43 protein-coding genes and 2 tRNA genes (2 of these 45 only partly in view) are annotated in these 57671 nt (G+C 55.1%); 27 read left to right on the top strand and 18 right to left on the bottom strand.

Annotated features, from left to right (window positions below; translation table 11 throughout):
- The 3 genes from KTE_RS09815 to KTE_RS09805 form a co-directional block, all read left to right on the top strand.
- Positions 1–1602 carry the 3' portion of a transglutaminase domain-containing protein gene (locus KTE_RS09815; RefSeq protein WP_201380596.1) on the top strand. The gene continues 798 nt to the left of window position 1, outside the view, so 1602 of the gene's 2400 nt are visible here — the last part of the coding sequence; the start codon falls outside the window, past its left edge; the stop codon is at positions 1600–1602.
- A 156-nt stretch (positions 1603–1758) separates the two neighbouring features.
- Positions 1759–2868, top strand: a complete 1110-nt coding sequence (locus KTE_RS09810; RefSeq protein WP_201380594.1) for a hypothetical protein — start codon at positions 1759–1761, stop codon at positions 2866–2868.
- A gap of 113 nt (positions 2869–2981) precedes the next feature.
- The gene (locus KTE_RS09805) at positions 2982–4067 is read left to right on the top strand and encodes a hypothetical protein (protein ID WP_201380592.1); all 1086 of its coding nucleotides are present in this window, start codon (positions 2982–2984) and stop codon (positions 4065–4067) included.
- 75 nt (positions 4068–4142) lie between these two features.
- Here KTE_RS09805 and KTE_RS09800 read toward each other — a convergent pair whose 3' ends face one another.
- Positions 4143–4442 carry a hypothetical protein gene (locus KTE_RS09800; RefSeq protein ID WP_201380590.1) on the bottom strand — a complete coding sequence of 100 codons (300 nt, stop codon included), beginning with the start codon at positions 4440–4442 and terminating at the stop codon, positions 4143–4145.
- A 414-nt stretch (positions 4443–4856) separates the two neighbouring features.
- Here KTE_RS09800 and secA point away from each other — a divergent pair, with 414 nt between their 5' ends.
- From secA to KTE_RS09760, 6 genes are all read left to right on the top strand, one after another.
- Positions 4857–8333, top strand: a complete 3477-nt coding sequence (gene secA, locus KTE_RS47450) for a preprotein translocase subunit SecA (protein WP_236600343.1) — start codon at positions 4857–4859, stop codon at positions 8331–8333.
- Positions 8334–8828: 495 nt separating this feature from the next.
- Positions 8829–10121: an isocitrate lyase gene (gene aceA, locus KTE_RS09780; protein WP_201380588.1), complete on the top strand. Its 1293-nt coding sequence runs from the start codon at positions 8829–8831 to the stop codon at positions 10119–10121.
- Between the two features lie 267 nt (positions 10122–10388).
- A complete protein-coding gene (gene aceB / locus KTE_RS09775; RefSeq protein WP_236600342.1) occupies positions 10389–11996 on the top strand; it encodes a malate synthase A in 1608 nt (535 codons plus the stop codon).
- A gap of 292 nt (positions 11997–12288) precedes the next feature.
- Positions 12289–14223, top strand: coding sequence for a nitrilase-related carbon-nitrogen hydrolase (locus tag KTE_RS09770; RefSeq protein ID WP_201380585.1), 1935 nt, complete (start codon positions 12289–12291; stop codon positions 14221–14223).
- 183 nt (positions 14224–14406) lie between these two features.
- The gene (locus tag KTE_RS09765) at positions 14407–15168 is read left to right on the top strand and encodes an SDR family NAD(P)-dependent oxidoreductase (RefSeq protein ID WP_201380583.1); all 762 of its coding nucleotides are present in this window, start codon (positions 14407–14409) and stop codon (positions 15166–15168) included.
- Between the two features lie 122 nt (positions 15169–15290).
- Complete coding sequence (locus KTE_RS09760) at positions 15291–17408, top strand: ATP-binding protein (protein ID WP_201380581.1); 2118 nt, start codon at positions 15291–15293, stop codon at positions 17406–17408.
- A 46-nt stretch (positions 17409–17454) separates the two neighbouring features.
- Here the strand turns inward: KTE_RS09760 and KTE_RS09755 are convergent, their stop codons facing one another.
- From KTE_RS09755 to KTE_RS09740, 4 genes are all read right to left on the bottom strand, one after another.
- Positions 17455–17625, bottom strand: coding sequence for a hypothetical protein (locus tag KTE_RS09755; RefSeq protein ID WP_201370897.1), 171 nt, complete (start codon positions 17623–17625; stop codon positions 17455–17457).
- An 824-nt stretch (positions 17626–18449) separates the two neighbouring features.
- Positions 18450–22076 (bottom strand): AAA family ATPase, encoded by a 3627-nt coding sequence (locus tag KTE_RS09750; protein WP_201380579.1) that lies wholly within the window; start codon positions 22074–22076, stop codon positions 18450–18452.
- A 232-nt stretch (positions 22077–22308) separates the two neighbouring features.
- Complete coding sequence (locus tag KTE_RS09745; RefSeq protein WP_201380577.1) at positions 22309–24987, bottom strand: DUF4012 domain-containing protein; 2679 nt, start codon at positions 24985–24987, stop codon at positions 22309–22311.
- 215 nt (positions 24988–25202) lie between these two features.
- A complete protein-coding gene (locus tag KTE_RS09740; RefSeq protein ID WP_201380575.1) occupies positions 25203–26639 on the bottom strand; it encodes a hypothetical protein in 1437 nt (478 codons plus the stop codon).
- A 426-nt stretch (positions 26640–27065) separates the two neighbouring features.
- Between KTE_RS09740 and KTE_RS09735 the strand changes: the two genes are divergently transcribed.
- The 4 genes from KTE_RS09735 (at position 27066) to KTE_RS09720 (ending at position 31356) form a co-directional block, all read left to right on the top strand.
- Positions 27066–27881, top strand: a complete 816-nt coding sequence (locus KTE_RS09735; protein WP_201380574.1) for a hypothetical protein — start codon at positions 27066–27068, stop codon at positions 27879–27881.
- 136 nt (positions 27882–28017) lie between these two features.
- The gene (locus tag KTE_RS09730) at positions 28018–28827 is read left to right on the top strand and encodes a hypothetical protein (protein WP_236600341.1); all 810 of its coding nucleotides are present in this window, start codon (positions 28018–28020) and stop codon (positions 28825–28827) included.
- A 145-nt stretch (positions 28828–28972) separates the two neighbouring features.
- Positions 28973–29896 (top strand): GDP-mannose 4,6-dehydratase, encoded by a 924-nt coding sequence (locus KTE_RS09725; protein ID WP_201380572.1) that lies wholly within the window; start codon positions 28973–28975, stop codon positions 29894–29896.
- A gap of 311 nt (positions 29897–30207) precedes the next feature.
- Positions 30208–31356, top strand: a complete 1149-nt coding sequence (locus KTE_RS09720; RefSeq protein WP_201380571.1) for an inositol-3-phosphate synthase — start codon at positions 30208–30210, stop codon at positions 31354–31356.
- 219 nt (positions 31357–31575) lie between these two features.
- On the opposite strand, the gene KTE_RS09715 is transcribed toward KTE_RS09720, so the two are convergent.
- Complete coding sequence (locus tag KTE_RS09715) at positions 31576–31773, bottom strand: carbon storage regulator (RefSeq protein ID WP_007907581.1); 198 nt, start codon at positions 31771–31773, stop codon at positions 31576–31578.
- A gap of 670 nt (positions 31774–32443) precedes the next feature.
- Positions 32444–33328 carry a FliA/WhiG family RNA polymerase sigma factor gene (locus tag KTE_RS09705; RefSeq protein WP_201380569.1) on the bottom strand — a complete coding sequence of 295 codons (885 nt, stop codon included), beginning with the start codon at positions 33326–33328 and terminating at the stop codon, positions 32444–32446.
- Between the two features lie 355 nt (positions 33329–33683).
- On the opposite strand from KTE_RS09705, the gene KTE_RS09700 reads away from it, so the two are divergent.
- The 3 genes from KTE_RS09700 to KTE_RS09690 all read left to right on the top strand — a co-directional run bounded on the left by KTE_RS09700 (position 33684) and on the right by KTE_RS09690 (position 34213).
- Positions 33684–33977, top strand: a complete 294-nt coding sequence (locus KTE_RS09700; RefSeq protein WP_201370907.1) for a hypothetical protein — start codon at positions 33684–33686, stop codon at positions 33975–33977.
- A gap of 53 nt (positions 33978–34030) precedes the next feature.
- Positions 34031–34116, top strand: a tRNA-Ser gene (locus tag KTE_RS09695).
- 8 nt (positions 34117–34124) lie between these two features.
- Positions 34125–34213 (top strand) — tRNA-Ser (locus tag KTE_RS09690).
- A gap of 128 nt (positions 34214–34341) precedes the next feature.
- Here KTE_RS09690 and KTE_RS09685 read toward each other — a convergent pair.
- Together KTE_RS09685 and KTE_RS09680 are read right to left on the bottom strand one after the other, a co-directional pair.
- Positions 34342–35865 carry a cation diffusion facilitator family transporter gene (locus tag KTE_RS09685; protein ID WP_201380568.1) on the bottom strand — a complete coding sequence of 508 codons (1524 nt, stop codon included), beginning with the start codon at positions 35863–35865 and terminating at the stop codon, positions 34342–34344.
- Between the two features lie 268 nt (positions 35866–36133).
- Positions 36134–37345 carry a DNA glycosylase AlkZ-like family protein gene (locus KTE_RS09680; RefSeq protein WP_201380567.1) on the bottom strand — a complete coding sequence of 404 codons (1212 nt, stop codon included), beginning with the start codon at positions 37343–37345 and terminating at the stop codon, positions 36134–36136.
- A 144-nt stretch (positions 37346–37489) separates the two neighbouring features.
- On the opposite strand from KTE_RS09680, the gene KTE_RS09675 reads away from it, so the two are divergent.
- The gene (locus KTE_RS09675; protein ID WP_201380565.1) at positions 37490–38470 is read left to right on the top strand and encodes a YafY family protein; all 981 of its coding nucleotides are present in this window, start codon (positions 37490–37492) and stop codon (positions 38468–38470) included.
- Positions 38471–38532: 62 nt separating this feature from the next.
- Here the strand turns inward: KTE_RS09675 and KTE_RS09670 are convergent, their stop codons facing one another.
- The 4 genes from KTE_RS09670 to KTE_RS09655 all read right to left on the bottom strand — a co-directional run bounded on the left by KTE_RS09670 (position 38533) and on the right by KTE_RS09655 (position 41664).
- Positions 38533–39771: a TIGR00300 family protein gene (locus tag KTE_RS09670; protein ID WP_201380563.1), complete on the bottom strand. Its 1239-nt coding sequence runs from the start codon at positions 39769–39771 to the stop codon at positions 38533–38535.
- A gap of 141 nt (positions 39772–39912) precedes the next feature.
- On the bottom strand, positions 39913–40470 hold the full coding sequence (locus KTE_RS09665; RefSeq protein ID WP_236600652.1) for a Dna2/Cas4 domain-containing protein: 558 nt from the start codon (positions 40468–40470) through the stop codon (positions 39913–39915).
- A 34-nt stretch (positions 40471–40504) separates the two neighbouring features.
- Positions 40505–40915: a hypothetical protein gene (locus tag KTE_RS09660; protein ID WP_201380559.1), complete on the bottom strand. Its 411-nt coding sequence runs from the start codon at positions 40913–40915 to the stop codon at positions 40505–40507.
- Between the two features lie 173 nt (positions 40916–41088).
- Complete coding sequence (locus KTE_RS09655) at positions 41089–41664, bottom strand: HDIG domain-containing metalloprotein (RefSeq protein ID WP_201380558.1); 576 nt, start codon at positions 41662–41664, stop codon at positions 41089–41091.
- Positions 41665–41928: 264 nt separating this feature from the next.
- Here KTE_RS09655 and KTE_RS09650 point away from each other — a divergent pair, with 264 nt between their 5' ends.
- The 3 genes from KTE_RS09650 to KTE_RS09640 all read left to right on the top strand — a co-directional run bounded on the left by KTE_RS09650 (position 41929) and on the right by KTE_RS09640 (position 44487).
- Complete coding sequence (locus KTE_RS09650; protein ID WP_201380557.1) at positions 41929–42942, top strand: dipeptide epimerase; 1014 nt, start codon at positions 41929–41931, stop codon at positions 42940–42942.
- Between the two features lie 199 nt (positions 42943–43141).
- Positions 43142–43810, top strand: a complete 669-nt coding sequence (locus KTE_RS09645; protein ID WP_201380556.1) for an ATP-dependent Clp protease proteolytic subunit — start codon at positions 43142–43144, stop codon at positions 43808–43810.
- 17 nt (positions 43811–43827) lie between these two features.
- Entirely contained in the window at positions 43828–44487 is a 660-nt protein-coding gene (locus KTE_RS09640; RefSeq protein ID WP_201370934.1) for an ATP-dependent Clp protease proteolytic subunit, read from the top strand.
- 75 nt (positions 44488–44562) lie between these two features.
- On the opposite strand, the gene KTE_RS09635 is transcribed toward KTE_RS09640, so the two are convergent.
- The gene (locus tag KTE_RS09635) at positions 44563–45618 is read right to left on the bottom strand and encodes a DUF1611 domain-containing protein (RefSeq protein ID WP_201380555.1); all 1056 of its coding nucleotides are present in this window, start codon (positions 45616–45618) and stop codon (positions 44563–44565) included.
- 225 nt (positions 45619–45843) lie between these two features.
- On the opposite strand from KTE_RS09635, the gene KTE_RS09630 reads away from it, so the two are divergent.
- The 3 genes from KTE_RS09630 to KTE_RS09620 all read left to right on the top strand — a co-directional run bounded on the left by KTE_RS09630 (position 45844) and on the right by KTE_RS09620 (position 48554).
- A complete protein-coding gene (locus KTE_RS09630) occupies positions 45844–47133 on the top strand; it encodes a carbohydrate kinase family protein (protein ID WP_201380553.1) in 1290 nt (429 codons plus the stop codon).
- A gap of 239 nt (positions 47134–47372) precedes the next feature.
- Positions 47373–47831, top strand: a complete 459-nt coding sequence (locus KTE_RS09625; protein ID WP_007907502.1) for a hypothetical protein — start codon at positions 47373–47375, stop codon at positions 47829–47831.
- 96 nt (positions 47832–47927) lie between these two features.
- Positions 47928–48554: a molybdenum cofactor guanylyltransferase gene (locus KTE_RS09620; protein ID WP_201380551.1), complete on the top strand. Its 627-nt coding sequence runs from the start codon at positions 47928–47930 to the stop codon at positions 48552–48554.
- 74 nt (positions 48555–48628) lie between these two features.
- Here the strand turns inward: KTE_RS09620 and fni are convergent, their stop codons facing one another.
- The 3 genes from fni to purB form a co-directional block, all read right to left on the bottom strand.
- Positions 48629–49765, bottom strand: a complete 1137-nt coding sequence (gene fni / locus KTE_RS09615) for a type 2 isopentenyl-diphosphate Delta-isomerase (RefSeq protein WP_201380549.1) — start codon at positions 49763–49765, stop codon at positions 48629–48631.
- A 118-nt stretch (positions 49766–49883) separates the two neighbouring features.
- A complete protein-coding gene (locus tag KTE_RS09610) occupies positions 49884–51536 on the bottom strand; it encodes a hypothetical protein (RefSeq protein ID WP_201380546.1) in 1653 nt (550 codons plus the stop codon).
- 153 nt (positions 51537–51689) lie between these two features.
- Positions 51690–53003: an adenylosuccinate lyase gene (purB, locus tag KTE_RS09605; protein WP_201380544.1), complete on the bottom strand. Its 1314-nt coding sequence runs from the start codon at positions 53001–53003 to the stop codon at positions 51690–51692.
- Positions 53004–53563: 560 nt separating this feature from the next.
- Here purB and rpmE point away from each other — a divergent pair.
- From rpmE to KTE_RS09585, 4 genes are all read left to right on the top strand, one after another.
- Positions 53564–53773, top strand: coding sequence for a 50S ribosomal protein L31 (rpmE, locus tag KTE_RS09600; protein ID WP_201370942.1), 210 nt, complete (start codon positions 53564–53566; stop codon positions 53771–53773).
- A 199-nt stretch (positions 53774–53972) separates the two neighbouring features.
- Positions 53973–55460 carry a glycosyltransferase gene (locus KTE_RS09595; RefSeq protein WP_201380542.1) on the top strand — a complete coding sequence of 496 codons (1488 nt, stop codon included), beginning with the start codon at positions 53973–53975 and terminating at the stop codon, positions 55458–55460.
- A 119-nt stretch (positions 55461–55579) separates the two neighbouring features.
- On the top strand, positions 55580–56548 hold the full coding sequence (locus KTE_RS09590) for a DUF1385 domain-containing protein (RefSeq protein ID WP_201380541.1): 969 nt from the start codon (positions 55580–55582) through the stop codon (positions 56546–56548).
- A 300-nt stretch (positions 56549–56848) separates the two neighbouring features.
- Positions 56849–57574, top strand: coding sequence for a dual specificity protein phosphatase family protein (locus KTE_RS09585; protein WP_236600340.1), 726 nt, complete (start codon positions 56849–56851; stop codon positions 57572–57574).
- Here KTE_RS09585 and KTE_RS09580 read toward each other — a convergent pair.
- A protein-coding gene (locus tag KTE_RS09580; RefSeq protein ID WP_201380539.1) for an HAD family hydrolase crosses the window boundary here: on the bottom strand, positions 57517–57671 show its 3' portion. Its footprint extends 733 nt past the window's final position; the window shows 155 of its 888 coding nt (coding positions 734–888); its start codon lies off the right edge, out of view — the gene reads right to left on this strand; its stop codon occupies positions 57517–57519. The two genes, KTE_RS09585 and KTE_RS09580, sit on opposite strands and share 58 nt — an antisense overlap.

Raw genomic sequence — 57671 nt, 5'->3', positions numbered from 1 at the left:
TTTGCGCAGCAGGCGCAGAGTGGCGTGGTATTCTGGGACCACCTGGATAATGGGTGGAACAACCTGGTGAATGGCCGTTTCTCCTGGCGTGATCCTTCCAGCCTGTTTAATGGCACGCCGTCGAATTTCTTTGATAAGCGTTTGCATATTACCGGCCAGGTGAACCTGCCCAGGGGCGAGGTTCTTTCATATACCAGCTCTAATCAGAAACCTCAATATCTGCTTGGCTTTACATTCAATGACTTCGATGGCCATCTGAGCTGGAAGAGTTCATTAGATCAGAACGCTACGCAGTATTTTGAGCCGAATGCCATGCTGCAATCTGATGTACCTCAGGGTAGTGATGACCAGATCACTACCCGGGTGATACTGACGCAGCCACCGGGAGGACCTGCGTATATCTTTGCTCCAGAGCAGCCTGTGCGCTTTGATGTGTCAACGGCTATCTCTTATGACGTGACGGCGAATACCTGGATGCAACAGAATCCCTTGCAGAAGGGCGAGGCATACACTGTGATCTCTCAGCTTCCACCACACGATCCAGATCTTCTCGCCACAGTTCCTCTTCCCGAGCACGACCCGGCTTTCTGGAATGCGGATACCAATTATGACATTATCAAAGGCAGCTACACGCAAATCGATGAGAAGGATTACTCGCCTCGTGTGTTGGCTCAAGTCAAACAATGGGTGGGGAATACGTCTACGACCTATGAGGCACTCAAGGCGCTGGAGCAGCATCTTAGCGATCAGACTCAGTTTACCTATTCTGTAAGTAATCCAGATATCGTCAGTAGCGCGAATGTGGTTGATTGGTTGCTACAGAATAAACGGGGCTATTGTACTTACTATGCCAGCGCCATGATTGTGATGGCGCGCATGTTGCACATTCCAACGCGTATGGCCAATGGGTTTAGTAGCGGCCATTTTGATGAGCAGCGCAAGGCCTGGATTGTCGATGGACAGGATGCTCATAGTTGGGTGCAGGCCTATTTTCCCAATCTGGGCTGGGTCAATTTCGAGCCCACGCCGGGCTATTCTACAACCTCACCCGCCAAACCAACACCTACAGTGACGCCAACGCAACCGGCGCAAAAGCCCACTCCAACGAGCACTGCTACTGCGAAGAATACTCCGTTGACGCATCATCAGCCAACGCCACCACCAGATACGGCGACAGGCGGTACGGGTGTACAATGGGCAGGTGGGATAAGCGATGCCGTATTGCTGAATATAGCCCTGCTGGCGTTGCTGATCGCGGTGGTTATGTTTGGCCTGGCGCTGTTCACTTCCTGGTGGCGAGGTCTCTATGCGAATAGTACTTTTATCGCGAGCACCTACTGGCGCTTTTGCTGGCTGGCGAGTAAGTTTGGCTTTGCACCACGCCCGTGGCAGACGCCGTATGAATATAGCGGAATGCTGAGCCAGCAGGCGCCTGGACAGGTTGCTCCCTTGTGGCGCCTGACCGAGCTTTTCGTGCGGGATCGTTGGGGGCCACGCTCCAGCGTTCCGTCTCCTGATGCCTCGGCAGAGACTCGGCGCATGCAGCCCGCGTTGCGGGGCATGGCCTGGCACTTGCTGTTGAACAAGCGGCGAAGAAAGTAGGGGCTTGCCCATTTCAAAGCTCTGAGAGACCTATTTTTAGATAAGTGTCTTTAGATGCTTTAATGGTTGTTACACGCACATTCTCCTCTCGTTCTGTATAATGAATATCTAGGGGGATACACGTAGTATCCTCCTGAGGTGGAGAGGAGGAGTGCGATGCCACTGGAGCCAATGGTGGAGAGTGCATTTGGGTTGGGTCATCATGTCAGGCTCTACCCTGAGTACCTGGATGTGAATGGTAAGGCCTACAAGCTGACGCGCTTGAAAAGCGTGCGCCCTCAGTATCATCATTTATTTGGCGTGCCCTCAGCACGCGTGGAGCTGTGTTTTCAAGAGAAGAAAATTGTGTTACGCGGCATGCCAGATGTCGAAGTAGCTGAGCGCCTGGTCGCGTACTTGCATCACTGGCTGCGTTTGCATACCGGGAATGATGTCTGCGTAGTGGACGCGCGAACTGAGCGGCGCCGTTCGCAGCCGAGGCATCCTCGTCCATCCTCGCTCAGGTCTTCCCCTCAACCGGCCCTGGAACCTACGCCTCTTGATGCCGAGGTAAATCTGGACAACGACATTTCCCCCATCCGTCGTTGCTCAGTGGCCGAACCAGGCGAGATACCACGCTGGGCACGGCGTTACCAGGAGCAGCGCGAGCGTCGCCAGCGCCGTTTCTTGCTTGAGCGTATGCGCCATACCTATGGGTTTGATATAAGCCGGGTCCTGACGCAGCTTGAGTCTGAGCACCTGCCTATCGTTGAAATTCCTATGCCTCTCTTGCCTGGTGAAGAGGCGCATTATATAACTGATGCCATGCTTTGTGGGCAGGAGCGCCCCTCGATGAGCGGTAAGCGCTATATGCCGAGAGACCATGGCAAGTTGGTGCTGACCAGTGAGCGCCTGATCTATTTTGGGCGTAAAAACCAGATTGTTCTGGCCTATGCGCAGGTGTTGCATATTTCGCGTGTGTATGAAGCAATTGCTTTTACGGCGGAGCATTGGCCCAGGTCGGAGATCTTCGCGGTTCGCCATCCGGTAGAGTGCGCCCTGTTTCTTGAACGTATCTTGGCGCATTGGCAACACAGGCAAGAAGAGCAACAGCAGGATCGCTTGCTGAATCTGACGCCCTCGTTGACTTCGCGCTTGAACCTGGGACAACTTCCCGATGCGGGGATAGTGGAGAATTTACGCCAGAAGCAGATGGTGAGTCGTTTGAAAGCCCAATTTCAGCCCAGTAATAACAGTAATACTAAAGGGCGCAATTGTGTGGACTGAAGGCTTATGCGGAAAACCCCATGCCACCACCGTGGCGAGTGTGTTCAGGCTTCCGCATAGGCTGTAAATTGAGTACCAGGGGTTGACGAGATGGGAGAGGAGTTTGCACACCCATGATTGATACAATGTTGGCGTTGTGGAATCAGAAAAACAGGCGCAGGGGCGCTAAATTTTTTGTGACGTTTATGTTCATGTGTATCTGTGCCTCTATGCTGTGTGTCATTGTTGGCATGAACTTTTGGCCTACGTCGGGACGTCAGGGACCAGGGCACCCCGCGAATGCGGACCAGCGGGAGGCAAAGGTTACGCGGACCACGTCTACAGGCGCGAAGCAACACCAGCCGGGTTCTGGAACCGTGACCCCGGTAACTCCGGACGATGTCGCGAAAGTACCCGGCACACAGCCATGTAATAGCGCTGCGACAAACGCATCTTCCCAGGGAAGTTCAAGCGATGGCACCCAGGCCAACACGAACTCATCGAGCTCCGGTCAGCCCTCGCCCCCTGCTCAGAGCAATGGAGGTGGGACGCAGCAACAGTACCCTCCGGCCCAGGGAGGCGCTCAACAGTATTATCCACCCAGCCAGGCCTTGCCAGTCGCCAAAGCAAGCAATCCTCCCGCTCTCCCTATAGTGCGTAAAACGGCGAAGCCGCATCCTACTGCGTCCGCTACACCTACTGTAACGGTCACGCCAACAGGAGAGCCAGGCGAAGATGATACACCAACGGTCGATCCTGCCGATGAAGATCAGGCCACACCTACCATTAGCGCGGGCAATGATGGCGCGAGGCCAGGCATTGCGAACGTGGATGGAACGCCCAGCGTGACGGATGGCAATGGAACACCTGGTGCTGGCGACAACAATGGAGGTCCCGAGGGGACGCCTACGCCTTTACCGTCGATTACAGCAGCTGGGGATAACTACGACCCTTCTATCTTTGATCCCCCGTTCTTCTGGCCCCATGATGGGGCTGAGATTCGCATCGAGATGCCACGGATGTATTGGAACTACAGAGGGGAGAAGATTCGCTACTGGCCGCTGACGTGTCTGCATCACACGGCTCCCGTCCAGCAGACAGATAGTACCTCAGTTCTCTGGTTGCGTAACATCGCCTTTATTCTGGGCTGTTCATTTATCGCGACCGTGCTGCTGCTTGGTTCTGCCTATCTTATTAAGCATCGCAAGCGGAACGCATAAACGAGCATAAAAAGTCAGAGAGAGCCTGGTCGCGCAGATCTACGCGACCAATCTCCCTCTGACTTTTTAGCATGATTAAAGTGTATTATAGCGAATATGCGCGAAGAATTGAGCAATGAATAAGAGCAGGAAGGCGCTCCCGAAGGCGGGGAGAAAGGTGTAAAAAAGCGTCCCAGGTTGAATGCCCAGGGTAGCGATTACTACTCCCCCCAGGATGCCGCCGAGGACACCGATAAACATGTTGCCTGCGCAGCCAATAGTATTACTGTGGAGCATCATCTCTGTCGTCGTGCCCGCCAGTCCTCCCAAAATAATCCAGAACGTCCAGGTCCAGAAGTTGTTAAAAACAGTGCTTTCGACAACCGCCGCGAACATACACCCCCTCCTTTGGGTCATGGTATCTGCCGATCTTATTTGTAGTATAGACCAGGCCAAAGCAGGCAAGTGTTGATGTAGCCGTTGCCCTCCTCCTGTTCTAACTAAACATCGTTTCGTACGTATACAGGTACAGAATATTTTGTGCTTGCACTCTCGTGCCTGCGGCGCTCGTCCTGGTTGGGAGTGTGGGGCGCCCTGGCAGCCACAGGCTGCCAGGGCGCCCCACACTCCCAACCAGAAAGGCTAACCTGCTGTTGATCGTCTCTTCTATTTAGTTCCTGGGTTATACTCAAGATGTACCTTGAAGCTGTATGCTCATAAAACTATACATGATATAATGTGCCTGTATTTTTAAGGTTTTTGACAATTGCGCTATTGCACCACAGCCGAGCAGTAGGAGAACGCTGAATCATGCAATTACTAGGAAAAATCCTGGGCGACCCGAATAAAAAGGAATTAAAGGTCATACAACCCGTCATCGATAAAATTAACGCGCTGGAAACAGAGATGAAGGAGTTGAGTGACGAAGAGCTGGCCGCTAAAACGGTTGAGTTTCGCTCACAGCTCGCCCTCTACCTCAAAGGCGGCAAGGTGCTTGAAGACGAACTGGTCCTTCTGCTACGTGAGGCGCTGGACAAAGCCGAACCCTGGGCCGACGATCTTACGGATGAGCAGTTGCATCAGGCAATTTCTGCGTATAGACAGAAGCTTGAGCGCAAGCGTAATGGCGAGTATTTGCTACGCACACGCCTGCAAGACACCCTCTCCGACTGTTTTGAGCAGGGATACGAGAAGCTCTCTCCCGCGCTCAACGAGCTACGCGTGGTTAAAGCCATGAAGCTTGCCGGTGAATGGCGGGAACGGCCTGATGAGGCAAAGGATCCCCAGCAGACCATTCTGCAACTGCTGCAAGAGGCAGAGCCACTGTTGAAAGAGGTCGATGAAGACGATCTCAAACACGCCTTTACGGAGTTCTGGCCCCATTTTGAGGAGACCAGGCGCAAGGCGAGCGATGGCGAAGAGGGCTCTAATGCGCAGCTGGAGCTGCTGCTGACCAATATCCTGAAAGAGATACAGCCTGAACTGGTGGCCTTACGCGCCAATCAGATGGATGAACTGGCGCCAGAGATGGTGAAGCGCTATCGCAATGGCAAGACGCTGGATGATCTCCTGCCAGAGGCCTTCGCGGCGGTACGCGAAGCAGGCTGGCGCACCATCAAAATGCGTCACTACGACGTCCAGTTGATTGGTGGCATCGTCCTGCACCAGGGCAAAATCGCCGAGATGGGCACAGGTGAAGGTAAGACGCTGGTCGCGACCAGCCCCATATACCTTAATGCCCTGACCGGTAAAGGCGTGCATCTCGTGACCGTCAATGATTACCTGGCGCGCCGTGACTCTGAGTGGATGGGGCGCATCTATAAATTCCTTGGTCTTACAGTTGGGGTTGTCGTCAACGCCATTGATCCCTATACCCCTGAGCGTAACGCGGCTTACCAGGCCGATATCACGTATGGCACAAATAACGAATTCGGTTTCGATTATCTGCGGGACAATATGGTCACTTCATTGGACCAGGTCATGCAACGCGAGCTGTATTTTGCCATCGTCGACGAGGTGGATAATATTCTGATCGACGAGGCCCGTACCCCGTTGATTATCTCCGGCCAGGGCCAGGAGTCGACCGATATGTACGCGCAGTTCGCGCGCTGGGTTCCACGCCTGAAGGCCGAGACCGACTATACCATCGATGAGAAGACGCGCAGCGTGCTCATGACCGAAGAGGGCATTGAGAAGATTGAGAAGCTGGCTGGTGTCACGAACATCTACGATGAAGAGAACCTGGACCTGACACGCTATATGGAGAATGCCCTCAAGGCCGAGATCATCTTCAAGCGCGATAAAGACTATATCGTGAAGGATGGCGAGGTCGTTATCGTTGATGAGTTTACCGGGCGCCAGATGGCGGGCCGCCGCTATAGCGAGGGTCTACACCAGGCGATTGAGGCCAAAGAGGGCGTCAAGGTCCAGCGCGAAAACCATACCCTGGCTACGATTACCTTCCAGAACTACTTCCGCCTCTATGAGAAACTGGCGGGTATGACTGGTACCGCCATGACCGAGGCCGAGGAGTTCCATAAAATCTACAAGTTGGATGTGGTCAACATCCCGCCCAACAAGCCCAGGGTTCGCGAGGATATGCCCGACTATATCTATCGCACGCAAGAGGCCAAGTTCAACGCGGTAGTGGAAGAGATCAAGGAGTGCTATGAGCGTGAGCAGCCGGTGCTGGTGGGTACAACCTCGGTCGAGATCTCGGAGCTGCTCTCTGAACTGTTGAAGAGGCAGGGCGTACCTCACGAGGTCCTGAACGCGAAGCACCACGAACGCGAGGCGCATATTGTGGCCCAGGCTGGCCGCAGTGGCGCGGTAACTATCGCTACCAACATGGCTGGTCGTGGTACTGACATTCTCCTGGGCGGGAACGCAGAAGGCTTCTATGACTCCATCCTGCGTAAGCATGTGGAGCATGTCGATTATATTCGTGACATGCCTGAGCGCAACGAGGATGAGCGGGCCGAGAAGGAAGAGGCCATTCAGGAATATCTCGCAAATATGACGGAGGCGGAGAAGCAAGAGCTGCTGCGCCAAAAAGAGCTTGAGTGCGAGAAAGATCGTGCGAGAGTACGTGAGCTAGGTGGTCTGCATATTATTGGTACCGAGCGCCATGAGTCGCGGCGTATTGATAACCAGTTGCGTGGTCGCGCGGGCCGCCAGGGCGATCCTGGCTCCACGCGCTTCTTCCTGGCCCTGGACGATGAGCTGATGCGCCGCTTCGCCGCTGACCGTGTGTCTGGCCTTATGGAGCGTGCGGGCATGGGCGACCTACCGCTGGAGAGTAAGCTCTTCACGCGCATGATTGAAAGCGCTCAGAGCCGCGTAGAGGGCTACAACTTTGATGTGCGTAAGAACGTCGTTGAATATGACGACGTGATCGCGCAGCAGCGTGCCGTTATCTATAGCGACCGCCGCGCCATTCTTGAGCATGGCGACATGCATGAGCGCATCGTGAAGATGATGGAGGGCGAGGTCGCCCGCATCGTCAACGCCTGTATCCCGGGCAATGTTATCTCCGAAGAGGAGGAACTGGAGACCCTCTTCAAGACGCTGGAGGTCTGGGTCAATATCCCAGAGGACATTCTGCCAGAGAATATCAATTCTGTCCGTCGCGAACAGCTCAAGAGCGACCTGACTGAGCTGGTGTTGGAGCACTATGAGAAGCGTGGCGAGGAGTTGAGGCAGCAGGCACGCGAGTTAGGGGTGTCCCAGTTTGATCCATTGCGCGAGTTTGAGCGCACCTACCTCTTGCAGGTCGTGGATCGCATGTGGATGGATCATATCGACGCCCTGGACGTGATGCGTGCCGGTATCGGACTGCGCAGCCTGGGCCAGCGCGATCCCCTGGTCGAGTTTAAGAACGAGTCCTACCGCATGTTTGATGAACTGAAGGTGGCGATCCAGCACCATACCGTGGATGCGCTGCTCAAGCTTATTCGCAATGATGTGCGTCTGGCCATCGACCGTCCCGCACCCGTGCGCAAGATTCCCGCGAATGTGCGGACGAATGCCGATGCTATCGCGGAGGCCAGTGGTCAGAGCAAGAGCGAGAACGGCGAGGAGACGCGTGCGCGCGCTAATGGTCAGCGCAAGAGTGGGCAGACCAGGGCAAAGTCCGCATCAGGGCGTTCGACGAAGAACCAGAGCAATGGCAACCGCAACTACAATGCCAACGTCAACGGCAGCGCCTCGGCCTTTGCCAAGGTTGGGCGTAACGATCCCTGCCCCTGTGGCAGCGGTAAGAAGTTCAAAAAGTGTCATGGCGCATAAAGGTTAAAAAGCAAACCTCGGGCAGGAAAGAGTGCCTCTTTCCTGCCCGAGGTTTGCTTTTGGGGAAGCTTACTATTTATCCGAAAACCCTGAGCGCGAAGCGCTAGACACGCCAGTGGCGTTGGGTTTTGGAATAAGATCTTACTGGCGCATAAGGGAAGACTTATTGAAAAGGTGTGTGATTGACACTATTAGACAGGGGAAGACGTCTGAAAGTCGTTCTATATGCAGGAAGCGAGCGCTTTCTATGCCTTGAAGCAAGGATATAAGCCTGCTGATATATATATATGGCCAGGGAGCGTGACCTGATATATAACCTTTTGGTTATGCTTTACCTCAGAATCTGCGAAGTAAAAGCCTGGACTATTGTTGCGCCTGCATGGTACTCTTGGTTTAGAAGATAGGGAGACAACGTCGTCTCCTGGCAGAACAGGGAGGTGACAATGACGCCACCTCCTGATTCTTATGCCACTTAGAGAAGGAGAAGAACAGATCATGATGAGCAGTCAGCATGCAGAAAATGGGAATGCGCGCGATTTGCAGATGGCCTGGCAGGGTGAGACTCGCTGGCGGGGCGTCGAGCGACCCTATCTGGCGAAAGATGTCTTGCGTTTACGTGGCTCGGTACATATTGAATATACACTGGCTCGCATGGGTGCCAAACGCCTCTGGACGCTGCTGCGCAGCGAGCCCTTTGTGCCTGCGCTCGGTGCGTTGACCGGTAATCAGGCTGTCCAACAGGTGCGCGCTGGATTGAAGGCTATCTATCTAAGTGGCTGGCAGGTTGCCGCGGATGCAAACCTGGCGGGGCATATGTATCCCGATCAGAGTCTCTATCCGGCCAATAGTGTGCCGCAGGTCGTGAAGCGCATCAATCAGGCCCTACAGCGCGCCGACCAGATTCAGCACTCTGAGGGGAAAGGGGATATCTACTGGTTCGCCCCCATTGTCGCCGATGCCGAGGCTGGTTTTGGTGGTCCCTTAAACGTCTTTGAGTTGATGAAGGCCATGATCGAGGCTGGCGCGGCTGGCGTCCACTTCGAAGACCAGCTTGCTTCAGAGAAGAAATGCGGGCATTTAGGCGGTAAGGTCCTCATACCAACCGCTTCTGCGGTGAAGAACCTGGTAGCGGCGCGTTTTGCCGCAGATGTCATGGGCGTGCCAACCGTGCTGATTGCGCGTACCGACGCTAACGGAGCGCAGTTGATTACCTCAGATATTGATGAGGCTGATCGGCCTTTCTTGACGGGTGAGCGCACGCCCGAGGGCTTCTTCCGGGTCCGCAGTGGCATTGAAGCAGCGATTGCGCGTGGTCTCTCCTATGCTCCCTATTGTGATCTCATCTGGTGTGAGACCTCATCCCCAGATATGGGAGAGGCCGAGCGCTTTGCCGCTGAGATTCATGCGCGCTTCCCTGGGAAACTCCTGGCCTATAACTGCTCGCCCTCGTTTAACTGGCGTAAAAATCTGAGCGAAACCCAGATAGCGGAGTTCCAGAAGCATTTAGGCTCACTTGGCTATGCCTTCCAGTTCATCACCCTGGCGGGTTTCCACGCGCTTAACTACAGTATGTTTGACCTGGCACGTGGCTATCGCGAAGAGGGTATGACCGCCTACTCCCGCTTGCAGCAGGCAGAATTCGCTCTAGAAAAAGTAGGGTATACTGCTACTAAGCACCAACATGAGGTTGGCACGGGCTACTTCGATGAAGTTACCCAGGTCATCGCGGGCGGTGCGTCCTCTACTACGGCGCTTACAGGCTCCACGGAAGAGGCTCAGTTTCACTAAACAAAGTGCTATGATCTTATTCCGAAACTCAACGCCACTGGCGTGTCTAGCGCTTCGCGCTCAGGGTTTTCGGAGAAGTAGTATGTGGTATGGTGCAGGGGGCCCGCTACTGGCGTACGCGGCTACTGAGGTGGTGTGGCTACGCACCTTTTACCTGGTAAGTGGTGTGTTGGGCCATGGCGGCCACAGGCCGCCATGGCCCAACACACCACTTACACCTGCAAGCGCCGCAGGCGCGAGAAAGAACAAGAAAGGCAGTGCCTGATCATGGCTCATTCTCTTCATACATCATATGCTGAAGGTATTCAGGTGCTGGCTCCCGTGACCGCTGAATTCGCGGAAATCGTGACGCCAGAGGCCCTGAAATTCGTTGCCCTCCTCTCACGAGCCTTTGAGGCGCGACGGCAAGAATTATTACAGCGTCGCGTGACACGCCAGGCCGAGATCGATGCGGGCAAGTTGCCAGATTTCCTGTCCGAGACGGAGACGGTACGCAAGGGCGATTGGACGATTGCTCCCCTGCCGCATGACCTTCAGGATCGCCGGGTCGAGATTACGGGTCCCGTTGAGCGTAAGATGGTAATCAACGCCTTAAACTCGGGCGCGCGCATGTTTATGGCAGACTTTGAGGATGCGCACTCGCCCACCTGGGAGGCTACGATTCAGGGCCAGATCAACCTGCGCGACGCGATCCGGCGCACTATTACCTTTACCAGTCCCGAAGGCAAGGTCTATAAACTGAACGAGCAAACGGCAGTTCTGCTGGTCAGGCCGCGCGGCTGGCACCTGGATGAGAAGCATGTGCAGGTTGATGGAAAGCCTGTCTCGGGCGGCATCTTTGATTTTGCCTTGTACCTCTATCATAATGCGCGGGAGCTCCTGCGGCGTGGCTCTGGTCCCTACTTCTACCTGCCGAAGATGGAGAGTCACCTGGAGGCGCGGCTCTGGAACGATATCTTTGTCCTGGCCCAGCGCGAACTGGGAATTCCTCAGGGGTCAATTAAAGCCACGGTCCTGATCGAGACCATCCTGGCGACCTTTGAGATGGACGAGATCCTCTACGAACTACGCGAGCACTCAGCTGGCCTGAATTGTGGACGCTGGGACTATATCTTTAGCGCGATCAAGAAGTTTCGCAACCATCCAGCCTTTATCTTTCCCGACCGGGCTAAGGTCACGATGACGACGCATTTTATGCGTTCATACGCCTTATTGACCATCGCGACCTGCCATCGTCGCAGCGCACCCGCAATTGGCGGGATGGCCGCCCAGATTCCCATTAAGGGCGATCCACAGGCCAATGAGGAGGCCATGGAGCGAGTGCGTAGCGATAAGCGCCGCGAGGCGGCCGATGGACATGATGGAACCTGGGTGGCCCATCCTGGCCTGGTGCCAATCGCCCTGGCAGAGTTCGACGCCGTTATGAAGAGCCCCAATCAGATCGTGCGTAAGCGCGAGGACGTGCAGGTTGGCGCCGCCGACCTGCTCAAGGTGCCTGAAGGCACAATTACCGAGGCGGGGCTACGCAATAATATCAGCGTAAGTCTGCAGTACCTGGAGTCGTGGCTGCGTGGCCTGGGGTGTGTCCCCATCAATAATCTGATGGAGGACGCAGCTACCGTTGAGATCTCCAGGGCGCAGATCTGGCAATGGATTCGCCATCCCAAAGGTGTATTGGAGGATGGACGCAAGGTGACGCTGGAACTATACCACCAACTCCGCGAGGAAGAGCTCCAGAAGCTGAAGGACGCCCTGGGCGAAGAGCGCTACGCGACGCGTAAGTTCGCCCCCGCCGCTGAAATTCTCAATCAACTCGTCTCAGATGACCAGTTTGTCGAGTTTCTGACCCTTCCCGCATACCAGTACCTCGGCTAAGCGAGCCGCGATACTGTCCAATATTGTCCAATATTGTCCAATAATATCCGATACTATCAATAATTGATTTCAGGCTTTTTCTTCAAGTATGGCTAGTGTGAGAGTGGGCGACTGCCCACTCTCACACTAGCCATACATTCATACCTGAGCGTTGCAGGCGCGAAAAAAGGTATCCCCTCAAGGGAGCGAAGTGCTATAATACTACAAGCTATATTCAGGGTGACTGCTTCACACTTGAGAACATACTCTAACACCCTTTCCAGTCTTACGAGCCAGGCAGGAGTCCATCCACATGAGCACTCGCTTTGCATCCCCTACGAGTTATCGTGTCGCTGCTATTCAGTATGCGCCATCCCTGGGCGAGAAAGAGAAAAACGTTGCGGATTTGCTCGCTCTCGTTGAAGAGGCTGCTCAGCATGGTGCGCGCCTTATCGTCCTCCCAGAGATGTGTACAACCGGTTATTGCTGGACAACGCGCGCGGAGATCGCCCCCTATGTGGAGCCCATTCCTGGGCCAACGACCCAACGCTTTCAGGCCTTAGCCTCGCGTTATCAATGCTATATTGCCCTGGGCATGCCGGAGGTGGACACGCTCACACAGGTGTATTATGACGCTATGGTTCTTCTCGGCCCTGATGGCCTTGTGGGGACTTATCGCAAAATGCATTCATATATGTCAGAACCTCGTTGGGCGCGTGATGGCGATGGGGGGGTGCCTGTATGGGAGACACCACTTGGGCGCCTGGGCGCTATGATTGGCCTGGATGCCACTTACTTTGAGACGGCGCGCCTCGCCGCCTTACAGGAGGTAGATGTTCTTGTCTGCCCAACGAACTGGACGCTGGAACAACATCCCACGAACTGGTGGATGGCGCGGGCCTTTGAAAACGGCGTCTACCTGCTGGTAGCGAATCGCGAGGGTAATGAGCGTGGCATGCATTTTTATGGTGGAAGTTGCCTGCTAAATCCAGATGGTTCAATTCAAGCTGCGCTGGAGACTGGATCAGGTATTCTCTATGGTGAGGTGGACCTGGCGCATAGTCGCGAGAAGCGCTGGGGAAGCGAGCAGGAGGTGTATGGGAACCGCCTCCAGGATCGCCGTCCACGCGAATATATCTCGCTTGTCAACAATCAATACCTGTGGGAACCCTTGCGTTATCATAGCCTGTATGAACTTGGGGAGCTACCCCAGGGGCAGTTATCATGTGTGGGTTTCCTCCAACTAGGCCTGAGCTCCTTCGCGGCCTCGCAGGCATCGACCACGCTTGAGACGTTGCAAAACCTGGTGCGCATGTGTATTCGTGATAATGCCCCCGCCTGTCCCGATATCCTGGTGCTCCCTGAATTGGTGCTTCCTGGCCCTGTATTGCTGCATCCAGCGACGCAAAATCCCGCGAAGGAGTTCGCAAACCACATACGTACACAGGCCATTCGTGTTCCGGGTCCCGAAACGGATGCGCTGGTCGCCCTGGCGCAGGAGCTTCAAGTGAGCATGGTGCTTGGGGTCGCCGAGTATGCACAGGGGAACTACTACAACACGATCCTGTTGCTTGATCCCCATGGCATCTATGGCACCTATCGCAAACTACATCTTACACAGCGAGACCGGCTCTGGGCCTCGCCAGGCAATCTCGGTCTCTCGACATTTGATACGCCCAGCGGCCGCATCGGGCTGGCAACAGGATATGATGTGCTTTTTCCGGAAACCTTACGTGTGTTGGCAGGGATGGGAACCGATCTCGTCTGCGCCCCCGCTTTCCTCGATTTTCCGGCTCCTGTACCCGTCGCGGCGACCCCTGGAGCGCGCACGTCGTTTAGTTTCTTTATGGATGAGGATGGGAGTCAGCCTCATCACCTGCTCTGGCGGGTACGTGCCGCCGAGCATAATGTGTATCTCGCCCTGGCGAACTGGAGCCAGGAGTGCGCAGGCGGGCGGGCTAATGGTATGAGTGGCGTGTTTTCGCCAAACTATACCAATGAGGTCGTGGCCGATGAAGATGAACCAGGCTTGATGATGATGACCATTGATACGCGTGAGCAGCGCACAGGGCGACGTACCACGCATATGCTTGACTATGCTCCCGGCGATATGGCGGGCTCGTTGACGGGCGAGCTGGCTTATAATATCCTGGATTCTATTCCCGGGAACGTCGTACGCGCCAAGCCAATGCTACGTAAGCGCCAACCCTACTGGTACCTGGACATTGTGAAAGAGCGGCAGTCATAGCCTGTTGTGCTTCGGGGCATATGTATCAATGCCTGTCAATGAAGACAAAAGAGCGTGTAGGGTCCATGCTGGCATGGACTGCTAGCGCAGCGATCTCTCCAGCGGCTGGGTATCAACCTGCGGGCGAAGAGTCCATGCCAGCATGGACCCTACAATTAATTGGCACCATATGAAAGGAAGCATATGCGTCTGGCTGACAAGGTTGCGATCATTACGGGAGCGGCGAGTGGCATGGGCAAGCTGGCGGCTGAGATTTTTGCCAGGGAAGGGGCAAGCGTCGCCCTGGTTGATATTGATGACAGGGGCGAGCAGGCGGCGACTGAGATTCGCCAGGCTGGTGGAAAAGCCCTCTTCTGTCGTGCCGATGTCTCGAGCGAAGAGGCAGTGAAAGGCATGGTGGCTCAGGTCATAGAGGCGTTTGGGCATATCGATGTACTCTATAATAATGCGGGAGTGATGCCGCCAGAGGATGAGGGTTTGGAGCAGATCACCGATGCCCTGTGGCAGAAGGTCATGGATGTCAATCTCAAGAGTGCCTATCTCTGCTCACGCTACGCTATTCCACATATGCTTGAGCAGGGTAGGGGATCGATCATCAATATTGCCTCGCTGGTCGTTTTTCTGGGGTGTACGGTCCCCCAGGATGCTTATACTATCTCTAAAGGTGGTCTGCTGGGCCTGACCAAGTCGCTGGCAGTGCAGTACGGTCGCCAGGGCATTCGCTGCAACGCCATCTGTCCCGGCCCGATAGAGACCGAGTTGCTTCGTCATCTCTGGACCAGCGAGGAGGCGCGTAATACGCGGCTCAATCGTATCCCGATGGGGCGCTTTGGTGATCCAAAGGATATTGTCTATATGGCCTTGTACCTGGCCTCCGATGAATCTGCCTGGACGACCGGGACCTGGTTGATGGTGGATGGAGGGATCTCCTCAAACTATTTTTAGTCTGACTGACGCTGGGCGTAGGAGTGTTTCTCTCGCAAGGTATAACGAAAAGGTGGTAGGAGTGTTGTATCACCCCTCAATGATGAGTGTGGAGCGTGTCTGGCTCAATGGGTAGGATTGGTATGGGACAGCATAAAAACGAGCGATTACTGAATAAAAGAATGCGCCTGGCCTTCTATACTGGCGGTACAATAGGGTGGAGTGTGGTGCTAAGCATCCTGCTCTACCTGTGTATTGTGCTGCTACTTGGATTGCTTGTGTATCGAGAGATGGCGACCAGCGATGTGTGGACGGGCCTTTTACTCTTCCTGGTGAGCCTCCTTTCGGCCCTGGCGCTGGCTCGTTCACTGGTTACCTTGCGGCAGAATCAGACCTTCTGGCGTTCTCATAAGCAGCAACAAAATGAAATTAATCTGTTGCGTATACTGGTGAATCCTCTGGTAGATGTGTTAGATAGGGCGCGCCTGCATGAAGAGGCGGTGCGCCAGCTCTCGGCTATTTTAGGGTATGATGCTGTCGTGTTACTGACACTGGAGGAACCAGGGGAAGGCGCATCTTCTGCACAATCGCTACTCATTCATGCTGTCTCCTCTACATCAACCCTACTTAGCTGGCGTTCGCGCGAGCCAAATAAGCTTACCTCCATTTGTCAGGCAGGCGAGGAAACAACGATTAACTGGCATATACAAGGGGTGGCTCAATTTGATACCTGGATGCGCGAGCAACACGTCTCGCTGATCACCTTTTTTCCCCTGCTCTATCATGGCAAGAAGCTAGGGGCGCTTGGGGTGGCCCGCTGCTCGGGTAGCGCTTTGAGCATGAGTGAAGCCTCGCTTTTGCGCCTCTATGCTGAGCAGTTGGCAACCTTTCTAGAATATGCCCGCTTGTATGAGGAAGCACATGAGCGCCAGGTCTTCGCCCAGGCTCTGGCAAATATCGCGACACGGTTGAACGCGGCCGCCATTGAGCTGGGAGAAATGAACCAGTTGATTTGTGATGAAGGCGGGCATGCCCTCGACGCTGACTATACTATCTTTTATTTGCCCGATGAGAAGCGTGAGAAACTTGCGCCTCTGACCTGTTGGGATAAAGAGCAGGAGAGAGTGGCTCCCTCCACTACCTGGCCCGAGCTGAGCGTGCAGGAGCCAGATGGGCAGACCTTTTTTGATCTCCAAGCCCGGTTAGTGCACCTGGAGAGAGCCGATGCCGTCTCCGTTTGTAAATTATCGCCTACCCGTTCGGATGTTAGCCCCCCAGACAAGGCGGCTTGCAATAGTGTGCAGAAAGGGGTGTTGCGCAATGTACTCTGGCAATGCGGAGTGAACTCCGCCATCCTGGTGCCGATGATGGCAGAGGGGGAGCCGATTGGTTTGCTGGTCTTCGCTCGAAGGCAGTCGGCTGGTCGTCAGCGACGCGCTTTCTCCGTCTTTGATTTGCCACACGCCCAGGATTTTAGTGAGCAGGCTGCGGTGGCCTTCACTAATGCCCGCCTGTATGAGCGCTTGCGTAATGCACACCGGCGTCTGCAAGAACTGGACCAGATGAAGGACCAGTTTATGATGACAGCTTCTCACGAACTACGTACTCCCTTGACCGCCGTTCAGGGCTATATTGAGCTTATTGTGCAATATGGTGATGTGCTGCCTCCTGAGGAGCGTGCGGATTTCCTGGAGAAGGCGCGTCGTGGATGCGATGAACTGACGATGCTTTTATCGAATGTCATGGATGCGAGCCGCCTGGAACGGGATGTAATTATTCGACCAGCCTTGCTCAAGCGCGTCTCTGTCTCTGAGGCTTTTGAGAGCGTAATCCTGATGATTGAACCGAATCTCACCAGGGAGAAGCGGGAATTGCATGTACAGGTGGCCGATGATCTCTCGGTGCAGGCTGATCCAATGCGCTTGCGCCAGGTCTTGCTCAACGTGTGCGTCAATGCATTAAAATATTCGGAACCAGGGACACCACTTTACCTTTCTGCCTCGGCCTACCAGGCGCCAGGGGCTGTGGTGCGTATCGATGTGACTGATAGAGGGAAGGGGATCGCGCCAGAGGATCAGGAGCTTGTCTTTCAGCGTTTCTATCGTTTAGAGGGGGATGTGAATAGTCCAGTGCGGGGATCGGGGCTGGGCTTATATATCTCCAGGCGGTTGATAGAAGCCATGGGCGGGAAAATCTGGATTACGAGCAGCGGGATCCCAGGAGAAGGGTCGACATTTACGGTCCAGCTACCCATGGCCTAAAAACGAGAGCTGTGGGATAGGATGCAGGCTCAGCATGAGCGCTTTCTTATTTCGTGGTTCCCTCTTGCTTGCTTGCGGCCTCGGCCTGTTTCTTGACCAGGGGCGGGACGTGTTCCTCACAGAAGAGGAAGCGGCGACCTCCTGAGAGGAGCTGGGCATAGGCGGCAGGCTCGCCACAGGTATCGCAGCGACCCACGTGTGTTTTAACGGCTTTCATAAAATGGAAGACCTCCTCGCGGCATTGGTATATTGCAGAGAACAGAAGCGTTTATGTCTTCTGGGAAGTATGTTTCTCAACCTGTTCCCTATCATATCACAAATTCGCGCCTGCGGCGCTCACAAGTAAGGGTATGGGAATGGGAGGTGCACGGATGCGCACCTCCCATTCCCATACCCTTACCAATTTGAATCCAGAGTAACGTATGTTGTTGTGGTAGGTCGGGCTTTGCCCGACCTACCACAACAACATACCCCTTTTCTTACATAAGACATAGAGAAGAAAGGGCTTTGGGGGCGCGTTTTCGTGCTAAGACATAGTAGAAGAAGTCAGGTGAGAAGGCTTCTTAAGCCGCTTTTGCTTGTAAAGACATTTTTGCCAGAAGGCAAACAGGAAACAAAGGGCGATGGAAGTGGGGATAGGTATACTATAGATAGTGGTGAGCGGTGGTGAATGGGGTGCCAGCCTGCTCTGTTGAGCTATGGCCTGCACACTGTTGAAAGCGTTGCTCCAGGGATAGAGAGTTGAGCCAGGCTCCTCTTACACTCTGTTGAGCCGCCTGTACATGTGCGTTGTCTTGCTCCAGACAAATTTTTCATTCATCATCGCCACCATTCCAGATTTTATCCTTCCAAACGCCTGGCTCCGTGAGACAGAGCGACATGGTTTCCCTTTGTGACCCAGGGAGAGGCGACTGAAATTTCGGTCGCCTCTCCATTTTTTTGCTTGCTCCTGGTACATATGACTAGCAAAGTGCGGCGATAGGTGAAATGGTGAAGGCTGGCGGCCACAGGCCACCAGCCTTCACCATTTCACCATTTCAACTATGATGTCAGTTCTGCGTCCACCTCGATTTCGCTGGCGTCGGGTTCGGCAAGGTGTGAGGATGGTTCGCGCATCTCTATGTCGAGTTTATCATCGATGGCTTTAACGTGAACCTCGCAGTTCTGGGGGAGGTTCGCCAGCAGGATGCGCAGGCTGAGCGGAACAGTAAGCAGCTTTTCAATCACGCGGCGCAGGGGGCGTGCTCCCTGGGTCTGGCTGAAGCCTTCCTTGCAGAGGAGATCGATGGCGCTCTCGTCCGCGTGCAGGATCAGCCCCTGCTCAAGCAGGCGTGCGGCCAGCTCGTTCATTTGCAGCCCTGTGATGGAGCGAGCCTGGCTCTTATCCAGCGGATGGAAGATGACCACGTCATCGATGCGGTTGAGAAACTCGGGACGGAAAGTTTGGCGTAGCCGTTCCATAAGCTGTTCGCGCTGCATCTGCTCGTTATTTTCGCGTGAGTGCGCGCGGAAGCCACTGGGCATAGAGCGTCCCAGCATATCCGTTCCGACGTTAGAAGTCATGATCCAGATGGCGTGCTGGGCGTCGACGGTATGGCCCTGGGCGTCCGTCAGGCGTCCCGCGTCAAAGACCTGGAGGAAGAGATCAAAGACCTCGGGATGGGCCTTCTCTACCTCGTCAAGTAGGACAACACAATGGGGGCGACGGCGTAGCTTGCCGGTTAGTTGCCCCTCCTGGTCGTAGCCGACATATCCTGGAGGAGCCCCAATCATGCGCGAGACCGCGTGTTTCTCCATATACTCCGACATATCGACGCGAATCAGGTGATCATCGGAGCCAAAGACCTCGGCGGCCAGGGCGCGTGCCAGCTCTGTCTTACCGACGCCGGTGGGACCCAGGAAGAGGAAGACGCCAGCCGGGCGATGGCGTGGCTTCAGGCCAGCACGTGCGACCTGGATGGCCTGTGTCACGCGATTCACCGCCTCATCCTGGCCAATGACGCGCTCTTTGAGGCGCGTATCCAGGCTCAATAAGCGGTCGCGCTCCTCGCGTCCAGGGGCCTGCACAGGGATACCGGTGCGATAAGAGATAACCTCCGCAATCATGGGTGCGGTAATAACAGGCATGGCCTGAAAGTCGTCGCCATTATCTTCGAGGTCATCGACTTCGTCTTGCTGCTTTTGCTCCATCCAGAAGATGCGGGCCTGCGAGCAGGCCTCGTCGAGCACGCTACAGGCTTTATCTGGCAGGCGAAGATTGGGCAGATACTGGACCGAGAGGTGCACCGCGGCCTGGAGAGCCTCGTCGGTAATGCTCGTATGATGATGCTCCTCATAGAGGGAGCGCATACCTTGGAGGATAGTGAGCGCATCTTCTGGCGATGGCTCCTCGACCAGGATGGGGCGCAGGCGGCGCTCCATCGCGGCATCCTTCTCAATCATGCGATACTCTTGAGGCGTGGTGGCGCCAATACAGCGCAAGCGTCCGCCTGCCAGGGCTGGCTTGAGGATGCCTGCGGCATCGATACTGCCGTCGGCGGCGCGCCCGGTGCCGATCAGCATATGCATCTCGTCGATAAACAGGATAATATTCCCGCTTGTCTCCGCCTCTTCCAGTACCTTTAGCAGCCGCTCTTCAAACTCGCCGCGATACTTGGTGCCAGCGACCAGGGAACTGGCTGAGAGTTCGATGAGTCGTTTCCCTCGTAGCTCGGCGGGAACATGGCCTTCGACAATGCGTTGGGCCAGCCCATACACGATGGTTGTTTTGCCAACGCCGGAATCGCCGATGAGGATGGGATTATTGCGATCCTTGAGCATCAGCGTCTGCATGAGCAGGCGAATTTCTTTATCACGCCCAATGAGTGGCGTCAACTGATCGCTGGATGCCTGCTTCGTCAAGTCGCGTCCCAGGCGCTCAAGCACGGAGTTGCTGCCCTTGGCGCCTCCATCCGCTCCCAGTACGCCGGGAATTTCCTCTGGCACGGCCTCTGGATTGGCGCCCGCCGAGGGAACAAGTTCCAGCAGGGCATGGGCATCGCTCTGGACAATCAGCTCAACTAGTTGTGTAGGATTGATGCCCAGTTTGGTGAGTAGCTCATGCGTTACACCGTCGCCCTCGCCTAGAACGGCCTGCGCAATGGCGCGCTCATCGACCAGGGACGAGCCTGCCGTGACCGCGTTGCGCTCGGCTGTTTGCAAGATCTCTTTACAGCGGCGGGTAGGCAGGATGGGGGTATCGATGCTAGCCTTGCCTGAACCCAGAGCCAGGCGGATGACATCGCGCACCTGTTTGGGTGAGAAGTTGAGTGTGCGCAAGGCATCCTGCGTACAGCCACCATCGAGCTTGGTCAGGGCGATAAAGAGATGGGGGGTACCCAGGTAGTCTTTATGCATACGCCGAGCCTCGCTCAAGGCAATTTCGAGAACGGCGCGCAGGAAGCGGCGATCCGGCGTGCTAGCAGACGGAAGGATTGGCGACATAATCTGACTATCATCCAATGCGTCGAATTGTGGTTCCAGCGGTCTATCCTTTGTCGCGAGCGAAGTCGTGACCAGGCGTTGCGTGGGATCACCATACAGGAGGAAGGAGGCCCAGGTCGTATCGTTGCTATATTGCTGGGAGATGGCCTGGCGTGTGCGACGCAGGGCCTCGCCCAGGGTCACGCCATCAGCAATATCCTGATAGAGCAGCGCCATAAAGTCACGTGCACGCAAGGGGTTTACCGGCCAACGCATAGCAATAACGGCACCGGCACCCGATGACAAAAAGCGATTGGCCAGGCGCTCGGTATGCTCATCGCGTTCTTGCTGGTTGAGAGCATTGGTGCCGATGCGTGTCTGGCGCTCGTCCTCGTAATAGCTCAGAAAGATCAGGGGGCGCTTTGAGAGGGAGAGCGAAAGGTGTTCAATCGTATCGGCATCCAGGCGTGAATTGCCCGCCAGGGCCAGGACTGGCTCGTGACCACTCATCAACGGTAGGGCGCCTGCGTAGTGGATGATCAGGGGATTCTCTGTCGCGGCGCGCATACGCAGTTCCAATTGATTGGCCTGCTGGCGGTAGAGAATACTGCGCGAGACCGTCTCGGGAAGGGTGGTGCAGAGGGTCGCAACCTCCTCTTCCGCGCCACTAAATTCGCCCGTAGGATTGACCAGAAAGAGCACAGAAACTTGCTGGCTCTCGCGTTTCCCCTGTTTGCGTGCCTGGCGTTCTACATATGCACCAGGTTGAGCAAGATCACGTTCCTGATACGTATGGGAGGTACGTCCAATGCTTAGAGATTGGCAGAGATAGCGTCCTGGCTTCTGACTCTGGTCAAAAAGTAATTCCCAGGGAATGTCCGGGGTATTGGTTTTGAGAAGCAACGGAGTAGTTAGATTGCGGAGCGCTTCTTGTAAAGATGGCGGGAGAAGCGAATCGAAGAGGAAGCGACCAAGAACGAGTTGTACATCATGGAGTGTATTGGAGGAGCGTTTCCCCTCAGCCAGACCTGACGTCTGCGCAGACTGTGCGACGGCTTGCAGCATACGGCGAAGTCGTTCACGTGTCTCCAGACTCAGATCGACGCTGATCTCCTGTCCCATGGACGCCTGGCCATCGGGAAGATCAAGACGAAAGCGGTAATGTGTGTCAGATCGAATAATTGTTAGGATCGCTGGCTGTTCCATAGATACTTCTCTTCCACAAGCTTCCCGTAAAACATTTTAAACGTTGAGTGGCTACAAAACAGGAAAAGTATTTCAGGGTGTTCCATCGCACCAAGCTCATGCTATTTGTACAGTATAAGATAGCATATTCATTCCAGAGAGGCAATAGCAAAAAAGCCCCGTCAAAATGTTCCAAAAGAATGTGATGTGCTAGGGGCAGGCTTCGCCTCTTGCCAGCACACCACATTCCCTTCTACACGCCTGGACCAGGATAACAATTGCTGTCGTGTGCCAGGGCCTGCTGTGGGGACTTGAGCTGGAAGCTCTGATCCTGCGTGAGTGTGCCATTGAAGTAGGTGCCTGCTGAGGAGAGGCTCGCGCAGTTTCCCGTGGGTGGCAGGAGCGAGAGATCCCACTCGGGGAAGGTGCCACTCTGCCGCTGGATGAGAAGCTGGTAGGGAGCCGTTCCCATCGGGGGAACGTACCAGGAGACGGTCGCCGTCAGCGTACAGTTTTTCGGCACCACGAGGTAGCCCGCGAACATCGCGCGTCCTGGTTCATCACTCTGAGAACTGGATGGCTCGCCAATCTTGTTTAAGGGATGCCACTGGTGATAATAGGGATCGTTGAGCATAGGCGCGCTCGCTCCCGCCTCGTATTGTCCTGGTGGACAGATCAGCTCTTGGTGGGAATAAATGCCGTCTCTGGGGCAGGTGCCAAAGCCTCCGCCACAGAGAGGATCGCTGGTATAGAAGCCATCGCCACTCAGCAGTTTAGCGGTGGGGGGGACATAGATGCGCACATAATCGCGTAGCGTATCCAGCCCATAAACAGAATTGATCTGGTTATAGGCCAGGCGAAGCTGGAGGACATGGGTTGCCCCGCCTTGAGCGTCGAGGGACACCGTGTCCTTAAAGATACTGCGTGTAAATTGCGAGGCCTTGCTGGCACTCACGTTTTCCTGCACGATGTAGAGTCCATCGTGGGTTGTGGCGCGGTCAATCTCGGCGGCATAGCCATAGCGACTAAGAAGAGCCTGGGCCTGTGGATTACCCAGATAGACCTCTAGATCCTTGGTTTGCAGGCTATGGAGAAACATGGTTGCCAGTTGTAAGAGATCGTTGACAGGCGCGTTCTGGATGCGCTGCATCAGGGCTTTTTCGACGCGACTGGTGAAGAGCTTACGCGCCTGAGCAGGATCTTCAACGTGCTCGATAAGCTCGCTGCGTCGAATGCCCGCGTTATCAAGCTGGTAGTAATGCAGGCGTTCCTCCAGATTTTGCGAGGTGACGGTCTCGTTATACTCGCTAATGGTCAGGGGACCCGTGACGGCGAGTACGCGCTGAATCATAAAAGGCGAGAACATAATGACGCCATCGATATCGCGTTTGACCTCGGTATGATACAAATTCGTGACGATCTTCGCCGAGGTGGGAAAGTCCGCGGAGAGATTGGCGTCGCGAATGCCCCAGTTATCGAATGGCCACCAGGAGCGATAGGCTTCGGGCGCTGGCTGACCGCTGGTGGGGGTATCTGGCGCATACTCAAGCAGACCGATATCCTTCAGTGTAATAGGCGAGACACGCCCACCCGTAACGGTTACCTCGGCATACTGTCCATTGAAACCACCGGTTGCGCGTAACTCGCCTCGATCCATCGTTTGCAGGAGAAAGGTCCGTGGTGTGTTGACGCCAAGTAGCCAGTTAGCAACGCCTGCCAGGCTTTCAAGGAGCGAGAAGCCCTGCTTCAATTGAGGGAGCATTTGTAGGTATTGCTGGGCCTGGGCGCGTTGCTTATCGCTTAGGGGGAGTGCGCTGATCTGTAATTGTTGTGCCTCTGTCGTGATACGGTCGATGCGCGGTTGAAGCTGGTTGAGCGTCTGCTGAATTTGCGTAATATCCGTAGAGGTAAAGAGCGGATCTTTGGTGTTTCCCAGGAGTGGCGTATGCAATTTGGGTGCGAGCTTGCTGACCAGGGTCAGGGCATCATTGCCGATATAGGTTGCTTCAACGCCGATGCGTAGCGCCTGGCGTGCGGCGACAATTTGTTGCTGATAGGATGAGAAGTTTGTCTCTACCAGATGAACCAGCGATGAGTCATCGAGAATGTGCTGGGCCGAGGTAAAGTCCATGCGTGCGGCATTGATCTCCTCCTGCGCCTGCTGGATTCGCTGCGGATTGAGCAGGTTGGGCGTCTTCTGGGCGGGATTCTGCGAGGTCGAACCTGAAAGCAGGCTCTTGACGTTTTGCAGATGCTGAATACCCTGGTTGGCGTGTGCGCGCAGAGCATTGTATGTCGAGAGACCACTGAGACCATAAACGATTCCGCCAGCCAGGGGGGCGAGGATGCTGAAGACCAGCAAGAGACGCAGGCCCAGGGAGAGCTTCTGATGCCGGGTCAGGGTCTGAAATATCGATAGGTGAAGCCTCGCTGCCCATACTTGTGGCTTAAGAGGTGACAATGGAGTAGTGGCAGCGGCGGCTACAGGTTCCCCAGACGTGGTTGCTGCCTTCTCTGTGGCATTGGAAGTATCCTCTTTAGAGGCTGAAGGACTTTCAGGCATCACCTCAGTTGTTGTAACTTCCTCGGCCGTTGGCTGTGGTGTTTCGGGCGAAGCAGAGATATCTTCTTTGATATGCTCACCTGAGCTACTGGCGCTCTCACTGGTCTCCTGTGGCTCCTCCACTGTATGGGTTTGCATTGCCTCTGCTAGAGTCACCGTAGTAGGCAGAGGCGTGCTGGGGAGGGGCAGAGATGTGTTTGCATACGCAGTTGGAGAACTGGTATCAGCCTCTTTCTCTTCTCCCTGCTGATCGAGAGTTGTTAGATTACTCTCCTCAATCTGATCTGGAATTACTTGTTGCGTACTGGCTTCGAATGAGTTCTGCTCAGAGGCAGATTGTTTCTCTGCATCATCGTTCACTTGTGGCACACATCTCTCTTCTTTGTACGTATGCACGTATGGATATTCCTTGCCATAACTATAACGTATCAGTTTACCTGCATGTTTCAAATCATGGCTTTTGGTCTGGCATGAGGGCAGGGCAGGCGTATAGGGACGACGCTGCTAAAGCACGCGTCTACATATAATGGCGCGAATTCCCGTACCATTATATGTAGACGCGTGCTTTAGCAGCGTCGGGCAATTTAGCGCGAGAGTTTACGCGTGGGGCGTCCGCGTCCGCGGACGGCTGGTGGATAGTAGGTGGGGAGTGCTGAGATGATGTCCCCAATGCGCAGTTGTACCTGGAGGTAGCGGTGCCCCTCCCGGTGATAGTGAGCGAAGAGCATCAGGCTGTGGTGAGCAATGACATCGGCGTCATCGGTATGGCGCGAGAGGAGCATTTGCCCCCCTACGGACTCCTCGGCTGTCGTGACGGCCATTTCTTCGCCATCGTCCCCCATAACCAGCTTGCGAGTCTCACGCTTCTGGGGTCGATAGGGCCAGAGTATCAGGGCAATCGACTGTCCCTTGAGGCGTTGCTCGCGCAGGCGATCACTGAGATAATTGGCGAGCTTGCGCGCCGCGGCACAGGCTTCATCGGCATCTGCAGCATGATGGAAGCGGATGCGGGCATTCTGGCTGAGGGGTGGCACATCGGGAATCACCAGGCTGATATCTTCTCCTTGCGCGACATGATAGAGCCAGCCTCCCAGGCGTCCCAGGCGACGTGCAAGCCCATCTTCAGTCAAAGTGGCGATCTGGGCAAAGGTCGTAATGCCAAAGTCACGCAGGTGCGCAAGCATCTCGGCGACCGCGATGGGATCGGCTTGCTCGCTTTTCCCCTCGATATCGGGTGTGTGGGCGCGGCTGGCCTCATTTGTTTCTGCTAATTCGGGGAGTGCGCCGGGAATGCCGGTTCCTGCTGAGCGCAGTTGGAGCAGCATCGAGAGCGGGAGCGTCTGGACGAACGATGCTTCACGCCCGGGTGGAATATAAAGTACGCCCTGGCGTCCATCGCGCCGGCTCATAAGTGCCGCTAGTTCGGCGATGGCCTTGCCATTGGCGATGCCGATCTGTGCGGTAAGGCCCATCTCTGCGATTTCAGCGCAGAGGCGCTCGCCCAGGGTCACAGGCGAATCAAACGCCAGTTCGCATCCGCGCAGGTCGATAAAGACGTCGGCCAGGGGGAGGGATTCAATGATGCGCGAATAGGCGCGGTAGCGCTCGCGTAACTTTTGTAAATAGGGCTGGTAGCGTTCATTGGAGGCAGGCAAGAAACGCGTTCGGGGAGCGATCCGGTGCGCGCGTCGTAGCGGCATACCGGGAATAATGCCCAGGCGTACGGCTGCCGGCGAGGCATCAATGACACGCCCGGGTTCATTTGGGCGTCCGTTCCCGGTCCCGATGACAAAGCTCAAACCGCGTAAGGTTGGATCGAAGATCTCTTCGAGCGTGCAATAGAAATTACGAATACGCACATGCATCACGCCCTGACGCAAGCGTGCGCGTTCGGCGGCTCGTGCAGCCTGCTCTGGCGACATGTCCACGCCGTTATCGACGGGAGCCGCGTCTTGTGCTAGCTGGTCTACATGCAGCAGTGAGTGGGTTGAGGGTGGTGCTGAATGAATGGGTGGTTGCATGTTATTCTTCAAAATTCTTTGCTACTTCTGCTACTAAATTCTTCTATGAACAGGTGCCGCTCTGCCCGGTAGGCAGCATTAGCAAGCCTACTAATACTAACGTAAGCGACGAAGCTGTTCGCGTACGAATTCTTCCGTCGCAAGCGGTTTGCACTCCTCATTGTGATACGCCAAATGCACTGTGTCAAGTCTTCTTCGCTTCTACTTTCGCGCCTGCGGCGCTCAGGGGTAGGAGGGAAGGGCATGTGGCACGAGCGAATACACGTGCCACACGCCCTTCCCTCCTACCCTCGGCGAGCTTGCGAGCTGAAATGAATGACTTTGGCGCAACTCTGTTTTTTGAGAAGAGAAAGGCGTGACAGATGTAAGCTGTATCAAGTACAATAGTAGTAATGGTATTAGTAAAAATAGGATGTGGAGGTGGAGATGGGGCAGCAGGAGGTATCATCCTCGATGGCAAATGGGCAATTTAAGGTTGAAACTGTTCAACGCTTAGTACAAACCTTGCTCTCCCCCTTACAGGTGTACTGTGCGTACACTACTGAACAGGGGAGTAGTCTTCAGACCTTGCAGTTGTGTGTCTATCATCTCCTCGTTACGATGCAGGCCCTCTATCAGCATCATATACCAGCATTAGCGCAATTGCGAATGCCAGCGGCGGTGGCCCAGAGCGGCCAGGTGGGGGAGACGCGCGAGAGTGTTGAGATTTTCGCGCTTCGCTATCAGTGCTGGCAACGTTTGCGCGAGATTGAGGGGCAATGCGTACGCCTGTTGCCCTGGGCTCATATGCTGAATACTATTCTTACGATGATGCTCGATCAAGTTGAGCGTTTGCCGGAGCCCCAGCAGGGGCAGCAGACGCTTGCTCGTTCCCAGTCTGAGAAGGCTACGGCTCTGTCCCGGCGGGCTGGGCATGACCTGGTAATACCTATGAAGGGCTGGCTCGACGTGTATACACGCCAACCTGTTTTTCTATCCATCCTGGGCCAGAGTGGCCTGGCCCCTGATACGTTGCAGTACCTGGATAGAGATCTCATAAGCTTTTTGCAGGTAGCGATCAACATGTTAGAGGAGACCTTTCCTAAAGTGGTTGAGACACTTCCCGCGCGTAAGCATGTTCAGGCCCTGGTGCTCCTCCAATTGTTACAAAGAAATGATTTCTTAATTATGCAGGCTGTCTCTTTACAGCGCGCCTTGAGCCTGCTGCGGTATCAGAACGTACCCGCGGGTAAAACAGAGTGAATATACTGATCTTAACCAACAGGGAAAACTTTTAACGCAAATACAACCTGTTTCGCTGTTCGATGTCCAGCCTCTTACGGTATGCTTATGTCGGCATGTATCCATGCAAGAATTCAGAGGGTAGAGGAGTTATAGCATGCGCGATCAGGGGGCGTCCAGACTAGTATACCCGCCATCTATGAATGCATATGCATATGCAGATCTTGGAGCGTTACACGAGTTGGAGGATGCGGTACTGGCGCTCTGGCAGCGTGAACAGAGGGAAATGGCGCTGGTCTCGTTTACGTTTGAGTTTGAGCAAGCCGAGCAAGCTGCTAACGGCACACATGCTCTCGTGGAGCGTGTACGTGCGTTTGTGCGCAAGACAGACCAGGTCTTTGTGTTAGGGGCAAGCTGCTACTTTCTACTGCCTGGGGCGAGGCTGGAGGGCGCGCGCATCGTCCAGGAGCGCCTATGGCAGGCGCTGCTCTGGCATGTGCATGAGCAGGAGTTGGACACGGGTGAGGGTCCCATGGCTATGCAAAGCAGCCTGAGGGCCTTGCCAGATGCACCACAACGAAGCGGACAACTGGTGCAACTGGCTTTAAGTGAACTCCGACAGGCATCGCGTTCCTTTCAGTTCTATCAACGGCAACTTCTGCATCCACATGAGGCTCTCTCCTCTCCATCTGGACCTGATGACCTTGCTCGCCTGGCTCAACGTATGGGTGTTCCCTATCTTTCCTCGCTTCCAGGCAACCTCCCAATGCAGGTGCGGAACCTGGTAAGCAAGCAATTGGCGCAAGAGCTTCAGTGTTATCCCCTTGGCTGTGAAGACGATGTCTTGACGGTCGCAATGGCTGACCCCCGCAATGAGGCCGCCCTGAGCCGTTTACAGCAGGAAACTGGTTTGACGATCTATCCTATTCTGACAAGTAAGCATGAACTCCAAAGTGTATGGTTGTAGGGATGTTGAAATAAAGCCGCTCCAGTGACTATAATAACCTGGAACATGTCTTGTATACAAGCATGATGTTCTACATTATCCCCTCTCTCCGGCGGTGCGATTGAACTGTGCCTTAGAGCTATACTTGTCAGAAAGGTTTAACAACATGAGGATACTGGTCACGGGTGGAGCTGGTTTTATTGGTTCACATATTGTTGATCACTATATTGCCGCGGGCCACGAGGTGGCGGTGGTCGATAATCTCTGGTCGCATGGGGGTGGCAACCTGGCAAACCTCAATCCACATGCACAATTATTTCGCGCCGATATTACCGATGAAGAGTCCCTGGCCCATATTTTTGATGCAGTAAAGCCCGAGGTGGTGTGTCACCAGGCCGCCCAGCACAGCGTAGCCGTTTCCACAAAGGACCCCAAACTCGATGCGCACGTGAATGTCTTTGGTTTACTTTCTATCCTGAATAACTGTACCCGTGTGGGAACGCGTAAGATTATCTTTGCCTCTTCGGGTGCGACCTATGGCACGCCTACGCGTTTGCCTGTTGACGAGGATGTAATGCAGCGTCCAGAGTCGCCCTACGGCATCACCAAAATGGTTGCTGAGCACTATCTGCGCTACTGGCATGAGGACAATGGCTTGACGTATACCGCTCTGCGTTATGGCAACGTCTATGGTCCACGCCAGGACCCGAATGGTGAGGCGGGCGTCATCGCTATTTTTGCCAGGCGCTTCTTAACGCACCAGCCTGTGCGCATCGATTGGGATGGCGAGCAGAGTAAAGATTATGTCTATGTGACCGATGTGGCTCGCGCCAATGTGCAGGCTCTTACGCGTGGCGATAACGAGATTTTTTGTATCGGCACGGGTGAGGCGGTCTCGGTCAACGGTATTTATAAGACGCTAGCCGCGGTTACTGGCTATGAACCAGAGATTGTGCGCGCTCCCAAGCGTCCTGGCGACCTCTATAAATCGCAATTTAACTGTGGCAAGGCTGAGCGCCTCCTGGGTTGGAAGCCAGAGGTCTCCTTTGAGGAGGGCGTGCGCGCAACCCTGGCCTTCTTCCAACAATAGCAAGTTGTAGGGTCCATGCTGGCATGGACTCAAAGCCTCGCTATGTGAAATGCGACCTATATGGTGTGCATCTTGCATGGGTCAGGTTATGAGTCCATACCAGCATGGACCCTACAACTTTTTGGGTATATCCGCCAGAAATCGAAATGGGTAATTAATTTCCCTATTATTGGGAATAAAATTTCTCACGAAAAATGTTCTCTCTTAATGGTGACCTTCTTGCCTGAAAGGTTGCTGTTCAAGGTTTTTTTCTTGCTCTTTACCATAAAGAAGAGGGCGTTTCAGAGTATACATTATGAAGGAGTGAGTACATGGCGGATAATCGCAAAGTGCGCGTTGCCATCATTGGTGTTGGGAACTGTGCCAGTTCTCTAGTGCAAGGCGTCCAATATTACCAGAATGCCAAAGAAGATGATTTTATCCCGGGCTTGATGCATGTCAACCTGGGTGGTTATCATATCCGAGATATTGAGTTTACCGCGGCCTTTGATATCGATACCAACAAGGTTGGCAAGGACCTGAGCGAGGCCATCTACCAGGAACCCAATAACACCTATCGTTTCGCGGATGTTCCCTACCTCAATGCCAAAGTGTACCGGGGTATGACGCATGATGGCCTGGGAAAATATTTGTCCAAAGTGATCACAAAGGCGCCTGGTTCAACCGCTAATATCGCGCAAATTCTTCAGGATACCAAGACCGATGTGGTCATTAACTATCTGCCAGTAGGCTCTGAGACAGCAACCAAGTGGTATGTTGAGCAGATCTTGCAGGCGGGTGTGGGTATGGTCAACTGCATTCCAGTGTTTATCGCCCGCGAGGAGTACTGGCAGCAGCGTTTCAAAGAGGCCGGAGTGCCGATTATTGGCGATGATATCAAGAGCCAGGTTGGTGCCACTATTGTGCATCGTAAGCTAGCGCGCCTCTTCCGTGAGCGTGGTGTCAAGCTTGAGCGCACCATGCAGCTCAATGTCGGCGGCAACACCGATTTCTATAACATGCTGGAGCGCGAGCGCCTGGAGTCCAAGAAAGAGAGCAAGACCAACGCAGTCACCAGCCAGCTTGACTATGAGCTGGGAGGAGACAATGTGCATATCGGTCCCTCCGATTATGTGGCCTGGCTTAGCGACCGCAAATGGGCCTATATCCGCCTGGAGGGTCGAACCTTTGGCGATGTGCCCTTGAACGTCGAACTCAAGCTTGAGGTCTGGGATTCGCCCAACTCCGCAGGCGTTGTTATCGATGCCGTGCGCCTGGTGAAGCTTGCCATGGATAATGGCATCAGCGGCACACTAGAGGCACCCAGCGCCTACCTGATGAAGTCACCATCAGTCCAGTACTCAGACGACATCGCCCGCGACATGACCGAAGCCTTTATCCAGGAGCTGGCTGGCGCGCAGAAGGGGCCTGAAACCACCCTTGAGCAGGCCAATGGCCACGTGGAGGCCCGACGCTACTAAAGTACGCGTCTACATATGACAAGTGTGGGTTGCAAGTTCGGATAAGTGCTATGCTGCGCCCTGGCAGCCGGAGGCTGCCAGGGCGCAGCATAGCATTTATCCTTGCGAGCGCCGCAGGCGCGAGGAGTCACGCGGACTAGCAAAAAGAAAAAGGAGGTAGTGCAGAAGAAAGCTCTTCTACACTACCTCCTCCTTGTGTATGCGGTCCACGTAATAGAGCTAGCGTTGCTGTAGGGGGGAAGAATTCTGTACGGGTGTCTCGGGCACAGATCGTAGCAGCTCCTCGCGCACGATGCTAACATCTGGAGGAGCGCTAATCCCAATTTTGACGCGCTCGCCTTCAACAGCCAGCACCGAAATGTTAATTACACCAGCAAGCACTATACTTTCGCCAACTTTTCGTCGCAATACAAGCATGCATAGCTCCCTTCATCAGAAGCAAATTCCAGGCGTCCCTGCGCTGCGAGGCTTCTCAATGCGTGTGCGTGAGGGCGCCGCATTAGTAAAATGGCAAGTCACGATGTGCCCTTACCATTGCCAGTTTCAAACGCAAGGCCCGTAGACAATGGGTATCGTTCGCACAATCTGCTCATCGATATAAACTTACACGAGATAAGTTTCATTTCTCAGTATACATTCTGCTACAACCATGCTCTCTACGATGTAGGTACCATTCTGAACTTGTGCCTGAAGTTCTAGAATGCGCTCAGTGCGTCTTTGACCCCCTTCTTCATAGGTGGGCAGGTTATAGAGAACGACTGCACGGTTTGGGGCCGTATGAAAGATTATCTGCTGTGGGTGGCATGGAAAGGCTTCATGGACAGGTGCCTCCCATGTCGTATAGGATATGACCCGATTTTCAAGCCGTTTGTGCTCTACATATTCATGCTCAAAACGAGCATTCATAATATTCTCTCCGTCGCGTTACTGAGAGGGTACTCTCATTATACCGCTAACCCCCTCGGGGTGTCTTTATCTACACATTGTTATCGACAACCCAGACGCCTTCATTAGGAGAAAAAACGGTGGAAACTCGGGTCGCTACGAGAATTACTGTTTGTGAATATGACGCTCACGCCTACCCTTTTTAGTGTGTGCGCGTCGTCTCCATATGATGTTTCCCACCCGAATGGTGGTAGGCATATACGGGTTGCGTTTCGCCCTCGCTCTTTGCTTTCCCTTGCTCCTTGCTGGGAGCTGTTTCGCCCGTCTGATAGGCGCCCAAGGTCGAGCGGAGCCGTACAAGGGCCTGCATACGTAGCTGACAGACGCGAGACTCCGATACATTCATTATACGACTGATTTCCTTCATGGTTAGCTCTTCCTTGTAGTAGAGGGAGAGCAAGAGCTGTTCACGTGGCGGGAGATGCTGGAGGGCTGTAGAAAGGGCCTGAATTAGCTCTTCGCGTTCAACTTCTTCACCGGGATCTTGCTGACTCTCATCCTCTAGCATATCACCCAGGGAGGCGCTCTCATCTTCCTGAGTGCTTGATCCCAGCGGGGCATCCAGTGAAAGCACCGAGACGCTCATCTCCGTGAGCATCTGTCGATAGCGTTCCACGCTGACATCCAGTGCCTTAGCGGCCTCTGCCTCGTTCGCGGGCCGTCCCAATTGCTGTTCCAGCTCGGCGTGAGTCCGTTCGATCTGGCGGATACGTGAAACGGATGAACGAGGAAGCCAGTTCAGTTGGCGGATCTGGTCAATCACGGCTCCACGAATGCGAGGAGTAGCAAAAGCCTCAAAGCGCACCCCTCGTGATGGATCGTAGCGGTCAATCGCGCTGATGAGGCCGATCATGCCATAGCCGATGAGATCCTCGCTATCCATGATACTGGTTGGAGGGATGCCTAAGCGGCCAACCGCGAGACGTACGAGAGGCGCGTACATAGTAATCAACTCATTCCGGAGTTCTGAGCTTTTATGTTCCTGGTATCTTTCCCAGATTTCACTCAAGGTAGCCGTTGCCTGCATGGGCTTATTGCCACTCCTTTCAGCAGAAATAATCTCTTTCTGCGCTCTCCTTCTTCTGCTCTTGGTACATAAAGTGTAGTAGCGATGAGTGGCAGAGGGACATTGACTCTAGTCCCTGGTTTGGGCAACAAAAGTCCCTAAGCCATATCCCTCTCTAGGGACTATAAAGTTAGGTGTAGAATGCCGATAAGGAAAGCTAGAGTAGCACCTTGATGAGAGCGGGGTCCAGGGGTAGCGCCCCTGGCGGGGTTTGGGGTGTCCCCAAATTCTTCCCCCTTTTGCCGCCGTAGGCGGCAGGAAAGACTTGCACACCAGGTTAAAAAGAAGGAAGCAATATAACAAGGAGAAAATGCATATGTCGAATTCACATGATCCATCAATGGGTGGTGATTTTTATGAACAGCCTCACGAGGGGCTTAGGCACTCCCCAGCGATGGACCCTGAGGTCTCGGCGAGGGAAATTGCGCGTGAGCAGGTCCTCCTGCATGCCTTGTTAGAGCAGGGCTTCCTCTGGGATGAAGCCATAAAGCTCATCAGGATGCGTGAGCATTTGTATGAGAATACGGAGATGCGCCAGCGCATGGCTGAAGATTGTCATATCCAATTTGCTCGCTGGTTATATGAGCAAGGCGAGTTAAACGAAGAATAAATCCGCTCTAAAAGTGCTTGTCAAGGCAGGGAAGATGTGTTATACTGCGTGGCGGAGAGGTGTCAGAGTGGTCGAATGTGCCGCTCTCGAAAAGCGGTAGGGTTAATAGCCCTCGCGGGTTCGAATCCCGCCCTCTCCGCTTATCCTGGAGGAGTCTCATAGTGGTCTAGTGAGCACGACTGGAAATCGTGTAAGGTGATGAGCCTTCGCGGGTTCGAATCCCGCCTCCTCCGCCATCTTACCCCGCATCAAATACTCCGACTATATTCTAGTCGGTTTTTTATTGCCCACAACTTCAGAAACAAGTCACAAAGCCAGAGAGGAGCCGCGTGTCGTGCAACACGCGGCTCCTCTCTGGCTTTTCTTACTCTTCTGGGGGTTCAGTATGAATTGTTACAGTGTCCAGGTAGGGATGCGCACGGCGTAGCGCACGCTTGGTCTCTTCGGCCCAGGTGTGGACCTGGCTGAGCGGGGTGTGGGCCTCGCAGGTAAGATGCAATGTGACATCCAGTGCCTCGGGTGGCGCCAGCGTTAGGGTCGCTGTGCCGCCGCTCTGCGTCTCTTGCATAGGCATGTGGTGCGTGACCCTCTGGCTCTGGTAGAGACGTACCTCGTGTGTTCGACCCGGCCCCACAATGCTATCGGCGATGCGTGTGATGTCTGTTTGCAGCGACTGGTTCGCGTGCGTGACCTCCTGGCGGTAGGCAATGGTGTTGTCGGGAGCCTCGATATGCGTGGTGACGCGGCGGAGGGGTGCGTTATGCTCCATAACTATCCGCTCAAAGTGGGAGGCCTTGGTATGGGCCTCGCGCAACGTCATATCAGTCTGTACCTCTACATCCAGGTCGACTTCGAGTTCGCCATTGACCTTGCGCACATGGATATTATGCGCGTGAATTCCCTGAAGTTCGGCCAGGTAGCGAATCTGGTCTGCCACACTTTCATTCGGCGATGCAATAGGCTCGATATGCACGATGACATCATATTCGCTCTGTGGCGAGGCTTCGCGCGTCGCTTCGATGGCTTGTTCCTCAATCACCTCGCTCAAGACGTGCGTTTGTTCGAAGGGCAGCGTACGCGGGGCTGCAATCACAATATCCATAAAATGCTTATTGCCTGCGCGGCGAATGCGGGTGCGGCGTACCTCAAGGACGTTGGGCAGGGCGCGCAGTTGTCTCTGTAGTTTGGGTGCTAACTCGCCTGGGGCCTTATCGAGCAGGGCGTCAAGGGTCTCGCGTATCAGACGCGTGCTGACCCAGATCACGATGCCAGAGACGCCCAGGGCCGCGACGGCATCGGCCTGGCCTAGCCAGCCTGGCAGGTGCAGGTAGTTCGCCAGCGCGACGATTCCCAGCCCGATCACCACCACTGCTGAACTCCAGATGTCGGTGCTGAAGTGTAAGGCGTCGGCCTCAAGTGCCTGGCTACCATGCTTGCGCGCCGCCTGCATGAGGGCGCGTGCGCGTGTGATATCTACGACAATCGAGGTCAGCATAACCAGAAAGGCCCAGATGCTCACCTCGACATGCCCCTGCTGGAAAAGCAAGCGGCCAGCCGCCTCGTAAATAATCCAGAGCGCGGTCCCAATAAGCAGAAGCGCCTCTATAAAGGCGGAGAGGTTCTCTACCTTCCCATGTCCATAGTGATGATCCTCGTCGGCGGGCTGGGAGGCGATACGTACAGCGAAGAGCGTCATCAAGGCCGCAACCAGGTCCAGTCCTGAATGTGCAGCCTCCGCCAGAATGCCCAGGCTCCCCGTCATCAGGCCGACAATAAGCTTAAAGCTTGTCAGACCGATGGCGGCCCCTACCGAGGAGAGGGCAACCAGCGTTTTCTCGCGCTCGGGTCGTGGCGTAGATGTATGAGAAGCGTTTTCGTCTTGCTGCATGTCTATCGTTCTTCTAGATTCAGTCTACTTGTATGCTCATTCTTTGGGGTTCCACGGGGAAAAGTCGTACATGTTGCCTGCACGAGAACCCAGTGTTTGACGCCTGAGTTATTTTAGACGAAGAAACGCTCATTGTCCAGAGGCAGGGACAAAAGGCTGAATTTTTAGTTGAGTGAAATTGATAATTAATAGAAATAAAAAGCAGCTACCCTGTAATGTGTGAGTGGGGAACTGGCAAAGCCAGTTCCCCACTCACACATTACCCACGCTATTCTACGAGCGCGGTTCTGGCACCGGCCAGCAGGGCCTGGCGGGTTGGACTGTCAATGGTCTCGTTGACAACGATCTCCTGGGCGTGTAGGTAGTGGAGGAAGCGTGATGAGGTTCTGGTCAGGGCTGCCAGGAGGGTGGCATCTGGAGTGATGTCTTGCTCCCACCACCAGTTGGCAATTGTCCAGGAGCCTTTCTCCAGGCGCGAGTCAATACGTGCCACGAAGCGGTCACGGTAGAAGATGGGGAGGACATAGTAGCCCCAGCGACGTTGTGGTGCGGGCTTGTAGACCTCCCAGATATAGTTGAAGTCGAAGAGTTGCAGCACGCCCTTGCGGTCCCAGAGCAGGCTGTCGAGGGGAGCCAGAAAGCGCATCTCTTCCGCGTGCGCCTCGCTCGCGGCGTTCTCAAGCAATGGGAGAGCGCTTGTAGGCAGGTAGTAGGACCATTCCTTTTCGCCGACTTTGACATGGGTGAGCAAGCCCTCGGCGACCAGGTGCGCGATAGCTGCCTTGCGCGTTGCGGCATCGCCACAGGCGCTCCAGATCGCAGGTTCAGCATTGGGGCGCAGCAGGCCAACCGCCTGGAAGCGCCGTCCAATGATCCAGCGGTGATAGGCCTCGCGGTCCAGTAGCGCTGGCGTCTGAAAGTGCATATCGGGGATGACGCGTTCGGGTCGATCATAATAGTGGCGTCCATTGCGGCGGTGGTGGGTGAGGATCAGGCCGCAGACCCACATCGAGCGCAGAGCGCGCTTGGCTTTGGTCAAGCCATACCACGAATTGGCGTCGCTCATGCGTGAGCGATCCTCAAACTCGAGCGATGAAAGCGGACCATTGGCATCCATCGCGGCCAGAATCCTCTCGGGGGTCTCGGGATCAAGATCCAGGATCTCGCGATCATGATATGGGCGGTACATCTCGCGGATAGTGGCGCGCAGAGGCCAGTCCCCTATGGGGACCAAACAGGCTTGTTTATCCCAGGCGTCATAAACCATGCGCTGGGTATAGGCCGCGTGCTGCCAGTCGTCAACCTGGTAGCCTGGAATGCGAGCCTGGAAAACGAGATCGGGATTGCGTCCAACCGGGTTTAGCGGATCGTATTGGACCGTGCCCAGGCGCTCAAAGACCCCGGCCAGGTCGGTTGGACGAAAGTGGTAGCTGGTGAGGAAACGCTGCGCATGCTCGCGTGAGATATGAATAGTCGTCATGGTGTGATCCCACCCTGTCTTAGAAAATGTATCGCCTGTGTTGGCTTAATAGTGCCTTATCTTTGAGTATACCTTCAAAAGCGGGTATAATAAGTCCTGATTGGCTCTAGCTTGGCAAAAGATCTTGAGAAAAGGAACAGGCACATGTACTTTCCCACGACACGCGTCCTGACGGTACTCGAATTATTGCAATCGCGTGCGCGCATAAGTGGCCCCGAACTGGCGGAACGCCTGGAGGTAGATGTGCGCACCATTCGGCGCTATGTCACGATGTTGCAGAGCATGGGCATTCCTGTGCAAGGTGGGCGTGGGCGCTACGGCGCATATCATCTCCGCCCAGGCTTCAAGCTTCCTCCATTGATGTTTACCAATGATGAGGCCCTGGCGCTAACGCTGGGACTCTTTGCCGCGCGTAAACTGGGGCTGGCCGAGGCGACGCCCGCGGTTGAAGGGGTCGCGGCCAAAGTTGAGCGTGTCTTACCCCTGGAACTGCGTGGACAAATGCAAGCCCTCCAGAACACCCTGGAGTTCCAGAGCCTGAACGCTAAGGGTGTGGCGCGGGCTGAAGTCATCTCTGTCCTCTCAACGGCGGCCCAACTTGAGCAGAGCGTCTTTTTGAGCTATCAGGCCTTCAAGAGCGAGGTTTCTGAGCGCGAGGTAGACCCATATGGCCTGGTCTATCGCATGGGCTACTGGTACATGGTTGGCTATTGCCACCTGCGCCAGGACCTGCGCAGTTTTCGCCTGGACCGGGTGTTAGAGGCCTGTATGGGTGATAAGCCCTTTACGCGCCCTTCAGGTTTTAACTGCCTTGAGTATGTCACGAGGGGCATTCCTATGACGCCTGCGCGCTGGTATATCGAAGTTGTGCTGGAGGCGACGTTAGAGGAGGCCCAAAGTATAGTCTCGCCTACTATGGCCCTACTGGAGCAGGTGGAGGGCCAGGAGCGGCAGGTCTTATTTAAGTGCTATGATGATGACCTCGACTGGATGGCGTATCACCTGGCGGGTTTGTGTTGCCCCTTTATTGTACGTGAGCCACAGGAACTCTGTGATGCGCTTTTCCGCCAGGCTGAGAGAATGCGTGACCTGGCGGAACGGGCGAGCCGTCGAGAGCAGATATAACAGATTGTTAGTGGGACGAGGCCTTCTGCGGCCGCATGTGCCCCGCCTCACTAACAACCTGTTTAAGCCAGTTCTTTTTCCAACTGGTTGATAGATTCGAGGAGCTCGCGCAGGAAGAGCTCTGCATCCGTGACCAGCCCCGCGGCCTGGAAGGTGCCGCGATCCGCCAACTTGGTCACAACCGCTGGATTGATATCGACAACGACGGTACGCACACGTGCGGGCAGGAGATTACCCGTGGCGATGGCGTGGAGCATCGAGGCAACCATAATCGTCATATCGACATCCTGGACGACCTCGCGCATATGGTGCTGCGCGACCGGCATATCTGTGATGACGCCAGGCATTGGGCCATCATCGCGGATAGAGCCCGCCAGCACCAGGGGAAGGCCGCGTGTCACCGCCTCATAGGTAATACCCTCGCGCAGCAGGCCAATCTCAATCGCTTTCTCAAGCGAGCCGACGCCGCGCATGGAGTTAATGGCGCGCAGGTGGTTACGATGCCCGCCCTCGACCTGCTCGCCCGTTTTCAGGTTGACGCCCAGGGAGGTACCAAAGAGTGCGGATTCAATGTCGTGCGTAATGATGGCGTTGCCACCAAAGATGGCGTGGATATAGTTGCGACGAATCAACTCGGCCACATAGCGGCCCGCGCCAGTATGGATTACGGCGGGCCCAAGTACGAAGAGGATCTTGCCGCCCCGCTCGCGTATCTCGTGCATCTGGCGCGCGATATTTTTGATGGCCAGGACCTTGGCGCGCTCGGATGAGACATCACTTTGCATAAAGGCAAAGGTCTCATGCCCACGCTCGCGCTCGTAGGGTTGTACGCGAATACCTTTGTGCCCAACGACGACCTGGTCGCCCTTGCTCACCTCATGCATGGGTTTGCAGTAGACTCGCTGTTTCTCAGCCTCGACCACCACCACCACGTCCATCTCGATATTCTCTACCAGGACCCACTTGCCACCAATGCGGATCTGCGTGGGCAGATTGGTCGTCGAATAGAAATTGGGTGGCAAGACGCCATCCTGGGTGACCATCTCGGTCTGGGTATCCTGAGCATCAACCAGAATGGCTCCAAACTGCTGTAGCTCTGAGATAATAAGTTCTAGCGTTTCGGGATCGGGAGCCTCAACCTGGAAACGCGCATAGCTTGACTCTGACTTCTGCTTCCCGATGCTAATTTCCTGGACGGTGAAGTTCCCACCGCGATCCATAATAGTATCCCAGGCGCGTGGAAGCGACCAGGAGTCGATAATATGTCCACTCAACTCCACTACTTCATGAAATGTACCCATAGATATGTTCTCACTTTTTATAAGGGGCAACCCCTCCATATCGGACCAGTAGGTGATTCTGCTGCTAGTGTAGTCCCTCTATAGAAGGCTTGTCAATCAATGGATGAGAAGGGGTTAGACCTGCTTTTTTACATGCTCTACTTACTTATCTCGGCCAATGGGGCAGATTTGTTGAAAGACACAGGCCCGGCACTTGCTGGCGCGCTGTGTCTTCAAGGGTGGGGGATCCTGGGGGCCACGCTGTTCCATGTCTGAGAGCAGGCGGATAACCTTCTTGCGGAGCGCGGGTGTATAGTCGATGGTGAAATCACGGTCGGCATAGCGCACGATGCCATGCGTGGGGGGAATCTCTGAGTAATCTTCCAGGATCAGGCAGTAGGCAATAAGCTGCATAACGTGGTTGCTAAGGGGCTGTGTCACGCCTGAGACGGTCAGTTTCAGCCCAATGGGAATGAGCCTCCCATCGGGATGCTGCACGATATAATCGGGTTTGCCAATGAGAGGATAGTTGCTGGAGTAGAGCGTCTCTCCCTGCCCATCGGCGTCCTCATACACAAGTTCACCAGGCAGGCCCAGCGCCTGTTTGTACTCTTCGTGTAGCCGCTCTTGCTGGCGTACACGCTCATTATGCCAGAGTAGGAGCAGGGCTAACGCGAAAAGTAAGAGTCCCAGACCTCCTGGTAACAGGATGTTCCCCACCAAAATACCCCCTCTTGCTTAGTAACCCAATCACTCAATGCAGAAAGGCTGAGGCAATGATCAGCGCCAGGGCCAGGACGACCAGGGCCACGATGACGAGCACCAGGCGCCGCATGGCATCATTGGAATTGGGTGTCAGGATACGCTCCTCCTTCCGCTCCGCGACCTCTTCCGCGTGCTCGCGATGTTGTGCCTTCCCTTCTTCAAAGGCACCTCGACGTAGCAGGAGTTGCTCTATGACCTGGTATTCAGGGAGTGAGGGCGCCTGTGCATCGTGCTCCTCCTCCAGTTCCACCAGACGCGCGAAAAGCTCATCATCATTACCCCGAGCCATGGGATCATAGCGCTCATGCCACCAGGAGAGCGAGCAGTATTCAAAGGAACCGACCTCACTAGCGGTAAAGAGATGCTGTGATTGATGTTGTGGCTTGCGTCGCTGCTGCATAGTCCTGGACTTTCCTAAAGCTCTTTACTGGGTAAGCCAGCCAGTTGTAGGGTCCAAGCTTGCTTGGACTTCTTCCGCGAGCAGAATGCCTGGCTCATGGGTTTAAGGCCATGCAAGCATGGCCCCTACAAATTATACGTGTGAAGGTGTAATAATTATTACGTGTGAAGGTGTTAAACGGCTATGCCTGCCAACCCCAGGTCTTCCGCTACGGCAGACATGGCCGCAATCACAAAGGCGATATGCTCATTCAGGTCAACGCCTAGCTCCTCGGCGCCCTTGACCAGGTCCTCGCGGTTCACGCCCGCGGCGAAGCCCTTGGCCTTCATCTTTTTGCGCACCGAGGAGACCTCCAGTCCATGAATACTTTTATCTGGGCGCACCAGGCTAGTGGCTGTGATCATGCCTGTGACCTCGTCGCAGGCATAGAGCGCTTTGGAGAGCAAATCCGTGCGCGGATGCGTCTCAAGATTGAGATCATTGTGGGCCAGGATGGCGTAAATAATGCGTTTGTCGTAGCCAGCATCACCCAGCCAGACGGCGGCGACCTGCGTATGCTGGTGCAGATCGGGATACTCCTCATAGTCGCAGTCATGGAGGAGTCCCGTTATTCTCCACAACTCTTCGTCCTCACCATAAGAACGCGCATAGGCGCGCATAGCGGCCTCAACCGAGAGCATGTGCCTCTGGAGGCTGATATTCTGGACATGGCTTGTCATCAGTGTATATGCATCTTCTCGTGTCGGCATACTATTCCCTTTACTTCTTCTCCGAAAACCTGAGCGCGGAGCGCTAGTCACGTGAGTGGTGTTGGGTTTCGGAATAAGATCTTACTAGATTGAGTAGAAAAGCGCATTGGCTAACAGTTTGGTCATATTGGTAGTGTATTATAGCATAGCTCTGGCGTAACGCTGCCACCTCGCTATTACTCTTCCCCCTTTACCCTTTCCATCGGGCTTGTCTGGCTGCTAGAATATAGCAGACCCACCGATTAGATGAGGAGAGAGGAACCTATGATCCATATTGACGCGAAACCTATTGATCTTAAGTTGACCACGCCTTTTCGTATTGCGCGCTCAGTGCAGCATGTCGCCGCGAACGCGGAGGTACAACTAACGTATGGTGAGCATATTGGGTATGGCGAGGCCGCGCCCAGCCGCTACTATGGTGAGAGTGTCGAGACCGTTCTGGCTTGTATCTCGCTCTTCGCGGGCAACCTGGGTGACGATCCATTTGTGATCGATGACATTATGAGCCGCCTGGACAAGGTGATTGGTCGTAACCCCGCCGCGAAAGCTGCCGTGAATATGGCGCTCTATGATCTTGTGGGCAAACAGCTGGGGGTGCCGCTCTATAAACTCCTGGGCCTCGATCCGGCACGCACGCCCTACACTTCCTTTACCATTGGTATCGATACGCCTACCGAGATGGCCAAGAAGGCGCTGCTCGCCAAGGATTACCCTATTTTGAAGATCAAGGTTGGCACCAAACAGGACCTGGAGATCATCAAGGCTATTCGCGAGGTCTCTTCCGCGGTCATTCGCGTGGATGCGAATGCTGGCTGGACGCCTAAGGAAGCGATCAAAAATATCAATGCCATTGCGCCCTACAATATTGAATTTGTGGAGCAGCCCGTCCCCGCGCACGATCTGGCAGGCCTCAAGCTGATTCGCGATAATGTGCCCCTGCCCATTATCGCGGACGAGAGCGCCGTGGCCCTGACGGATATTCCTCGCCTGAGCGAGTGCGTCGACGGCATCAATCTGAAGCTGATGAAGAGCAATGGTATCACCCAGATCCTGAAGATGATCCATGTTGCGCGCGCCCACGACTTAAAGATTATGCTTGGCTGTATGATCGAGAGCTCGCTTGCCATTACCGCCGCTGCCCACCTGACACCATTGGTCGACTACGCGGACCTCGATGGCAACCTGCTCGTTGACGACGACCCCTATACCGGCGTCACCGTCGAGCAAGGCAAACTGGTCCTCCCCGAGGGACCCGGCCTCGGCGTCAAACCCCGCTAAAGTTTCGTATTGAAGATTGAGAGAGGGAGCGTATGAGTGGGTGGCCGCCCGCTCATACGCTCCCTCTCTCTTCAATTTAAGTCATATTGACACATATCTATTCTTGAATTATCATACGATCAAACATGTAATGTACCTCTTACAGGATTGCACTACTCAGGCCGAACCAGGTTTGCATGAGAGAAGCAAAGGAGACGTTATGAACGTAGCCAGGAGAACTCCCGGCAATGAAGAGGGCGATATCCTCGCGCAAGCAAGGCAGCCATTCCCCTCTATTGAGAATATGGCCTCGTATCGCAGAGAATCCGCACGTATCAATGAAGTTCCCTCGCGCTTGCTGAGAGAGCGCATTGTTTTTGTGCCTCCCTTTATCAATGATGAAATCGCTAACTACCTGATTGGCGTCCTACTCTACCTTGAGAGCGACGACGCTTCCAAGGAGATTAGCCTGTATATAAACTGTCATGGCTCCCTGGACGGCAACCTCTACTATGGCCTGGGCATCTATGATACGATGCGCTATCTGAAGCCAGAGATCACGACGGTCTGCCTGGGGGCGGCGCAGGGTGTGGCCGCTGTGCTGCTCGCCGCAGGTACCAAAGGCAAGCGCTTTATCCTGCCGCACTCGCAGGTCGTTCTGCATCAGCCCTTAAGCTCGGTCAAAGGCCAGGCTAGCGACATCGAGATTCGCGCCCGTGAGCTGCTACGCCAGCGCCAGAGTTTGTACGAGATTCTGGCCGAACATACCGGCAAAAGCGTCGACCAGGTTATGCAGGACGCCGACCGCAGGCGCTACATGACGGCGCAGCAGGCGGTCGAGTACGGCCTGGTCGACGAAGTGATTACACGCGAGGAATTGGCGCAGTAAGCGGAAAGGCAGCAAATATGGTAGAAATCATGGATAGCATTGTGTACCCCCACGATCCCCGGTGGCAGCGCGAGGTGCAGCGCGTGGGTTTGCGCTCGATTCCCTCTATTCGCAATGAGTATCGCGGGGGGCGCGAGGGTAGCTATGGCATTGAAGACCTGCTGTTAAAGGATCGTATCATCTTGATCGGCAAGCCTATCGATGATATGGTGGCTTACCAGACGATCATGCTCCTGCTCTACCTGGAGCACGAGGACTCTTCGCAGGACATCAGCCTGTATCTCAATTCGCCAGGGGGAAGCGTCACGGCGGGCCTGGCCATCTATGACACCATGCAGTATATCAAGCCGGATGTCTCGACGGTCTGCGTGGGCATGGCCATGAGCATGGGTTCAGTCCTGCTCGCGGGAGGCGCGAAGGGAAAGCGCTTCTCTCTCCCCAACTCGACCATTCTGATTCACCAGCCATTGATCTCGGGCGAGATCGCGGGCCAGGCCTCCGACATCGAGATCGAGGCGCGTGAAATTATTCGCACGCGTAGCGAACTCAACGAACTCCTGGCTAAGCATACTGGCCAGTCCGTCGAGCGCATCGCCCAGGACTCGGATCGTGACAACTATATGACGGCGCACCAGGCCGTAGAGTACGGCCTGATAGACGAAGTATTAGAGAATTAATTGAGATAAAAAAGACCTGGCTGGCATGTGCGAAGCACATGCCAGCCAGGTCTTTTTTATCTCAATAACCCGTGTTTAGTGAGTGGAGAAGTGCTGCTGGAGTGCGTCCATCAGTTTCTCGGCGCCGAAGCGGATGACGTCGGTAGTGGGAAGGCCGGTCTCTTCCTCGGCGGCTTTGATGGCGGCTTGTGCCTCCTCATCGTTCATCCCAACTGTCATCAGTGCCAGGCCCACGACTTTGCACTTGCCATCCTGGCGAATCCAGTCGATAGCATCTTCATTGATGGAAATCAGGCGTTGTAGCGATGGGAGCGGGCAATTCTCATAGCCATCAATGGTTTTTGCGCCCGCCAGGTGGCAGAAGATCATGGCATCTGGCGCGGAGCCGTGGATCAGTCCCAGGGTTACGGGAGAATAACCGGGGTGATTAAGCGCACCCTGTCCCTCGACAAAGACCCAGTCATGCTCCTCGGCCAGTTGGAGTACCTGTTCCTCTACCATGCCCGCCACAAAATCGCTGATGAGGTGGTCGATGGGGAGACCATTGTTGGAGATCATGATGCCGGTCTGGCCTGTTGCCAGGAAGGACCCATTGAGGTCGCGTTGGGCCGCGACACGTTCGAGTTCCAGGGCCACCGTCATTTTGCCCGCGGAGCAGTCGGAGCCAACCATCAAAACCGTGTGGCTGCCAGGGCGGTGAGGGGCGAATTTGGCCACGCGAGGTTGCCCCTGGGGACGGCGTACATCCCAGATCGTGACGCCCTTCTGTTCTGCCGCCGTGCGCAACTCCTCGTCGTCGGAAATAAAGGTATGCAGGCCGCTGATGATGTCCAGGCCATGCTCTATGGCTGTGGTGAGCTGCCAGCGCCAGCTTGGAGGTAGCGCGCCCCCCACCGGGGCAATGCCGATCATCAGCGCATCTGGCTCATATTGGAGGGCCTCGTTGATATCACGCACCATGGGGATATCCTCGCCCAGGGCGACATTGAGGGCCTGGGCCACATTCTTGCCCGCGTGAGTGCTATCAATCACGGCGACCACTTTGTCCTTGCTATACCGGATGACGCCAGTCGCTGTCTTGGCTCTGTGCAGAGTAAAGGCCGCCTCCGCCAGGATCACAATTCTTCGCATTGTGCAGCTCCTTCTGAAAAATATAAGATTGTCTACTATAATTTCTCCCTTTATATAATGCCAATGTCAATGCCAATGTCAATGCCAATGCCGATTAAGCAGTCGGTGAAGGCACACTAAAGGGAAACTAACTGGTAGCGCATAGGGAAGGTTGTACGTGTTTAAATGTAAAGGTGATTCCCAAGCAGCCGCAACGTAGTTGAATCCCTGGAAGGATAGATGTTTATGTACGATGAAGAGCAGCAAGATGATCAGGAAGAGCGTTTGAGAGCCAGGACATTTCCACTGAGCAGTACCCAGCTAGCGCTTGATGTCGAAATCATTGTCGCGGGTCATATTTGCCTGGATATTACTCCGGCTCTGTCTGAAGGCGTGGGGACATTGACTCCCGGTCGATTGGTTGAGGTAGGAAAAGCGGGCCTTGCAGCCGGTGGGCAGATCGCGCATACTGGCCTGGCTTTACATAAACTCGGCGTCAATACGGGCTTGATGGGCAAGGTGGGCGATGACCTCTTTGGGCAGGCAATCTTTCGCCTGTTGTCCTCGTATGATTCCAAGCTGGTAGAGAGTATGGTGGTTGCGACGGGTGAGGAGAGCGCCTATTCGCTTGTGCTGGGTCCTCCCGAGGGGGAATCTGTGGTGCTGCACTCGGCGGGATGCAATACGACCTTTGGCGCGGAAGATGTCCGTTATGAAATACTTTCAAAGATCGCGCTCTTCCACTTTGGCTATCCGTCGATGATGGCGCGGATGTATGAGGATAACGGCGCGGAACTGGCGCAGGTTTTCCAGCGCGTCAAAGCCTCGGGCGTGACAACCTCGCTCGATATGTGTGTGCCTGATCCCAGCGCGCCCGCGGGTCAGGTGAACTGGCGCGAAATTCTGACGCGTACCCTGCCATATGTAGATGTGTTTCTGCCTGGTATTGAAGATCTTCTTTTTATATTGGATCGCCCTCTCTTTGACAAGCTCTCCTCGAAATCTGGTAAAGGGAGTATGCTCGATAAAATCAAGCCTGATGTGATCTCACAATTGAGCGATACCTTGTTGGAACTTGGCGCGAAAATTGTTGGTATTAAATGTGGACATCGGGGTTTATACCTGCGTACCGCGAATGCGGAGGTGCTGGAGGGCCTGGGACGCGCTCAACCAACCAGCCTGATCAACTGGTCTGAGCGCGAGCTATGGGCACCCTGCTTTGAAACGCAGCTTGTAAGCCCCAGGGGGGCAGGGGACGCAACCATCGCGGGTTTCCTGCTGGGATTACTGCGCGGGATGCAGCCCGTGTCGACCCTGGCGGCGGCCTGTGCCGTAGGGGCCTGTAGCGTCGAGGCACCTGATGCGTCGAGCGGCATCCGAAGCTGGCCTGAGACCCTGGAACGGATCGCCGCGGGGTGGCCACGCCTGCTCCCTAAGGGAAAATCCCGCTCGCCCCTCGATATGCAGAGCTTTAAGTGGCGCTGGCACGAGACGCAAGAGGTGTGGATCGGCCCAGGTGATAGCCATTACGCGTAGCTAATTGGTTTACCTCAATACAGGAGAGCGAAAGGGACATAACCGCGACAACAGGTTTGGCATATGCTGGCGTGGGGAGGGCTTCAATTGGCTTGCTAAAAGGATGGGCAAGCAGGGGCGAAGAAGGCTGGTAGGAGGGTGTTTGGGCTACCTGGTTGCCCTCTAGACTCTTACAGGCATCCATGCTATCATAAAGTTCATCGCATGGCGTGGATACACGATAAAGGAGTTAACTTTTCATGCAAACCAACCTGTTCCGCTGGTTATTCGAGGATCCCGTTACCGCCGGGTCCAATGGTGGACTTCCCGGGACCGAGCCGTTTCATTTTCTCTGGCCCTGGCTTATCTTCTGTATTGCGGGTCTTTTAATCACTTTTTACTACTCAGTAGAGGGCCGCAAGCGTTTTGTGAAGAGCAAGCCCCTGGCGAAGCGTATGCTGGACAATTACCTGGGCTGGTTCGCGGTCATTTGTTTTATCGGGCTACCCCTGATCTTCGCGCGTGTCTACCTCGATGGTTACTTCTTTGCCTGGCGTTTCTGGCGCTACCTCTGGCTGTTGAGCTTGCTGGTCTGGGCTGGCGTCTGGGTGTTCCACCTGGTGAAGCGCTATCCGCAGGAGCGTGCGGGCTATGATGCATACAAATCACGTCAGCAGTATATGCCCCGAGGAAATAAGCGCAAGGCGGCCTCGCGCTAAGTGCCTATTCGGAAACCTGAGCGCGGAGCGCTAGTCGCGTGAGCGACGTTGGTTTCCGCATAAGAAGCAACCCTTGAAGAGAGCACATTCACAAAGATGAGAACAACAGCGGGCATTCTGCTCGTAGGGGGACGAAGTCGCCGCATGGGGCGCGATAAAGCGCTGCTTCCATTGCATGCGGGTGAGTCACCAGGCCACTTCCCTGTCGAGGCTGAGCAGCAGACCTTTGTCGCACACCTGACCGCTCTCCTGCGTACGCGCTGTTCGGAGGTGATCCTGGTGGCGCGTGATGAGGAGCAGGGTAGGCGTTATGTGCTACCTGGCGTACGCATTGTCGCCGATGTCGAGGCGGATATAGGTCCCTTGATGGGACTCTATAGCGGCCTACAGGCAATAGAGGCCACCCATGCCCTGGTCGCCGCAGTCGATATGCCGTTTGTACAACCGGCTATGCTCGACTACTTGCTTGCTCAGAGGCTTGATGAGGCTATAGTCGTCCCGCGTGTTGAGCAGATCCCACAGGTATTGCTGGCTGTGTATCCACGTGCACTGCTCCCGCTCATTGAAGAGCGCCTCAGGGCGGGACGGCGTGATCCGCGTTCATTGCTGGAGAAAGCGCGTGTGCATTATTTAGAGGAGGCGCAACTGCGGCGCGTTGATCCCGGTTTGCGCTCCTTTGTGAATGTGAATACGCCAGAAGAGTTACAAAAAGCAGGTTTATAATCAGGATAGTGGGTATGGTATGAGTTCGCAGCCAAAGACTGCCAACTCATACCATACCCACTATCCTGATTTAATTATTCTCCTGGGCGCAGGCGTTTCCAGCGGCGTTGTGCCAGGCCCCTGAGCTCGTCCTCGAAACCGCGTTGCTGGAGCCAGGCGCGCGTCTCTCCCGTTACGACCACGTCCGTCTCATGTAATTGCTGAATACTGGCGGCTCCGCTCAACTGCATCGCCACTTTGAGTTCGGCGATGAAGCCTTGCAGGAGTTCGCAGACCGCCTCATAGCCCTGACTGGCCGCTTTCAAGAAGGGGAATCCCATGCCCACCAGGGACGCGCCGAGCGAGAGGGCTCGCGCCGCATCCAGGCCATTGCGCACGCCACCGGTAGAGATCAGTGGCAGACGGGCGACACCACATTCGACGACCGCGATAGGGGTTGGAATGCCCCAATCGCGATAGAGTGCCCCGATACGCATGGTTTGCTCATCGCCTCGTGACTGTGAGCGGAAGGCCTCCAGGGCCGACATACTGCTCCCGCCCGCGCCCCCAACATCAATAGCCGAGACACGGCAGGAACGCAGGATCAGGGCCTGCTCACGGTTGACGCCCGCGCCCGTCTCTTTAGCGATGACGGGCAGCTCTAATTGTGGAATAAGCTTGCGCAGGGCCTCAACCTCGCCAAAGGCGCGCCGGTCGCCCTCGGGCTGTGCCGCCTCCTGCAAGCTATTCATATGGATCGCGAGCGCGTTAGCGCCAATCATTGCCGTGGCACGCTGCACCTGTTCAATGGTAAAGGGTGCGTGGCGCTCCTGCGCGATCAGTTGGGGTGCGCCAATATTGGCAATCAAGAAGGCGTGGGGAGCCTGTTCACGTGTCACTGCGAAGCTGTCAGAGACCTCGGGATTGACGATAGCGGCGCGCTGGCTGCCCACACCCAGGGCCAGACCGTACTCTTCAGCGGCGCGTGCCAGGTTGCGATTGATCGTGAGCACATCGGGATGCCCACCGGTAAGCGATGAAATGAAGAGAGGATAGCGCAACCGTTGTCCGAGAAACTCGACCGAGGTATCGACGGCATCTAGATCTACCTCTGGCAAGGCCTGGTGTACCAGGCGGATGTCGCTCCAGTTTGCCTGCTGGGGCGCGGAGACATCCCGCTCCAGGGCGATGTTGACATGCTCAATCTTGCGTTGTTTTACTTCATCGGTCATGCGATCTGCGGTCCTTTCTGCATGGCTGGCTTCCTCAAGCGAGCCACTTCCTTCTTATGCGAAAACCAACGCCGCTCACGTGGCTAGCGCTTCGCGCTCAGGTTTTCTAATAGGAAGCTTACTCAAGAGCGTGGCGACCCCGGATTCTGGCTATTAAGAGATAGACGAGTGGAAGGCCAAAAATTATGGCAGTCTGATAAGTAGCAATAGGATCTCGACTAAAACCAGTGAACGCGTAGAGAAGTAACGCGGTCGCCGTCAGCATAAGGATTGTGATCGAGAAGAGATCGAGACGACGTAGTACGACAGCCCAGAAGAGCCATAAGACATACCAGGGCCAGAACCAGCCAGAAACCAGGCTTAAATACCAGAAAATGGTAATCGTCCATCCATTTACTAGTGTATCGATGCTTGCCAGTTGCCCTTCCGGGTCAATTTCACGTGTGAATTGCTCAGGAAGTGGTTGCCTGACAGCCAGGCGCGCATCGCGGATCTCGCCAAACTGGCGCATATAGATCAGCACAAACACAAAGGTGGCTGAGGCGCGTACCGTCAGGTCCGCCGAGGCCACGGGATTGAGATAGGATGGCATGTGCGAGAGCTGCGCAAACCAGGTGAAGAGGGCGCGTAAGGGCAGGGCCAGGAAGCCTGCCGGTGAATGTACAAAGTGAGCCATATCGATGGCTGAGGTTAAGGCGAAGAAGGTGTTAGCTCCATTCCAGAGCGGCAAAAAGAGGAGCAGCGTTGGCAGCAGCATGGCCAGAAGGCGCCAGGTAAAGGCGAGCGCTACCTGCCAGGGGTTGCGGGTATGGTCCACGCTAAACCAGGCATAGAGTGGAAGCACCAGGAGTGCGATCAGGTTTGTGCTGACCGCCAGGCCAAAGCAGAGGAGCGCGCCAGCGGCATAGCGTGGTTGCCTTGCACGTAGCAGACACCAGGTACCCAGCAGCAGGAGGAACATACAGAGTCCCTCGTTATGGCCGTTTCCGGCCAGCTCAATCAGGGCCAGGGGATTCCAGGCATAGAGCAATGTACCCACCAGGCGGCGCGAGGGCGCAAGCCGTCCGAGAATGCTCCAGACGAGCAGAATATTAAGCAGATGCGTGAGTAAGGCCAGGCCTTTAAAGAGCAATAAGAGAAACGCCAGCGAGGCGCTTAACTGAGTGATGAGGGCCGAGAGATAAAGCCAGAGAGGGGCATAGGTGCTTGCCTCGTGGCGGCTGGAGAGAATCCAGGGATATGAGGGATCGGAAGGGATCTGGGCGGGCGTGGTCCGAAAGGGATCGAGATGATAGGTGGCTAGTGTCCGCCCGGCGAAGATATAGGTAAAGACATTATCTGAGAAGAGCCGTGGGAGGAGTAATAATGTCAGGCCAAAGAGCAGAGCGCTCCCAAGCAGAAATAGCAGCCAGTGTGAACCCTTCGTATCTATATCTACATGAGCACGTAGACTGCGTAGCGCCAGAACATAGAGCACATTGAGGAGTAGCAGCGTCGCGCCAAAAAGCAAAGCGGGTAGTTCCACAAACTGGAGCTTCAGGGCTGGCAGACCTGAAGTGAGCCATTGAAAGGGTTGAACCAGCCAGGGGTAGCTGGTTGAAAGTGGAGTTGAGCTCAGGTGCAGGGCTGGCAGGGGCGAGATCGCGAGGAGAAAGAGATACAAAAGCTCTGTGGCGATAGCTAGCCAGAGTAGCCCCCAAAGTGAATGACGCGTCTGTGTCTTCACACCAGTTGATGGTGGCGCGAAGGGTGGCAAAAGTTTATTTAACAAACAACATATAACCTCTATTTTATTTATATTGCCTCAAGGGACAAGATGACCATCATATTATATAGCATCCAGCCAGTAGAGATATTGAATGGACGTGTGGCCTGGGCTTCGCCCAGGCCACACGTCCATTCAATATCTCTACTGGCATAGCATTTATGCTAAACCTACGCGTTTGAAGGAGGTATCGACATGCTTAGTGTAGAAGTCGGTATTGGTCAGCTCCTCTAGCTCGGGGCGGGAGAGGTACTGGGTAACCTCGCTATCGCTGCTCAGGGCATTGAGAAGGGCAGGACCCTGAATGGGACCTGTGCTAGCCATCGCCCAGACTTTCTTGGCGTTGCGCTGGACCATCTTGTAGGCCTCCTGGCGGCCAACACCCTTATCGATGAGGGCCAGTAGGATGCGCTGCGAGAAGACGAGACCACCGGTCATACCCAGGTTGGCCAGCATGCGCTCTTCGTCAACCTGCAGGCCATCGATGACATTGGTGAAGATGTGCTGCATATAGTGGAGGATGGTGCAGGAATCTGGAATGATCACGCGCTCCGTCGAGGAATGGCTGATGTCGCGCTCATGCCAGAGGGCCACATTCTCCATCGCCGTCACGGCATAGCCACGCAGCAGGCGAGCCAGTCCACAGATGCGCTCACAGAGCTCGGGATTGCGTTTATGGGGCATGGCGGAAGAGCCCTGCTGACCAGAGCCAAAGGGCTCGAAGGCCTCGCTTAGTTCGGTACGCTGCAAGTGGCGAATCTCCTGCGCCATCTTCTCAAGCGAGCCGCCAACCTGGGCCAGGGCGGTAATAAAGTGCGCGTGGCGGTCGCGCTGGACCACCTGGTTAGAGATGGGAGCCACGCCCAGGCCCATCTGCTCGCAGACAAATTCCTCGATGTGGGGTGGAATCGTGGCATGCGTGCCAACTGCTCCCGAGATCTTGCCGACCGAGACCTGCTCAATCGCGGCCGCCAGGCGCTGCTGGTGTCGCTTCAGCTCATCGTACCAGAGGGCCAGTTTCAGGCCAAAGGTGAGGGGTTCGGCATGAATACCATGTGAGCGTCCAGCCATCAGGGTATACTTATACTTCTTCGCCGCCTCACCGACGACCTCAACCAGTTTAGCCAGAGAAGCGCTCAAGAGTTCGCCGGCATCTTTCATCTGAGCCGCCAGGCCAGTATCCAGCACATCGGAGGAGGTCATGCCCAGGTGGATAAAGCGACCCTCGGGTCCCAGTTGCTCCTGAATTGAGCGCAGGAACGAGATCACATCGTGATGGGTCTCGCGTTCGATCTCCTTCATCCGCTCCGCGTTATAGCGAGCATTGCGAATTTTGGCGATATCTTCAGCGGGAATGACTCCATCTTTAGCCCAGCCTTCACAGGCGAGCAGTTCAACCTGGAGCCATTTGTCGGTCTTATTCTTATCGGACCAGATAGCAGCCATCTCTGGCAGTGTATAGCGTTCAATCATGGTAGTCTGATATAACCTCAGTTTGTGTTAGTGGGGGGTGACATTTTCGTCCGCTGTAAGTGTATCACATCACCACTCTGAGCAAAACTCATCCTCGCGCCTGCGACGCTCGGGATAAGGGTGTGGTGATGTGAGGGCATAGAGGAGTGCCAAAAAGTGTTATCTATGGTAGAATATGAGCGAAAAAGCGTATGGGAGAGGACCAGTACCAAAAGTTTGGCCCCTCTGGACGCACATAAACGCAGGGAATACTGTATGCTCCTATTCTGTTCTCTATAGGGAGAGGGATAGGTTGTTATTATGGCTGATCGGTGCCATGCATCTTGACGTGGCGAGACCAGACATGTACAATCTTCTCACACGTAGAGATCAGACAAGTATAATTTTCTCCTACGCGAAAAAGACTTATCCGTGAAAGCGGAAGCTCAACTCGAGCAAAGGGGTTTAGTCGTTCCTCTTATGAAAAATGGCTCCCCGTAAGGGGAAAGGGAAAAGAAAGGAGCGGCTTTGTTCCCTCACATGGCGAGCAGCCAGGAGTCTCCACAAGGCCGATTTGGTAGATGAAACAAGGAATCCATCCAAACGTTATTGAAGCCACAGTGAGCTGTGCCTGTGGCAGCACTTTCAAGACCTTGAGCGTTAAGCCCGTCCTCAAAGTTGACGTGTGCTCAAAGTGCCACCCGTTCTTCACTGGTCAGCAGCGTATTCTAGACACCGCTGGCCGTGTGGAGCGCTTCCGCAAGCGCTTTAGCTTGGAAGAAGAAGAATAGGCCTTTTGCTTATGGAAAAGGGATAAAGGAGACCTCCTGGAGGTCCTTTATCCCTTTTTTGCAGTCTGTGAGATGGTTGATGCATCCAGTAAGATCTTATTCCGAAACCCAACGTCACTTACGTGCCTAGCGCTCCGCGCTCAGGGTTTTCGGATCAGAAGTAAGATGGATGCACCGATTTTAGGGGGTGAGTTACCTGGTGAAGCAACGCACCATATTGTTCCTGATCGCGGATACTGGAGCCGGGCATCGTAGTGCTGCCAATGCCATTCATAATGCGATCAAACTTATTTCGCAGCAAGAGCAGGAAGCCTGGCAGGCGCAACAGGTAAACCAGCACACTGATTCAGAAACGACAGGCGCTACCAGCAAGGCTACGAACTCCTTACCCGAACCGACAAACTACCGCGTTGAGATCGTAGATGTCTTTGAAGAGTATAGCCGCTTCCCGCTACGTGAGGCCGTCAAGCTCTATGGCCCAACCATTCGCTATAATCCTAAACTCTTTGGCGATGTCTTTCATTTAAGCAACCAGGAGGGAACGGTCAAGGCCGTTCAAACGCTGGCTACGCCTCTGATCCTCAATGGACTCATGCGCTTGATTACCAGCGTCCAGCCAGATATCATCGTTTCTATTCATCCACTGCTCAACCATGTAACGGTGCATGCCTTACAGGAGTTGGGCCTGAAAATTCCCTTCTTGACCGTGGTCACCGACCTGGTAACGGTCCACTATACCTGGTTTGCCGAAGGGGCCGATGCCTATATTGTGCCCACCGAGGAGGCAAAGCGGCTCTACTTGCAGCGCGGATTGGACCCTAAGCGCCTGCATATGCTTGGCATGCCCATTGATCCCAAATTTACCTTGCCCACCGAGGAGAAAGAGGCGTTACGCAAGCGCTTTAATCTCCAGGACGATCTGCCGACGGTTCTGCTGGTTGGTGGTGGTGATGGTGCAGGCGGCTTGCAGGCTGCCGTCAAGGCTATTTCACAGGCGCGTCTCCCCGTACAACTGATGGTGGTGACCGGACGTAACCGTCGTCTCTACGCGCATCTCCAGCGCACGCGTTCAAACTTCCATGTCCCGGCGAAGATCTTTGGTTTTGTGCATAATATGCCGGAGTTGATGCGAGCCGCCGATATTATCGTAACTAAGGCGGGTCCCGGCACGATCTGTGAGGCGCTCTCCTGTGACCTGCCAATCATCCTCAGTGGCTATGTACCTGGGCAGGAAGAGGGCAATGTTGAGTTCGTGCTCCATAATGACCTGGGCGTACTCGCGCTGGACCCACGCACACTGGTGAACGAGTTGCGCAAACTCATTAAACCTGGTTCCGAGATCTTGCAGAGGCGCCTGGCGAATGCGCGCAACATCAGCCGCGCGCGCGCCTCCTTCGATATCGCGCAATGCATTTTGAGCTACCTTCCCGCGCCCGAGACCGGAAGCATCTGGCAGTCGCGACAGTGGCAGCGGCAGCAACAGCGTCTCTCTGGTCGCCTGCGCTCCTCGATCCGCATTCGACGCCAGGGGGTGCGCGTGCGTCGCCCGGTGATAAGCAAGACGCTACTACGCAATCCAGTAATGCGTCGTTTCGCGCGTACGCGTGACATCTCAGAGAACAGCACAACGCTGGATACCTCTCCGAACGAGCGTGCGGTTAAACGCTTCAGAAGGATACGTCGATAGTAACCAGCAGAGGCGTCATTGGTTGGTATGAAGACTGATGACCCTTTATATCACTCTTTGTATCAATCTTTATATATAACACGCTCTATGAGATGTGCGCCCTATTAAAGGAGATCGTTATGGCCAGGTTTTATTATGGTGGGCAGGCGGTGATTGAAGGGGTCATGATGCGGGGAAAGACGTCTTTCGCGGTCGCGATGCGCAAGGCTGATCAAAGTATCTATGTGTATGAGGAGCCGCTGCCAGAGCGCCTTCGTAGTAAGTTTTTTAGCTTGCCCTTTGTGCGTGGCATATTGCTGCTCTGGGAGACCCTGGTCCTCGGTTCACGCATTATGACGCTTTCGGCCAATGTCGCCTCCGAAGAGCCTGGCACTGAGTCCGATAATCAGGCAACCGCGAAGGCAGAGCAAGCTCCTGCCAATGAAGATCCAACGAAGATGAGTGGATCAATGACCTTCTCGCTGGTTATCTCCATGACCATCGCGGTGGCGATCTTTTTTGTGGGGCCGCTGGTGGTGACGAATCTCCTGGGGCATTGGATCGGCACAGGCTGGCTAAGCCTTATCCTGGAGGGTGTGCTACGCCTGGCGCTCTTGATTGGCTATCTCCTCCTGATCGGTCGCGTGCCTGATATTCAGTGTGTTTTTGGCTATCACGGTGCCGAGCACAAGGCAATTAACGCTATGGAACACGGTGACCCGCTGGATGTCGCGCATGTGCGTGCTGCCACGCGTGTGCATACGCGTTGTGGGACCGGTTTCTTGCTGATTGTCGCGGTCCTCTCGATCTTCGTCTTTGCCCTGGTGGTGACGCCCTCGTTGCCGATTAAACTTCTATCGCGTATCGTGCTTGTGCCGATTGTGGCATCCATCGCGTACGAATTGATGCGCCTGGGCGCGGCCAACTATCGTTTGCGCCTGGTACGCTGGCTGCTTGCCCCTGGCCTGGCCTTGCAGAGCTTGACAACGCGCGAGCCGGATGATGCAATGATTGAATGCTCGATTGCCGCTCTGCAACGCGTACTGGAGAAGGACCAGAAGGCGGAAGCTGGGGCGCAAGAGCCCGCGCCGCTTGTGACGGCCCAGTAAGCCTCATGAGAACGCGCTCCTTCTGGTAGGGACCCGCTTTAGCGCGTCCGAATGCCATTCATGGCAGTGCGGCGCAAGCCAAACCTTCGTGTGGGCAGCAGGCAACCTATCGTGCGAGATAATGTCTGGGAACGGTTCGGGCTGCGCCCACAGGCGATCAATCGCCTTCGGACGCGCTAAAGCGGGTCCCTACCAAGAGGGAAGCGCTTCCCAATAAAGCGGGTCCTCACCAGAGGATGCGTTTCCCAATTTTCCTGCAAAATCCATACATCTTGGAATGGGAAGGATCAATGTATCGTGATGCAATCAGAATCAAAACAGGTCGCTCCACCTCCCGGTGAGAGGCCAGAAGATACAAATATCAAGGTCTTTGCCGCGGTTGAGCAGGCTGAACTAGAGCAGCAGCAAGCCTCCTCTCCAGCTCGGGCGGTCAAATTTTCATTTTGGCGTTGGGGCACCAGTGGCGTCATGCGCCTCCTCTATCGCTACTGGACGCGTATCGCCGCGCGTCTCTGCCCGGAGGATTCGCTGGGGGAGCGCATCGCCCATGCTTTGCGCGTTCCGCTGCCCGATAAGCTCAATATGAGCTGGGTCAACAGTCATCTCGCGGTTGGTGGCCGGGTACGCCCCGAAGATATTGCGGCACTGGCGAAGGTTGGGGTAACCCATGTCGTCGATACGCGTTCAGAGTATTGTGACGACGCGGAAGCCATGCGTGCACAGGGAATTGAGCTTTTGTATCTGCCCACGCCTGACACCTGGCCGCTGAGCGTTGAACAGTTGCTAGAGGGATCGCGCTGGGTCAATGCGCAACTGCAAAAGGATGGGCGGGTCCTGATCCACTGTGAGCATGGAGTAGGGCGCAGCGTATTGCTAACCTGTTCCGCACTGGTGTATGGAGGTATGCATGCCTCGGAGGCGCTTGAACTGGTGCAGCGCCAGCGCTGGCAGGCCGCGCCCAATGGTCGTCAGGTTGCGCGCTTACGCGAATTTGAAGTAGCTTGCAAGTCGCTGCCAAGAGCATAACGTTCGATTGCTTCAGCAACGCCATCCTCGGCGTTGCTGGCGGTGATCGCCTTCGCCGCCTCGCGTACCTTCGCGCGTGCCTGCCCCATGGCGACTC

The sequence above is a fragment of the Ktedonobacter sp. SOSP1-85 genome, assembly GCF_016587415.1.
Classification (GTDB): domain Bacteria; phylum Chloroflexota; class Ktedonobacteria; order Ktedonobacterales; family Ktedonobacteraceae; genus Ktedonobacter.
This window is presented reverse-complemented; position numbering and strand designations above follow the sequence as displayed.

Bases quoted from the DNA above. Each gene is read 5' to 3' on its own strand.
- KTE_RS09640 (WP_201370934.1), top strand. From the start codon at position 43,828: ATGGTAGAAATCATGGATAGCATTGTGTACCCCCACGATCCCCGGTGG.
- KTE_RS09590 (WP_201380541.1), top strand. From the start codon at position 55,580: ATGGCCAGGTTTTATTATGGTGGGCAGGCGGTGATTGAAGGGGTCATG.
- secA (WP_236600343.1), top strand. From the start codon at position 4,857: ATGCAATTACTAGGAAAAATCCTGGGCGACCCGAATAAAAAGGAATTA.
- KTE_RS09645 (WP_201380556.1), top strand. From the start codon at position 43,142: ATGAACGTAGCCAGGAGAACTCCCGGCAATGAAGAGGGCGATATCCTC.
- KTE_RS09635 (WP_201380555.1), bottom strand. From the start codon at position 45,618: ATGCGAAGAATTGTGATCCTGGCGGAGGCGGCCTTTACTCTGCACAGA.
- KTE_RS09670 (WP_201380563.1), bottom strand. From the start codon at position 39,771: ATGGGTACATTTCATGAAGTAGTGGAGTTGAGTGGACATATTATCGAC.
- KTE_RS09725 (WP_201380572.1), top strand. From the start codon at position 28,973: ATGAGGATACTGGTCACGGGTGGAGCTGGTTTTATTGGTTCACATATT.
- KTE_RS09740 (WP_201380575.1), bottom strand. From the start codon at position 26,639: ATGCAACCACCCATTCATTCAGCACCACCCTCAACCCACTCACTGCTG.
- aceB (WP_236600342.1), top strand. From the start codon at position 10,389: ATGGCTCATTCTCTTCATACATCATATGCTGAAGGTATTCAGGTGCTG.
- KTE_RS09715 (WP_007907581.1), bottom strand. From the start codon at position 31,773: ATGCTTGTATTGCGACGAAAAGTTGGCGAAAGTATAGTGCTTGCTGGT.
- KTE_RS09680 (WP_201380567.1), bottom strand. From the start codon at position 37,345: ATGACGACTATTCATATCTCACGCGAGCATGCGCAGCGTTTCCTCACC.
- KTE_RS09810 (WP_201380594.1), top strand. From the start codon at position 1,759: ATGCCACTGGAGCCAATGGTGGAGAGTGCATTTGGGTTGGGTCATCAT.
- KTE_RS09750 (WP_201380579.1), bottom strand. From the start codon at position 22,076: ATGGAACAGCCAGCGATCCTAACAATTATTCGATCTGACACACATTAC.
- KTE_RS09720 (WP_201380571.1), top strand. From the start codon at position 30,208: ATGGCGGATAATCGCAAAGTGCGCGTTGCCATCATTGGTGTTGGGAAC.
- aceA (WP_201380588.1), top strand. From the start codon at position 8,829: ATGATGAGCAGTCAGCATGCAGAAAATGGGAATGCGCGCGATTTGCAG.
- KTE_RS09685 (WP_201380568.1), bottom strand. From the start codon at position 35,865: ATGCAGCAAGACGAAAACGCTTCTCATACATCTACGCCACGACCCGAG.
- KTE_RS09585 (WP_236600340.1), top strand. From the start codon at position 56,849: ATGCAATCAGAATCAAAACAGGTCGCTCCACCTCCCGGTGAGAGGCCA.
- KTE_RS09700 (WP_201370907.1), top strand. From the start codon at position 33,684: ATGTCGAATTCACATGATCCATCAATGGGTGGTGATTTTTATGAACAG.
- purB (WP_201380544.1), bottom strand. From the start codon at position 53,003: ATGATTGAACGCTATACACTGCCAGAGATGGCTGCTATCTGGTCCGAT.
- KTE_RS09805 (WP_201380592.1), top strand. From the start codon at position 2,982: ATGATTGATACAATGTTGGCGTTGTGGAATCAGAAAAACAGGCGCAGG.
- fni (WP_201380549.1), bottom strand. From the start codon at position 49,765: ATGACCGATGAAGTAAAACAACGCAAGATTGAGCATGTCAACATCGCC.
- KTE_RS09755 (WP_201370897.1), bottom strand. From the start codon at position 17,625: ATGAAAGCCGTTAAAACACACGTGGGTCGCTGCGATACCTGTGGCGAG.
- KTE_RS09655 (WP_201380558.1), bottom strand. From the start codon at position 41,664: ATGCCGACACGAGAAGATGCATATACACTGATGACAAGCCATGTCCAG.
- KTE_RS09625 (WP_007907502.1), top strand. From the start codon at position 47,373: ATGCAAACCAACCTGTTCCGCTGGTTATTCGAGGATCCCGTTACCGCC.
- rpmE (WP_201370942.1), top strand. From the start codon at position 53,564: ATGAAACAAGGAATCCATCCAAACGTTATTGAAGCCACAGTGAGCTGT.
- KTE_RS09800 (WP_201380590.1), bottom strand. From the start codon at position 4,442: ATGTTCGCGGCGGTTGTCGAAAGCACTGTTTTTAACAACTTCTGGACC.
- KTE_RS09660 (WP_201380559.1), bottom strand. From the start codon at position 40,915: ATGCAGCAGCGACGCAAGCCACAACATCAATCACAGCATCTCTTTACC.
- KTE_RS09650 (WP_201380557.1), top strand. From the start codon at position 41,929: ATGATCCATATTGACGCGAAACCTATTGATCTTAAGTTGACCACGCCT.
- KTE_RS09705 (WP_201380569.1), bottom strand. From the start codon at position 33,328: ATGCAGGCAACGGCTACCTTGAGTGAAATCTGGGAAAGATACCAGGAA.
- KTE_RS09730 (WP_236600341.1), top strand. From the start codon at position 28,018: ATGCGCGATCAGGGGGCGTCCAGACTAGTATACCCGCCATCTATGAAT.
- KTE_RS09735 (WP_201380574.1), top strand. From the start codon at position 27,066: ATGGGGCAGCAGGAGGTATCATCCTCGATGGCAAATGGGCAATTTAAG.
- KTE_RS09760 (WP_201380581.1), top strand. From the start codon at position 15,291: ATGGGACAGCATAAAAACGAGCGATTACTGAATAAAAGAATGCGCCTG.
- KTE_RS09770 (WP_201380585.1), top strand. From the start codon at position 12,289: ATGAGCACTCGCTTTGCATCCCCTACGAGTTATCGTGTCGCTGCTATT.
- KTE_RS09620 (WP_201380551.1), top strand. From the start codon at position 47,928: ATGAGAACAACAGCGGGCATTCTGCTCGTAGGGGGACGAAGTCGCCGC.
- KTE_RS09765 (WP_201380583.1), top strand. From the start codon at position 14,407: ATGCGTCTGGCTGACAAGGTTGCGATCATTACGGGAGCGGCGAGTGGC.
- KTE_RS09630 (WP_201380553.1), top strand. From the start codon at position 45,844: ATGTACGATGAAGAGCAGCAAGATGATCAGGAAGAGCGTTTGAGAGCC.
- KTE_RS09675 (WP_201380565.1), top strand. From the start codon at position 37,490: ATGTACTTTCCCACGACACGCGTCCTGACGGTACTCGAATTATTGCAA.